The organism is Streptomyces sp. cf386 (assembly GCF_900103585.1).
In the GTDB taxonomy this organism is placed as follows: domain Bacteria; phylum Actinomycetota; class Actinomycetes; order Streptomycetales; family Streptomycetaceae; genus Streptomyces.
The window spans coordinates 750,397-806,710 of the sequence record NZ_FNHV01000001.1; the positions used below are offsets into that span (position 1 = coordinate 750,397).

50 protein-coding genes and 3 pseudogenes (1 of these 53 cut by a window edge) are annotated in these 56,314 nt (G+C 72.0%); 24 read left to right on the forward strand and 29 right to left on the reverse strand.

The window, feature by feature from the left end:
- Nucleotides 1-440: pseudogene (locus BLU79_RS48575) on the reverse strand (hypothetical protein); the annotation flags it as partial.
- A gap of 299 nt (nt 441-739) precedes the next feature.
- Between BLU79_RS48575 and purB the strand changes: the two are divergent.
- Nucleotides 740-2,182, forward strand: a complete 1,443-nt coding sequence (gene purB, locus BLU79_RS03370; protein ID WP_093904038.1) for an adenylosuccinate lyase — start codon at nt 740-742, stop codon at nt 2,180-2,182.
- A gap of 13 nt (nt 2,183-2,195) precedes the next feature.
- Nucleotides 2,196-2,765: a G/U mismatch-specific DNA glycosylase gene (gene mug / locus BLU79_RS03375; protein WP_093904039.1), complete on the forward strand. Its 570-nt coding sequence runs from the start codon at nt 2,196-2,198 to the stop codon at nt 2,763-2,765.
- Between the two features lie 68 nt (nt 2,766-2,833).
- Here the strand turns inward: mug and BLU79_RS03380 are convergent, their stop codons facing one another.
- Both BLU79_RS03380 and BLU79_RS03385 read right to left on the reverse strand, forming a co-directional pair.
- Complete coding sequence (locus tag BLU79_RS03380; protein ID WP_093904040.1) at nt 2,834-3,559, reverse strand: ABC transporter permease; 726 nt, start codon at nt 3,557-3,559, stop codon at nt 2,834-2,836.
- Nucleotides 3,560-3,561: 2 nt separating this feature from the next.
- A complete protein-coding gene (locus tag BLU79_RS03385; protein WP_093904041.1) occupies nt 3,562-4,500 on the reverse strand; it encodes an ABC transporter ATP-binding protein in 939 nt (312 codons plus the stop codon).
- Nucleotides 4,501-4,608: 108 nt separating this feature from the next.
- Between BLU79_RS03385 and BLU79_RS03390 the strand changes: the two genes are divergently transcribed.
- From BLU79_RS03390 to BLU79_RS03400, 3 genes are all read left to right on the forward strand, one after another.
- The gene (locus tag BLU79_RS03390) at nt 4,609-5,778 is read left to right on the forward strand and encodes a sensor histidine kinase (protein WP_093904042.1); all 1,170 of its coding nucleotides are present in this window, start codon (nt 4,609-4,611) and stop codon (nt 5,776-5,778) included.
- 14 nt (nt 5,779-5,792) lie between these two features.
- Nucleotides 5,793-6,455, forward strand: coding sequence for a response regulator transcription factor (locus BLU79_RS03395; RefSeq protein WP_093904043.1), 663 nt, complete (start codon nt 5,793-5,795; stop codon nt 6,453-6,455).
- 122 nt (nt 6,456-6,577) lie between these two features.
- A complete protein-coding gene (locus BLU79_RS03400) occupies nt 6,578-7,735 on the forward strand; it encodes an ROK family transcriptional regulator (protein ID WP_093904044.1) in 1,158 nt (385 codons plus the stop codon).
- A 110-nt stretch (nt 7,736-7,845) separates the two neighbouring features.
- On the opposite strand, the gene BLU79_RS03405 is transcribed toward BLU79_RS03400, so the two are convergent.
- Both BLU79_RS03405 and BLU79_RS03410 read right to left on the reverse strand, forming a co-directional pair.
- On the reverse strand, nt 7,846-8,607 hold the full coding sequence (locus BLU79_RS03405; protein WP_093904045.1) for a GntR family transcriptional regulator: 762 nt from the start codon (nt 8,605-8,607) through the stop codon (nt 7,846-7,848).
- Between the two features lie 265 nt (nt 8,608-8,872).
- Nucleotides 8,873-9,760 carry an RNA polymerase sigma-70 factor gene (locus BLU79_RS03410; protein ID WP_093904209.1) on the reverse strand — a complete coding sequence of 296 codons (888 nt, stop codon included), beginning with the start codon at nt 9,758-9,760 and terminating at the stop codon, nt 8,873-8,875.
- A gap of 203 nt (nt 9,761-9,963) precedes the next feature.
- On the opposite strand from BLU79_RS03410, the gene BLU79_RS03415 reads away from it, so the two are divergent.
- Nucleotides 9,964-10,794, forward strand: coding sequence for an alpha/beta fold hydrolase (locus tag BLU79_RS03415; protein ID WP_093904046.1), 831 nt, complete (start codon nt 9,964-9,966; stop codon nt 10,792-10,794).
- Between the two features lie 111 nt (nt 10,795-10,905).
- Here BLU79_RS03415 and BLU79_RS03420 read toward each other — a convergent pair.
- Nucleotides 10,906-11,694, reverse strand: a pseudogene (locus tag BLU79_RS03420) (DMT family transporter); the annotation flags it as partial.
- A 47-nt stretch (nt 11,695-11,741) separates the two neighbouring features.
- On the opposite strand from BLU79_RS03420, the gene BLU79_RS03425 reads away from it, so the two are divergent.
- From BLU79_RS03425 to BLU79_RS03445, 5 genes are all read left to right on the forward strand, one after another.
- On the forward strand, nt 11,742-13,238 hold the full coding sequence (locus BLU79_RS03425) for a MocR-like pyridoxine biosynthesis transcription factor PdxR (protein WP_256333119.1): 1,497 nt from the start codon (nt 11,742-11,744) through the stop codon (nt 13,236-13,238).
- A gap of 189 nt (nt 13,239-13,427) precedes the next feature.
- On the forward strand, nt 13,428-15,002 hold the full coding sequence (locus BLU79_RS03430) for an alkaline phosphatase D family protein (RefSeq protein WP_093904047.1): 1,575 nt from the start codon (nt 13,428-13,430) through the stop codon (nt 15,000-15,002).
- 143 nt (nt 15,003-15,145) lie between these two features.
- A complete protein-coding gene (locus BLU79_RS03435) occupies nt 15,146-16,567 on the forward strand; it encodes an SWIM zinc finger family protein (protein ID WP_093904048.1) in 1,422 nt (473 codons plus the stop codon).
- Nucleotides 16,564-19,212, forward strand: a complete 2,649-nt coding sequence (locus BLU79_RS03440) for a DUF7824 domain-containing protein (protein ID WP_093904049.1) — start codon at nt 16,564-16,566, stop codon at nt 19,210-19,212. The genes BLU79_RS03435 and BLU79_RS03440 overlap by 4 nt, the downstream gene beginning before the upstream one ends.
- 118 nt (nt 19,213-19,330) lie before the next feature.
- The gene (locus tag BLU79_RS03445; protein ID WP_093904050.1) at nt 19,331-20,764 is read left to right on the forward strand and encodes a GNAT family N-acetyltransferase; all 1,434 of its coding nucleotides are present in this window, start codon (nt 19,331-19,333) and stop codon (nt 20,762-20,764) included.
- A 50-nt stretch (nt 20,765-20,814) separates the two neighbouring features.
- On the opposite strand, the gene BLU79_RS03450 is transcribed toward BLU79_RS03445, so the two are convergent.
- Nucleotides 20,815-22,083 carry a trans-sulfuration enzyme family protein gene (locus tag BLU79_RS03450; RefSeq protein ID WP_371131797.1) on the reverse strand — a complete coding sequence of 423 codons (1,269 nt, stop codon included), beginning with the start codon at nt 22,081-22,083 and terminating at the stop codon, nt 20,815-20,817.
- A gap of 42 nt (nt 22,084-22,125) precedes the next feature.
- Here BLU79_RS03450 and BLU79_RS03455 point away from each other — a divergent pair, with 42 nt between their 5' ends.
- Together BLU79_RS03455 and BLU79_RS03460 are read left to right on the forward strand one after the other, a co-directional pair.
- Nucleotides 22,126-22,632 carry an Lrp/AsnC family transcriptional regulator gene (locus tag BLU79_RS03455; protein WP_093904051.1) on the forward strand — a complete coding sequence of 169 codons (507 nt, stop codon included), beginning with the start codon at nt 22,126-22,128 and terminating at the stop codon, nt 22,630-22,632.
- A gap of 64 nt (nt 22,633-22,696) precedes the next feature.
- Nucleotides 22,697-24,385, forward strand: coding sequence for a DUF885 domain-containing protein (locus BLU79_RS03460; RefSeq protein WP_093904052.1), 1,689 nt, complete (start codon nt 22,697-22,699; stop codon nt 24,383-24,385).
- A 39-nt stretch (nt 24,386-24,424) separates the two neighbouring features.
- Here BLU79_RS03460 and BLU79_RS03465 read toward each other — a convergent pair whose 3' ends face one another.
- The 3 genes from BLU79_RS03465 to BLU79_RS03475 form a co-directional block, all read right to left on the reverse strand.
- A complete protein-coding gene (locus BLU79_RS03465; RefSeq protein WP_093904053.1) occupies nt 24,425-25,258 on the reverse strand; it encodes an SDR family oxidoreductase in 834 nt (277 codons plus the stop codon).
- 131 nt (nt 25,259-25,389) lie between these two features.
- The gene (locus tag BLU79_RS03470; protein WP_093904054.1) at nt 25,390-25,905 is read right to left on the reverse strand and encodes an immunity 21 family protein; all 516 of its coding nucleotides are present in this window, start codon (nt 25,903-25,905) and stop codon (nt 25,390-25,392) included.
- Between the two features lie 57 nt (nt 25,906-25,962).
- A complete protein-coding gene (locus BLU79_RS03475; protein WP_093904055.1) occupies nt 25,963-26,448 on the reverse strand; it encodes a rhodanese-like domain-containing protein in 486 nt (161 codons plus the stop codon).
- 94 nt (nt 26,449-26,542) lie between these two features.
- Between BLU79_RS03475 and BLU79_RS03480 the strand changes: the two genes are divergently transcribed.
- Nucleotides 26,543-26,989, forward strand: a complete 447-nt coding sequence (locus tag BLU79_RS03480) for an Lrp/AsnC family transcriptional regulator (protein ID WP_093904056.1) — start codon at nt 26,543-26,545, stop codon at nt 26,987-26,989.
- A gap of 7 nt (nt 26,990-26,996) precedes the next feature.
- Here BLU79_RS03480 and BLU79_RS03485 read toward each other — a convergent pair whose 3' ends face one another.
- From BLU79_RS03485 to BLU79_RS03505, 5 genes are all read right to left on the reverse strand, one after another.
- Nucleotides 26,997-30,080: an AAA family ATPase gene (locus BLU79_RS03485; protein ID WP_093904057.1), complete on the reverse strand. Its 3,084-nt coding sequence runs from the start codon at nt 30,078-30,080 to the stop codon at nt 26,997-26,999.
- On the reverse strand, nt 30,077-31,240 hold the full coding sequence (locus tag BLU79_RS03490) for an exonuclease SbcCD subunit D (protein WP_093904058.1): 1,164 nt from the start codon (nt 31,238-31,240) through the stop codon (nt 30,077-30,079). The genes BLU79_RS03485 and BLU79_RS03490 overlap by 4 nt, the downstream gene beginning before the upstream one ends.
- 152 nt (nt 31,241-31,392) lie before the next feature.
- The gene (locus BLU79_RS03495; RefSeq protein WP_093904059.1) at nt 31,393-32,019 is read right to left on the reverse strand and encodes a YigZ family protein; all 627 of its coding nucleotides are present in this window, start codon (nt 32,017-32,019) and stop codon (nt 31,393-31,395) included.
- A gap of 47 nt (nt 32,020-32,066) precedes the next feature.
- Complete coding sequence (locus BLU79_RS03500) at nt 32,067-32,609, reverse strand: SixA phosphatase family protein (RefSeq protein WP_093904060.1); 543 nt, start codon at nt 32,607-32,609, stop codon at nt 32,067-32,069.
- Entirely contained in the window at nt 32,606-33,364 is a 759-nt protein-coding gene (locus tag BLU79_RS03505; RefSeq protein ID WP_093904061.1) for a hypothetical protein, read from the reverse strand. The genes BLU79_RS03500 and BLU79_RS03505 overlap by 4 nt, the downstream gene beginning before the upstream one ends.
- Before the next feature lie 213 nt (nt 33,365-33,577).
- Here BLU79_RS03505 and BLU79_RS03510 point away from each other — a divergent pair, with 213 nt between their 5' ends.
- Together BLU79_RS03510 and BLU79_RS03515 are read left to right on the forward strand one after the other, a co-directional pair.
- Nucleotides 33,578-33,985, forward strand: a complete 408-nt coding sequence (locus tag BLU79_RS03510) for a CoA-binding protein (RefSeq protein WP_093904062.1) — start codon at nt 33,578-33,580, stop codon at nt 33,983-33,985.
- A 75-nt stretch (nt 33,986-34,060) separates the two neighbouring features.
- Nucleotides 34,061-35,284 (forward strand): 4-hydroxybenzoate 3-monooxygenase, encoded by a 1,224-nt coding sequence (locus BLU79_RS03515; RefSeq protein WP_093904063.1) that lies wholly within the window; start codon nt 34,061-34,063, stop codon nt 35,282-35,284.
- Here the strand turns inward: BLU79_RS03515 and BLU79_RS49845 are convergent.
- Nucleotides 35,237-35,356 (reverse strand): annotated as a pseudogene (locus BLU79_RS49845) (transcriptional regulator); the annotation flags it as partial. The gene BLU79_RS03515 and the pseudogene BLU79_RS49845 sit on opposite strands and share 48 nt — an antisense overlap.
- Before the next feature lie 62 nt (nt 35,357-35,418).
- On the opposite strand from BLU79_RS49845, the gene BLU79_RS03520 reads away from it, so the two are divergent.
- Nucleotides 35,419-36,519, forward strand: coding sequence for a cation diffusion facilitator family transporter (locus BLU79_RS03520; RefSeq protein WP_093904212.1), 1,101 nt, complete (start codon nt 35,419-35,421; stop codon nt 36,517-36,519).
- A 13-nt stretch (nt 36,520-36,532) separates the two neighbouring features.
- Here BLU79_RS03520 and BLU79_RS03525 read toward each other — a convergent pair whose 3' ends face one another.
- Entirely contained in the window at nt 36,533-37,090 is a 558-nt protein-coding gene (locus BLU79_RS03525; RefSeq protein ID WP_093904064.1) for a YbaK/EbsC family protein, read from the reverse strand.
- Nucleotides 37,091-37,133: 43 nt separating this feature from the next.
- A complete protein-coding gene (locus BLU79_RS03530) occupies nt 37,134-37,706 on the reverse strand; it encodes a helix-turn-helix domain-containing protein (protein WP_177000839.1) in 573 nt (190 codons plus the stop codon).
- Between the two features lie 137 nt (nt 37,707-37,843).
- On the opposite strand from BLU79_RS03530, the gene BLU79_RS03535 reads away from it, so the two are divergent.
- On the forward strand, nt 37,844-38,701 hold the full coding sequence (locus BLU79_RS03535) for a DMT family transporter (RefSeq protein WP_093904066.1): 858 nt from the start codon (nt 37,844-37,846) through the stop codon (nt 38,699-38,701).
- A gap of 58 nt (nt 38,702-38,759) precedes the next feature.
- Here the strand turns inward: BLU79_RS03535 and BLU79_RS49745 are convergent, their stop codons facing one another.
- Nucleotides 38,760-39,557 carry an acyltransferase gene (locus BLU79_RS49745; protein ID WP_093904067.1) on the reverse strand — a complete coding sequence of 266 codons (798 nt, stop codon included), beginning with the start codon at nt 39,555-39,557 and terminating at the stop codon, nt 38,760-38,762.
- Between the two features lie 109 nt (nt 39,558-39,666).
- Here BLU79_RS49745 and BLU79_RS03545 point away from each other — a divergent pair, with 109 nt between their 5' ends.
- Complete coding sequence (locus tag BLU79_RS03545) at nt 39,667-40,197, forward strand: gamma carbonic anhydrase family protein (RefSeq protein ID WP_093904068.1); 531 nt, start codon at nt 39,667-39,669, stop codon at nt 40,195-40,197.
- A gap of 90 nt (nt 40,198-40,287) precedes the next feature.
- On the opposite strand, the gene BLU79_RS03550 is transcribed toward BLU79_RS03545, so the two are convergent.
- From BLU79_RS03550 to BLU79_RS03560, 3 genes are all read right to left on the reverse strand, one after another.
- Nucleotides 40,288-40,932, reverse strand: a complete 645-nt coding sequence (locus tag BLU79_RS03550) for a DedA family protein (protein WP_093904069.1) — start codon at nt 40,930-40,932, stop codon at nt 40,288-40,290.
- 72 nt (nt 40,933-41,004) lie between these two features.
- Nucleotides 41,005-42,579 (reverse strand): carboxylesterase/lipase family protein, encoded by a 1,575-nt coding sequence (locus BLU79_RS03555; RefSeq protein WP_256333120.1) that lies wholly within the window; start codon nt 42,577-42,579, stop codon nt 41,005-41,007.
- A gap of 139 nt (nt 42,580-42,718) precedes the next feature.
- Nucleotides 42,719-44,341, reverse strand: coding sequence for a ricin-type beta-trefoil lectin domain protein (locus BLU79_RS03560; RefSeq protein WP_371131807.1), 1,623 nt, complete (start codon nt 44,339-44,341; stop codon nt 42,719-42,721).
- A 561-nt stretch (nt 44,342-44,902) separates the two neighbouring features.
- Here BLU79_RS03560 and galU point away from each other — a divergent pair.
- Nucleotides 44,903-45,874 (forward strand): UTP--glucose-1-phosphate uridylyltransferase GalU, encoded by a 972-nt coding sequence (galU, locus tag BLU79_RS03565; RefSeq protein WP_371131798.1) that lies wholly within the window; start codon nt 44,903-44,905, stop codon nt 45,872-45,874.
- A gap of 70 nt (nt 45,875-45,944) precedes the next feature.
- Here the strand turns inward: galU and BLU79_RS03570 are convergent, their stop codons facing one another.
- Nucleotides 45,945-46,397: a DUF4442 domain-containing protein gene (locus tag BLU79_RS03570; RefSeq protein WP_177000840.1), complete on the reverse strand. Its 453-nt coding sequence runs from the start codon at nt 46,395-46,397 to the stop codon at nt 45,945-45,947.
- A 238-nt stretch (nt 46,398-46,635) separates the two neighbouring features.
- Here BLU79_RS03570 and BLU79_RS03575 point away from each other — a divergent pair, with 238 nt between their 5' ends.
- Nucleotides 46,636-47,868, forward strand: a complete 1,233-nt coding sequence (locus BLU79_RS03575) for an MFS transporter (RefSeq protein WP_093904073.1) — start codon at nt 46,636-46,638, stop codon at nt 47,866-47,868.
- On the opposite strand, the gene BLU79_RS03580 is transcribed toward BLU79_RS03575, so the two are convergent.
- The 3 genes from BLU79_RS03580 to BLU79_RS03590 form a co-directional block, all read right to left on the reverse strand.
- Nucleotides 47,830-48,675, reverse strand: coding sequence for a spermidine synthase (locus tag BLU79_RS03580; RefSeq protein WP_177000841.1), 846 nt, complete (start codon nt 48,673-48,675; stop codon nt 47,830-47,832). The two genes, BLU79_RS03575 and BLU79_RS03580, sit on opposite strands and share 39 nt — an antisense overlap.
- Before the next feature lie 148 nt (nt 48,676-48,823).
- The gene (gene tuf, locus BLU79_RS03585) at nt 48,824-49,993 is read right to left on the reverse strand and encodes an elongation factor Tu (RefSeq protein ID WP_093904074.1); all 1,170 of its coding nucleotides are present in this window, start codon (nt 49,991-49,993) and stop codon (nt 48,824-48,826) included.
- 316 nt (nt 49,994-50,309) lie between these two features.
- Nucleotides 50,310-51,032 (reverse strand): DNA alkylation repair protein, encoded by a 723-nt coding sequence (locus BLU79_RS03590; protein ID WP_093904075.1) that lies wholly within the window; start codon nt 51,030-51,032, stop codon nt 50,310-50,312.
- 49 nt (nt 51,033-51,081) lie between these two features.
- Here BLU79_RS03590 and BLU79_RS03595 point away from each other — a divergent pair, with 49 nt between their 5' ends.
- Nucleotides 51,082-51,861, forward strand: coding sequence for a TVP38/TMEM64 family protein (locus BLU79_RS03595; protein WP_093904076.1), 780 nt, complete (start codon nt 51,082-51,084; stop codon nt 51,859-51,861).
- Nucleotides 51,862-51,940: 79 nt separating this feature from the next.
- Here BLU79_RS03595 and BLU79_RS03600 read toward each other — a convergent pair whose 3' ends face one another.
- Entirely contained in the window at nt 51,941-53,110 is a 1,170-nt protein-coding gene (locus tag BLU79_RS03600) for a thiolase family protein (RefSeq protein ID WP_093904077.1), read from the reverse strand.
- A 93-nt stretch (nt 53,111-53,203) separates the two neighbouring features.
- On the opposite strand from BLU79_RS03600, the gene BLU79_RS03605 reads away from it, so the two are divergent.
- Nucleotides 53,204-53,674 (forward strand): winged helix-turn-helix transcriptional regulator, encoded by a 471-nt coding sequence (locus BLU79_RS03605; RefSeq protein ID WP_093904078.1) that lies wholly within the window; start codon nt 53,204-53,206, stop codon nt 53,672-53,674.
- 33 nt (nt 53,675-53,707) lie between these two features.
- Here the strand turns inward: BLU79_RS03605 and BLU79_RS03610 are convergent, their stop codons facing one another.
- A complete protein-coding gene (locus BLU79_RS03610) occupies nt 53,708-54,610 on the reverse strand; it encodes a DUF6807 domain-containing protein (RefSeq protein ID WP_093904215.1) in 903 nt (300 codons plus the stop codon).
- Nucleotides 54,611-54,630: 20 nt separating this feature from the next.
- A complete protein-coding gene (locus BLU79_RS03615) occupies nt 54,631-55,821 on the reverse strand; it encodes a Gfo/Idh/MocA family protein (protein ID WP_256333121.1) in 1,191 nt (396 codons plus the stop codon).
- Nucleotides 55,822-56,077: 256 nt separating this feature from the next.
- On the opposite strand from BLU79_RS03615, the gene BLU79_RS03620 reads away from it, so the two are divergent.
- Nucleotides 56,078-56,314, forward strand: partial view of an undecaprenyl-diphosphate phosphatase gene (locus tag BLU79_RS03620; RefSeq protein WP_093904079.1) — the 5' end (the start) only. The gene runs 639 nt beyond the window's last position; only the first 237 of its 876 coding nucleotides appear in the window; the start codon lies at nt 56,078-56,080; the stop codon falls past the right edge of the window.

A 56,314-nucleotide genomic window follows, 5' to 3' on the forward strand; every position in this document is an offset into this window, starting at 1 on the left:
TCCTTCGGCTTCTCTGACCCGTAGCCGTGATCCTTCGGCTTCTCTGACCCGTAGCCGTGATCACGCGGCTTCTCGGCGCCGTAACCGTGGCTGCTCGGCTTCTCAGCGCCGTAGCCATGGTTGCTCTGCTTCTCGGCGCCATAGCCGGAGCTGCCATAGCCGGAGCTGCCATTGCCGAAGGAGCCGTTTTCGGAAGCGCGCTCCAGCGGATGCAGGTCGCTGACCCTGTCATGCATCTCGTAGAATTTATCGCGCATCTCACCGAATTGTTCTTCCAGCGCCTCTGTGTCCCATGGATCCGTACGACCCGGCAGTGCAGCGGCGGAATTCACCACGGCCCCCTGCACGCGGGGGGCGGCGAACGCGCAAGTGCCGTACAGAGACAGGGCGCTTGTCGCGGCGGCGGCCACGATCAATCCCTTGGTCAGGGTCTGTCGCATTCTCGTTTTGTCTTTCTCTCAGCCGGAAGGGGGAAGCCGACGCCGGTCGTTGACTCGAACTTGTCGATTGCCGGATTTGACAGGCTCACCGAAGGAATCGTGATGCCGCGCGTTCAGTCTCGCCATTACTTGCAGACTATGAACGAAATATGGAGGCCCCGGGAAACCAAGACGCGTTGACCACCGGGGAATTCACCCGATCGCCTGTGGACATCGGGGCCGGCACCCCCTGACCTGGGGTGCTCCGGACTGCAGGGACGATCCGGGGGGCCTCCGGACGCCGGGTAAACTCCGTACACGTGACTTCTGCGCCCGCCAAGCCCCGCATCCCGAACGTCCTCGCCGGACGCTACGCCTCCACCGAGCTCGCCACGCTCTGGTCCCCCGAGCAGAAGGTGAAGCTCGAGCGGCAGCTCTGGCTCGCCGTGCTGCGGGCCCAGAAGGACCTCGGCATCGAGGTGCCGGACGAGGCGATCGCCGACTACGAGCGTGTCCTCGACACCGTCGACCTGGCCTCCATCGCCGAGCGCGAGAAGGTCACGCGGCACGACGTGAAGGCGCGGATCGAGGAGTTCAACGACCTCGCCGGGCACGAGCAGGTACACAAGGGCATGACGTCCCGTGACCTCACGGAGAACGTCGAGCAGCTCCAGATCCGGCTCTCCCTGGAGCTGGTACGCGACCGCACGGTGGCCGTGCTGGCCCGCCTGGGCAAGCTGGCCGGTGAGTACGGCGAGCTGGTCATGGCCGGCCGCTCGCACAACGTCGCCGCCCAGGCCACGACGCTGGGCAAGCGCTTCGCGACCGCCGCCGACGAGCTGCTCGTGGCGTACGGCCGGGTCGAGGAGCTGCTGGGCCGCTACCCGCTGCGCGGCATCAAGGGCCCGGTCGGCACCGCGCAGGACATGCTGGACCTGCTCGGCGGGGACGCGACGAAGCTGGCGGAGCTGGAAGACCGGATCGCCGGGCACCTGGGCTTCTCGCAGGCCTTCACCTCGGTCGGCCAGGTCTACCCGCGCTCGCTGGACTACGAGGTGGTGACCGCGCTGGTGCAGCTGGCGGCGGCGCCGTCGTCGCTGGCCAAGACCATCCGGCTGATGGCGGGGCACGAGCTGGTGACCGAGGGCTTCAAGCCGGGCCAGGTCGGCTCCTCCGCGATGCCGCACAAGATGAACACGCGGTCCTGCGAGCGGGTGAACGGCCTGATGGTCATCCTGCGCGGCTACGCCTCGATGACCGGCGAGCTGGCGGGCGACCAGTGGAACGAGGGCGACGTGTCCTGCTCGGTGGTGCGCCGGGTCGCGCTGCCGGACGCGTTCTTCGCGCTGGACGGTCTGCTGGAGACGTTCCTGACGGTCCTCGACGAGTTCGGCGCCTTCCCGGCGGTCGTGGCGCGCGAGCTGGACCGTTACCTGCCGTTCCTTGCCACCACCAAGGTACTGATGGGCGCCGTGCGGGCGGGCGTCGGCCGTGAGATCGCGCACGAGGCGATCAAGGAGAACGCCGTCGCCTCCGCGCTGGCGATGCGCGAGCAGGGCGCCGAGCGCAACGAACTGCTCGACAAGCTGGCCGCCGACGAGCGCATCCCGCTCGACCGCGCCGGGCTGGACGCGCTGATGGCCGACAAGCTGTCCTTCACAGGGGCGGCGGCCGACCAGGTGGGCGTCGTCGTGGGCCGTATCGAGGAGATCGTGAAGCAGCGCCCGGAGGCCGCCGGATACACGCCCGGCGCCATCCTCTGACGCACCGCACACCATGGCGCGCTTCACCGCCGAGCAGTTGGAGGCCGCCCGCGACCGTCTGGTACCGGACGTCGTCGCGGACGGCCTCCATGTGCTGTTCTGCGGCATCAACCCCGGTCTGATGACGGCCGCGACCGGCCATCACTTCGCCCGCCCCGGCAACCGCTTCTGGCCGGTCCTGCACCTGTCCGGCTTCACGCCGAGGCTCGTGAAGCCGTCGGAACAGGGCGAGTTGCCGGCCTACGGCCTCGGCATCACGAACGTCGTCGCGAGGGCGACCGCACGGGCCGACGAGCTGAGCGCCGAGGAGTACCGCGAGGGCGGGCGGCTGTTGGCCACGAAGGTGGCGCGGCTGCGGCCGCGTTGGCTGGCGGTCGTCGGGGTCACCGCGTATCGCGCGGCGTTCTACGAGCGCAAGGCCCAGGTGGGTCCGCAGGAGCGGATGATCGAGGGCACGCGCGTGTGGGTGCTGCCGAATCCGAGCGGGCTCAACGCGCACTGGACGGCCGCGACGATGGCGGAGGAGTTCGCCCGGTTGCGGGTGGCGGCGGAGGCCGGGGCTCAGGAGATCACGGAGAATTGACCTGCCTCGGCTCGTGAGTCCGTGCTTCCCTTCGGCTCGCGGGTCAGGCGTCACCTCGGCTCGCGGGGTCACGCGTCCCGTCGCCGTACGCTCCAGGCCCCCGCCAGCAATGCGGCCGCCGTCCACAGAGCGGTCACCGCGAGCCCCGACCATGGTCCGAGTGTGCCGTCGTACGTCTGGTGAAGGGCGATCTGGCCGGCCTTGTCGGGCAGGAAGTCCGCGACGGTGCCCGCGGCGTCGCCGATGACGAACGACACCACGAGGATGAACGGGATCAGGATGGAGAGCGTGGCCACTCCGCTGCGCAGCACCGCGGTGAGTCCCGCCGCGAACAGGGCGATCAGCATCAGGTAGACCGCGCAGCCCAGGACCCCGCGCAGTTGCTCGGCCACGCTGAGCCCGTCCGCCGCGGAGCCGAGGCCCGCGCGTGCCACGGTGAGCGCGGCGAAGGCGGTGACCAGGCCGACCAGCAGGGCCGGTACGGCGATGGCCGTCACCTTGGCGGCGAACCAGCGTCCGCGTTGCGGAACCGCGGCGAGCGTCAGCCGGAGCGCACCCCCGTGGTACTCCGACGACACGGCCATGGCGCCGAACGAGATGGCCGCGATCTGGCCGGGAAGGATGCCGGACAGGGCCGTGAACAGCGGGTCGAACTCCGGGTCGGAGCTCCCGTCGGCTCCGGCCACCGCCGAGAACGCCGTCGTCACGGCGAACAGCGCCAGCAGCGCTCCCGGCAGCGAACGCAGGGTGCGGATCTTGAGCCACTCCGCGTGGAGTGCGGGTGCGATGGTCATGGTCAGGCCTCCTGGGGGTGGTTCTGGGGCTGGGGCTGGGTGGTGAACTCGGCCTCGGTCGCGGTGAGGTCGAAGTAGGCCTGCTCCAACGTGCCCTCCTCGGCCGCGAGTTCAAGGAGCGGAACGCTCGCTTCCGACGCGATGCGACCGATGTCGTCCACACGCGCGTGCTGCACGGTCCAGTGCCCGTCGTCGTGGGGGACGGCGTCATGACCGTGCCGGGCCAGGGCGGTCCTGAGTGCGGTGGCGTCCGTCGTGCGGATCCGCACGCTCGGCCGCACACGCGCGTGGATGAACTCCCGCATCGGGGTGTCGGCCAGCAGACGTCCCCGACCCAGGACCACGAGGTGGTCGGCGAAGGAGGCGGTCTCGTTCATGAGGTGGCTGGAGACGAGCACCGTCCGCCCCTCCCCCGCCAGGCGCCGCGTCAGTGTCCGGATCCAGACGATGCCTTCCGGGTCGAGCCCGTTGGAGGGCTCGTCGAGCATGACCACCTCGGGGTCGCCGAGGAGTGCGGCGGCGATGCCGAGCCGCTGGCGCATGCCCAGCGAGTACGTCTTCACCCGGCGCCGCGCCACCGACGCCAGGCCCGTCTCCTCCAACACCTCGTCCACGCGCGTGCTCGGGATGCGGTTGCTCGCCGCCAGCACGCGCAGATGGTCGCGGGCGGTGCGGGAGCCGTGCGCGGCCTGGGCGTCCAGCAACGCGCCCACGTGGCGCAGCGGTTCGCGCAGGGCAGCGTAGGGGCGGCCGCCGAGGGTGGCGGTGCCGGAGGTCGGCCGGTCGAGGCCGAGCACGAGCCGCATGGTGGTGGACTTTCCGGCGCCGTTGGGGCCGAGGAAGCCGGTGACGCGGCCCGGCAGGACGGTGAGGGTGAGGTCGTCCACGGCTCGCCGGGTGCCGAACTCCTTGGTGAGGGCCTGGACTTCGATGCTGGTCATGGCAGCAGCCTGGCCGTTGGGGCGAAGGTTGTTCCTCCCCCGCGCGTGGAGATCGTCTCCCCCGTGCGGGGGAGGTCCGTTGTCAGTGGCGGCTGGCACGATGACGGAATGGCCCGCTTGCTGCGCCCGTTCGCCCGGGCGGTGACGTACACACGACTGCTGCATCTGTTCATCGCCGTCGTGTGGCCGAGCATGTGGCTGTTCGTCCAGGAAGCGTGGTGGATCTGGCCGGCGGCGGGCGTGGCGCTCGCCCCCGCCGGGCTGGTGCCCGCGATGCGGACGGTGGAGGGGATGCAGGCCAGGCTGCTGCTGACCGGTCACCGGCCCGACAGCGGGAGCGCCGACATCGTCGTCGCGCCGTCGGCCTCCTGGAGCGACCGGGGGCGGCTCGTGATGTGGCTGGAGGCACGGCTGCTGCTCGGCTGTGCGACCTCGATCTTCGCAGTCCAACTGCTCCTCTCCTCGGTGGACTTGGTGTCGGCGGCCTTCGGCGGTGACATCGACTCGGGCGAGCTGCTGCTCCTCGACGGCCACGCCTGGTGGCACGTCCTGCTCGCGCCCGTGGCGCTGGTCACCCTGGCGGTGACCGTGGTCGCCTCGGGCCGGCTCATCACCGCACTCGCCCTCCGGCTTCTGGGCCCCTCCCCCGCCGAGCGCCTCGCCGCCCTGGAGGAGCGCACCGAGCAGCTCCTGGAGCGCACCCGCATCGCCCGCGAACTCCACGACTCCATCGGGCACGCCCTGACGGTGGCCGTGGTGCAGGCGGGTGCCGCGCGGGCGGCCGGCGACCCCGCCTTCACCGACCGGGCCCTGGACGCCATCGAGGAGACCGCCCGGGCCGCCCTGGAGGACCTGGAGCGTGTCCTCGGCATCCTGCGCGAGTCCGAGCGGCCGGTGAGCAGCAGGCCGACGCTGACGGACGCCGACCGTCTGCTGGAGTCCGCGCGTGCCTCCGGTGCGAAGGTCGACGTCGACCTGACCGGGCCCTTGGACACGGTGCCCGGGCCGGTCTCCCGGGAGGGCTACCGCATCCTCCAGGAGTCGCTGACGAATGTGCTGCGGCACGCCGGGTCCGTCCCGGTCCGGGTCCGCATCGTCGTCGCGGACGGCACGCTCACCCTTGAGATCCGCAATCCGCTCACCGCCGACATACCGGGGCCCGGCAGAGGCAGCGGCCTGCGTGGCATACGCGAGCGCGCATCCCTGCTGGGCGGACACGCGCACACCGGTCCCGACCGAGGTGACTGGCAGGTACATGTAGAGCTGCCGCTCGGTTGATCTACGCTGGCCGGATGCCGGTCACCGTTCTCCTCGTCGACGACGAACCCCTCGTACGCGCCGGTCTGCGGGCCGTGCTGGAGGCGCAGCCCGACATCGAGGTCGTCGGGGAGGCGGCCGACGGGGCGGCGGTGATTCCGCTGGTGCGGCAGCTGCGGCCCGACGTGGTCGCCATGGACGTACGGATGCCGCTGCTGGACGGGATCGAGGCCACGCGCGCGGTGCTGCGGACCGTCGACGAGCCACCGAAGATCATCGTCGTCACGACCTTCGAGAACGACGAGTACGTGTACGAGGCGCTGCGCGCCGGTGCCGACGGCTTCCTCCTGAAGCGGGCCAGGCCGGCCGAGATCGTGCACGCGGTGCGGCTGGTCGCCGAGGGCGAGTCGCTGCTGTTCCCCGCCTCCGTGAGACAGCTGGCCGCGCAGTACGGCGAGGACGGCGGGAACCGGGCGGCCCGGGCCGTGCTGGAGCGGGCCCGGCTGACCGAGCGGGAGGCCGAGGTGCTGCGGCTGATGGCGCGCGGCCTGTCGAACGCGGAGATCGCCGCCCGGCTGGTGGTCGGGACGGAGACGGTGAAGTCGCATGTGAGCTCCGTCCTGGCGAAGCTGGGGGCGCGCGATCGCACCCAGGCCGTGATCACCGCGTACGAGTCGGGGTTCGTGGCACCGGGGTGATCCGGGCGGCGGGTGGCCGACGGGGCCCGGAGGGAGGGGCCGGCGCAGGGCCCGCCACTCGCCCGGGTCCGTCTCGGCGAGTACCATCCGGCCAACATGCGCATGAGCTGGGAGGACGGACGTTGGCTCGGCTGACCGGCGGGGATCCCTCGCTGCTGCGAAGGATCAACTCCGCGGTGGTGCTGCACGCGCTGCGTGCCACGGACGCCGCAACCCTGACGGAGATCACCCGGGTGACCGGGCTGTCCCGGCCGACCGTCGAGGGCGTGGTCGAGGGGCTCATCGAGGCGGGTTACGTCGTCGAGAAGGCGGCCGACGAGAGTGTCGTACGGCGTCAGGGGCGGCCCGCGCGGCGGTTCCGGTTCCGGGCCGAGGCGGGGCATCTGCTGGGCCTGGACATTGGGGCGCATCGGGTCGCCGCGCTCCTCGCCGACCTGGACGGGCGGGTGCTCGGCGCCACCGTCAAGGACGTCGACGAGACGGCTCCGGCCGACGAGCGGCTCGAACGGGTGCGTGCGGCGGTGGCCGAGCTGCTGCGCCGGGCCGGTGTCGCGCGCGACTCACTGCGGGCCGTGGGGGTGGCGACGCCGGGCATCGTCGAGGCGGACGGCACCGTGCGGCTGGGCGCCGCGCTGCCCGAGTGGACGGGGCTGCGGCTGGGCGAGCGGCTGAGCCGGTCCTTCAAGTGCCCGGTCCTGGTGGAGAACGACGCCAACGCGGCGGCGGTGGCCGAGCACTGGAAGGGGTCGGCCACCGAGTCGGACGACGTGGTGTTCGTGCTGGCCGGGCTGAGCCCGGGCGCCGGTTCACTGATCGGCGGGCAGTTGCACCGGGGCTTCGGCGGCGCGGCCGGCGAGATCGGCGCGCTGCACATGCTGGGCCGCGAGGCGACTCCCGAGACCCTGCTGTCCACCACCGACGAGCCGCTGCGCCCCCTAGACGAGCACGCCGTCGCCGGGGTCTTCGCACAGGCCCGTGAGGGCGACGAGCGGGCCCGCGCGGCCGTCGACCGCTTCATCCAGCGTCTCGTCCACGACGTGGCCGCCCTCGTCCTCGCCCTCGACCCCGAGCTGGTCGTCATCGGCGGCTGGGCGTCCGGCCTGGACGGCGTACTGGAGCCGCTGCGACGTGAGCTGGCCCGCTACTGTCTGCGCCCGCCGAAGGTCGCCCTCTCTCTGCTCGGCGAGGCGGCGGTGGCGACGGGCGCCCTGCGGCTCGCGCTCGACCACGTGGAGGAGCAGCTGTTCGCGGTGGAGGGGACCGTGACGGGGCGGCGCTGAGCCCCGTCGCTGGTCGACCGTCGGCGGTGCGTCGGGGTCTGTGAACGTAGACGTATATGCCTCACGCCCCGGAGTGGATCCGGGGCGCGAGGCATAGGTCGATACGGCGGTCAGGACGCCCGGCGCTCCGGGTCCTGGTGGATCTCCACGCCGCCCGAGTCACCGAAGGTCAGCCGGCAGGTGTCCGCGCGGTACGTGGCGACGGAGAGCGCGGCCGTGCGGCCCTCGGCGAGGTAGCGGGTGGTCACCACGAGGACGGGTGCCCCGGGGAGCCGGTCGAGTTCCTTGGCGTCGTCCGCGCGGGCCGACCCCAGCTCGACGGCGCTCTCCTGGCCCTCCAGTTCCAGGCGCTGCAGCTCGCGCAGCACGGCACGCGCGCGTGCCGCTCCGGACGGGGCGTCGATCGCGGAGAGGTCGGGCACCGACGACTGCGGGACGTAGAGCAGCTCGGCGGCGACGGGCTGGCCGTGCGTCACGCGGGAGCGGCGCACGGTGTGCACGGGCTCGTCACGACCGCTCTCCAGGGCGTCGGCGACGGACGCGGGCGGCACCGCCTGCGTGCAGTCCGCGGGCTGCCAGACCTCGTCGGTCCCGCCCGGCCAGGCGTGCTGCTCGGTGCCGACGGCCACGCCCACACGCGGCGGCGCGACGGTCGTACCGACACCGCGGCGGCGCTGCAGCCTGCCTTCCAGTTCGAGCTGCTCCAGAGCCTGGCGGAGCGTGGCCCGGGCTACGCCGAAGCGGGCGGCCAGGTCGCGCTCGTTGGGCAGGATCTCGCCCACGGTGAATTCGGAGTCCAGTGCCTCACTGAGCACGGTCCTCAGGTGCCAGTACTTCGGTTCCGGCACCGATTCCAGCTGCGTGGTCCCCACCCTGTCCTCCGCAATCGCCGTGGCCCAGCGGCGTTTTAGCGCCCTTGTTTATTAAAGGTTGTTGCACTTTCTCTGCGACCATAGGACGGCCCTCAACCTTGGTCAATACCAATCCTCCATCCCTTGTGGGCGGCGCCCGCATGCGGCTCGGGAACGTTCACGGCGTGTTCGTACAAGGCCACCTCTGTGACATGCCGGCAAAGCCCCCGTTGCATCGACGGAGGCGGCACCGGCGGGGCGGCGGCGGGCGACGCGGCGATGTGGCCTACTCGGCGGCCAGGAACCCCAGCTTGTCGGGGTTGCGGATGATGTAAACGGCCTGGATGCGCCCGTCCACCAGGTCGAGCTGGAAGACCGAGTCGGGCTTGTCTCCGGACAGGACCAGCACCGCGGGCCCGCCGTTGATCTCCAGGAAGCGCCAGGAGAGGTCGGAAACGTCGCCCTTCCGGGCGACGCCGACCAGGAAGCGGCCCACCTTGTCGGCCGTCTCCAGGACCCGCACCGGCGCCTTGGCCTTCCCGCCGCTGTCGCCGACGAGGCGGACGTCCGGGGCCAGCAGCGACATGAGCCCCTCGAGGTCGCCCTCCGCGGCCGCGGCCAGGAACCGCTCGGTGAGGTCCCGTCGCTGGACGGGGTCGACGTCGTAGCGGGGCCGCCGCTCGTCGACGTGCTTGCGGGCCCGCCCGGCGAGCTGGCGCACCGCCGCCTCGCCGCGGTCGAGCATGGCGGCGATGTCCGCGTACGGGTAGCCGAAGGCCTCCCTCAGGACGAACACCGCGCGCTCCAGGGGCGACAGCGACTCCAGGACGACGAGGACGGCGAGGGAGACGGAGTCGGCGAGGACGGCCCGTTCGGCGGTGTCCGGGACGGTGTCACCGAAGTCGGTGACATACGGCTCCGGCAGCCAGGGGCCGATGTAGGTCTCGCCCCGCGCCTTGACCTGGCGCAGCCGGTCGATGGCGAGGCGGGTGGTGATGCGCACCAGGTAGGCGCGCGGTTCGCGCACCTCGGACCGGTCGGCCCCGGACCAGCGTAGCCAGGCCTCCTGCACCACGTCCTCCGCGTCCGCGACGCGGCCGAGCATGCGGTAGGCGACCCCCAGGAGGACGGGGCGGTGCTCTTCGAAGACGTCGGTCTCGGTTTCGGTGGTCACTTCCCCATCCCAGCCGACGTGTACGGCCATGTCCAGGCGAAATCGGCGCACGTGGCCGGTTCGTGCAACCCCGTGGCGGGCAGGGCTCGTTGGCGGACCGTGCATCCACCATGGCGGGCCACACCCAGGGTCTACCCGTCGGTAGCAATTGCTGACAAGCTGTCTACGGCCGTCCGTCAGCGTGTCCCAGACGAGGAGCACCCATGTCCGCCACCGTCTCCTTCGAGGTCCCCTCTCTGCGCGGCCCGCAGAGCGTGACCGTCGACTACGCGCGCGTGGGGAGCGGTGAACCGCTGCTCCTGCTGCACGGCATCGGTCACCACCGGCAGGTCTGGGACCCGGTGGTGGACATCCTCGCGACCGAGCGCGACGTGATCTCCGTGGACCTGCCCGGGTTCGGGACGTCTCCGGGCCTGCCGGACGACCTCTCCTACGACCTGGCCACGACGACGGCCGTGTTCGGAGCCTTCTGCGAGGCCATGGAGCTCGAACGGCCGCATGTGGCCGGCAACTCGCTGGGCGGTCTCATCGCGCTGGAGCTGGGCCGCGAGAAGCTCGTGCGGTCCGTCACCGCCCTGTCCCCCGCCGGGTTCTGGTCCGAGGCCGAGCGGCGTTACGCCTTCGGCGTGCTGCTGGCGATGCGGCACATCTCCCGGCGGCTGCCACTGCCGCTGGTGCAACAGCTGTCCAGGTCGGCGGCCGGCCGCACGGTGCTGACCAGCACGATCTACGCCCGCCCCGGCCGGCGGTCACCCGAGGCCGTGGTCGCCGAGACGCTCGCGCTGGCGCGGGCCACGGGATTCGACCAGACCCTCCGGGCCGGTGGGTCCGTCCAGTTCACCGACGACGTTCCCGGGATCCCGGTCACCGTGGCGTGGGGCACCAGGGACCGGCTGCTCGTGCGCCGCCAAGGGGTGCGCGCCAAGCAGATCATCCCCCGGGCGCGTCTCGTCCGGCTGCCCGGCTGCGGGCACTGCCCGATGAACGACGACCCGGCCCTGGTCGCGCGCGTCATCCTCGACGGCAGCCGCTGATCGAACGGCCGCCGCTGATCGACGCGAGGCACGCGTCAACGCGCCGGACCCCAGGGCGACTCCGGCGCCCACCAGGGCGCTACCCAGGGCCTGGACGGCGCCGTAGGAGCCGGTTCCGACGAGCGGGGCGGTGCAGGCGGCGGCGACCGGGATGAGGCCGGAGAAGAGCGTGGCGCGCTCGGCGCCGATCCGTTGCATGCCCATGTACCAGCACACGAAGCCGACGACGGTCACGACCACCGCCTGCCACAGGAGTGCGGCGGTCTCCGTGGCGTCCGGCCGCCGCAGCCACGCGGTGCCGTCGAGGAGCAGCCCGGCCACCGCACACTCGACGGCGGCGATCCCGCACACCGTGGCGGACAGCAGCCGCGGGCCCAGGGGGCGCAGCACGGGCACCGCGAGGACCGCGAAACCGACCTCGCCGACCAGCGCGCACACGGAGAAGGCGATGCCGGCGGCGTCCGTGCGGCCCCAGCCCTGGACCGTGAACGCGCCCACCGCCACGAGCGACGCCCCGTACATGACCGCACGCTGAGGCCGGCGCCCGTCCAGCAGGGGGACGACGCCGGCCACGACGATGGGCGCGCAGCCGACGAAGACACCGGGGACCGCCGGTTCGGCGGTGCGCTCGGCGGCGATGACGGCCAGGTTGAAGCCGACCATGCCCACGGCCGCCAGCACCGCGAGGCGAACCCACTCACGGGCGGCGAGGGCCCGCAGCCTGGCCGGGGCGTCCCGCCCGGCCAGGGGGACGAGCAGGAGACAGGCGAGGCCGTAGCGCAGGAACTGGCCGCCGGCGTACGGGTACGCGCCGAGCAGGCTGTTGGCGGTGAAGGACCCTCCGACGAGGACGCAGGCGAGCGCGGTGAGGAGGACACCGCGCGTGGTGGTGGCGTTCATGGCAGTGACGCTAGGAACCGACGCGGTCCGGTTTAAGGTCCATTTTCATGACGTCATCGGAGACCAATCCTGCGGGAAGGACGGCGAAGCCCCCTGCGCCGCCGCCCGGAGGCGGACCGGAGCAGCATCTGGGCACCCCTGCCTGGGAGTTGCTTCTGCCGGCCGCTTCCGCGCCCGCACGCGCGCGTGGGCGTTCATTGCAGGCGGCACTGCGTGAGGCGGTGCGGTCCGGGCGACTCACGCCGGGGACGCGGCTGCCGTCGAGCCGGGATCTCGCCGCCGACCTCGGTGTGTCGCGAGGGCTGATCACAGAGGCGTACGAGCAGCTGACGGCCGAGGGCTATCTGCGCAGCGGCCGGGGTGCCGGTACCTGGGTGGGCGGTGCCGTACGGGCCGCCCGGCCACGCGCGCATGACCTGGCTCCACGCTCCACCGACGCCCGGGCCGACTTCGTACCCGGCACGCCGGACGTGTCGCTGTTCCCGCGTGCCGCGTGGGCGGCCGCACAGCGCGGCGTGCTGGCCGAGCTGCCGCACCACGAACTCGGCTATCCCGACCCGCGCGGGCTGCCCCGGCTGCGTACGGCGCTCGCCGAACTGCTCGCCCGCCGCCGGGGTGTGGTCGCGGACCCCGAGCGCATCGTGGTCGTCTCCGGGGTGTCGCAGGCGACTGCGGTGCTCGGCTTCGTGCTGCACGCGCGCGGGATACGCGAAGTCGGCGTCGAGGACCCCGGAAGCCCGCAGCACGACGCCCTCTACGCCGCCGCGGGCGTCTCCACCGTGCCGCTGCCCATGGACGACGAGGGGCTCCTCATCGGCCCGCTGCGGGAGTCGGGCGTACGGTCCGTCGTCACGACACCGGCCCACCAGTTCCCCACCGGCATCGCCTACTCCGCCCGCCGCCGTACCGAACTGCTCGACTGGGCGCGGTCCGTCGACGGGTTCGTCCTGGAGGACGACTACGACGGCGACTTCCGGTACGACCGCGCCCCCGTGGGCGCCCTGCAAGGGCTCGACCCGGAGCGCGTCGCCTACGCGGGGTCGGTGAGCAAGTCCCTCGCCCCCGGGCTGCGGCTCGGCTGGCTGCTCGTACCGGAGCCCCTGGCCGAGGAGGTGGTCGAGCGCAAGCGGACCATGGATCTCGGACATCCGACCCTGGATCAGGCGCTGTTCGCCCGGTTCCTGGAACGCGGCGACTACGACCGCCAGCTGCGCCGCTGCCAGCGCGCGTACCGGGAGCGTCGCGACGCCCTGGTCGGCGCTCTGGCGGAGGACTTTCCGGGGTCGGAGGTGACCGGCATCGCCGCGGGACTGCACGTCATCGCCGCGCTGCCGGAACGGTACGGGCCCCAGGAGCGCTTCCTCGCGCGCGTGGCCGCGGCCGGGGTGGCGGTTCGCCCTCTGACGGACTACACGCACGCGCGAGCCGGTGACAGCGGGCGGCCGGGGGTGCGGCTGGTCCTGGGATACGCACATCTGTCGCCGTCGCGGATCCGGGCGGGCGTACGGCTGATGGCGGAGGCGGTGGCGGGGCGTCCGGGCTGACCGGGAGGGCCGCGAGGCGCGCCGCGCCCACCGAGAGGTGACCGGAAGCATGCGTGCGCCTGTCCCCACGTGACGCAGCAGTTCCCCTGCGGATGCGGTCAGTTGTTCACTTGTGGTTTCCGTGTGCGCTGCGGCGCCCCAGTAGTTGTGGCTCTGCACACTGGCCGGATCCCGTCCCTGGAGGCCTCCATGTCACACCGTCCGTTCCCGGGTCGTCGCAGCGTTCTGCGCGGCTCACTCGCCGCATCGGCGGCCCTGACCCTGCCCACCGCCCTCGGCTCGGCACCGGCCTTCGCCCTGTCGGGGCGTCCCAGGGCGGGCTGGGGCGTGCAGACGGGAGATGTGACCTGCGACTCGGGGCTGGTGTGGGTGCGGTCGGACCGTCCGGCCCGGATGATCGTCGAGACGTCCGCGACCGACTCGTTCCGCAAACCGCGCAGATGGCACGGCCCGCTGCTGGGCGCGGACACGGACTTCACCGGCACGACCCGGCTGCGCGGTCTGCCGTCCGGCGAGCAGATCCACTACCGCGTGCTGCTCGCCGACCCGGACGACCCGCGCCGCACCGGTGAGCCGGTCACCGGCACGTTCCGTACCGCCTCCGCGCGACGGCGCGACGGGGTGCGCTTCGTGTGGTCGGGCGACCTGGCCGGGCAGGGCTGGGGCATCAACCCGGACTTCGGCGGCTACCGGATCTACGACGCGATGGCCGCGCTGGACCCGGACTTCTTCATCTGCAGCGGCGACAACATCTACGCCGACGGCCCGATCTCGGCATCGGTCACCCTGCCCGACGGCAGCACCTGGCGGAACATCACCACCGAGGAGAAGTCCAAGGTCGCCGAGACCCTGGCCGAGTTCCGCGGCAACTTCCGCTACAACCTGCTGGACGACAACCTCAAGCGGTTCAACGCCCAGGTCCCCTCGATCATCCAGTGGGACGACCACGAGGTGACCAACAACTGGTACCCCGGCGAGATCCTCGGCGACGCCCGCTACACCGAGAAGAACGTCGACGTCCTGGCCGCACGCGCCCGGCAGGCGTTCTCGGAGTACTTCCCGATCTCGACCCTGCGCCGCCCCGACGGCCGGGTCCACCGGGTCGTCAACCACGGTCCGCTGCTGGACGTGTTCGTGCTGGACATGCGCACCTACCGCAACGCCAACTCCACGGACGACCAGCCCACCGACGCCCAGGGCATCCTCGGCGCCGAGCAATTGGCCTGGCTCAAGCGTGAGCTGGCCCGCTCCCGGGCGGTGTGGAAGGTGATCGCCTCGGACATGCCGCTCGGCCTGGTGGTGCCGGACACCGGCGACGGCAAGCCGAACGTCGAGGCCGTCGCGCAGGGCGACCCGGGGGCGCCGCTGGGTCGGGAGCTGCAGATCGCCGAGCTGCTGAGGTTCATCAAGCACCGCAGGATCACGGGCACGGTGTGGCTGACCGCCGACGTGCACTACACCTCGGCCCAGCACTACCAGCCGTCGCGGGCGGCCTTCACCGACTTCGAGCCGTTCTGGGAGTTCGTCTCCGGCCCGCTCAACGCTGGCGCGTTCCCGGCGAACACCCTCGACAACACCTTCGGCCCGGAACGGGTGTTCATCAAGGCGCCGACGACGGCCAACGTCTCGCCCGCCGGGGGCTACCAGTTCTTCGGCGAGGTCGACATCGACGGCGACAGCGGCGAGCTGACGGTGCGGCTGCGCGAGTCGGACGGCACCGTGCTGTTCACGCAGGTCCTGCAGCCGGGCCGGGTCGGCCAGTGACTCCCGTAGCCTGAAACCCGTGCCGCGCACCGGTGTCATCCCCCGGGGCGCGGCACGGTCGTACCGGCCTCGCGAACACCCTCTGCCGGACGGTGTTTTGGCAGGTCAGAGCGATTGTCAGTGGTCGCCTCTACGGTTTTTCCATGACGCGATCTCTACAGGCCGTGGCCTATTGCCGACCCTCCGTGCTGGAGTCCGCAGCGGACGGACAGCGCCTGGGGCTGGAGACCTCACGGGGTGCGACGCCGTCGGGCGTGGAGGACCACCCGCGCTTCTTCGCGGGCTTCCTGACATCGCCTCAGGTGGCCTCCGCCGGGCTGCTCGCGGTGGCCGACGTGGCGGCGGCTCGCTACTACCAGCGGCAGCTGCGCGCCTCCCTCGACCCGGTGGTCACGGGCAACGGCGACCGCCTGCGGTTCGAGTCCTTCTCCGGCTGCGGCGGGGTGTACGCCCGCCTGGACGTGCTGGAGTCCGGCCTCGACGGCGGCGAGGTGGGTCACGGCACGACGAACGTCGACGTCAACAACCCCCTGCGCGAGGCTCTGTCCAGGATCGGAGCGGACGATCCGCTCCATCTGCGGGTGGGCCCGGAGGAGTTGGCCGTGACCACGCTGGACGGACCGGTCGTGGAGAAGAAGGTGCCGCTCACGGACCGCTGGCTGCGGGGCTTCGCGGAGGCGCAGGTGATAGCGGCCGGCTTCGATCTGCGGGCCGAGCTGCCGGCTGCCGAGGCGGTTCGGTTCCTGCGGGCTCTGCCGCGCGGCGGCGGGCGCGGTGCCTCGGCCGGTCCGCGATGGGTGGTGCCCTCTTCGGCCGGGACGGGCGGCGGGCTGCGCCCGACGACGCGCGCGGTGCCCGGCGCGGTGTGCCTGCCCGGCCCGGAGCGGCTGATCGCGCTGCAGCGGGTGCTGAGGTATGCCACGGCCCTTCGGGTGTACGGCCCCGCGGTCACCGGCGGTGCGGCCGCCACAGCGAGCGCCTGGGAGGCGGTGCTGCCGGGCATGCGACTGACGCTCACGCTGTCGCCGGACGCCTCGCGCGGCTTCTCCGGCGAGGGAGGCGTCCTCTACGCGCTCGCGACCGATGACGCCGTCGAGGATGCCGAGTTGATCGCGGTGCTCCTCGCGTGGGAGCCCCGCATCGACGTCGCCGACCTGGCCGGAGCCTCGGGCCTCACCCCCGAGCGCGTCCGGGCGGCCCTGGTCCGCCTGGGCACGTCGGGGCGGGTCGGGTTCGACACGGCGGAGGCGGCCTACTTCCACCGGGAGCTGCCGTACGACGCCGAGCGCGTGGAGCGCCACAACCCGCGGTTGCGCTCGGCCCGGGCGCTGGTGGCGGCGGGCGCGGTCGTGCTGGACGGCTGCATGGGGACGGTGACGGCCGAGGACGGCCATGTGCACCGGGTGCGGGACGAGGCGGGGGTGCTCAGTTGCAGTTGTCTGTGGTGGGCGAAGTACCGGGGTGGGCGCGGGCCGTGCAAGCACGCGCTGGCGGTGCGAATGGTGCGGCGGGGCATCGCCGCGGCGGAGCGGGACATGGCACGGGTCGGCGGGGGTGCGCGATGACTTCACTGATGGACGCGGTACGGGCGGGGCGGACGGCCGAGGCGGTGAGCCTGCTGGACGGGATGACGGACGCCGAACGGCGGGCGTTCTTCCCTGAGTTGCGGGCACTGCGCAAGGAGCTGAGGGCGGATCAGTGGACCTCGCAGTCCCGCCGCGCCTATCCCACCCTGCATGCGGCGGGCGCCGCGTGCCAGACCGGCGCGGCCGGGGTGGCGAGTTGGCTGGTCGCTGCCGACATGCGCTGGTGGCCCGCATCACCGGGAGTGCTGATCGACGTCCTGGGCGACCGGGCTCCCGGCTGGCTCGCCGATGTGGCGCACCGGATCGCCGAGCGGCCGGTCAGCGCGCGGGTGCCCTATGAGCTGATGGCGGGCCTGGTGCGGCTCTCCGGCTGCCCGGTGCCGACGACGGAGGCTTATGTGCACGGGTGGGTGGAGCACATCGGTCACGTCTGGCAGCGCGGCGACACGGTCCTGGACCGGCTGCGCAAGGACCCGCATCTCGCCCAGCTCACGGCGGCGCTCTTCGAGACGAACGACATCGGCAGCCGTCTGGCCTGGTCCGCCGCCGAGGGTCCGAACAGCTGGACCGACGCACTCGCCCACCTGACCGCCGAGGGCGTCCTGGACCGGAAGGCGACGGTCGGCGCATGCCTGGCCCGGCTGCTGCGGGGCGGCCCGGCGGCCGACCATCGGGTGTTCCTGCGCATGCTGCAGGCGTTCGCCCTCACCCGGGACGAGCAGCGGGAGCACACGGCCGACTGGCTGGCACTCGCCTCCGATGCCCCGTCCGTCGTGGCCGGGCACGCCCAGTCGGTGCTCGCGTCACTCGCCCTGGACGGTGAACTGACCACACGCCAGCTGGTCGAGATGTCGGGGGCCGTCCTCTTCCGCACCGAGAAGAAGCTCGTGCGCGCTCAGTTGGTCCTGCTGGGCAAGGTGCTCACCGGTGAGCCGTCCGCCGCCGAGGAGTTGCTGCCCGCCGCGGCGCAGGCGTTCGGGCACGGGGACTCGGACGTTCAGGAGCGGGCGCTCAAGCTGGTGGAACGGCACCTGAGTAAGGTCCGGAGCGCTCAGGCACGGGACGAACTCGCGTCGGCCGCCGAGCAGTTGATCCCCGTCCTGCGCGCGCGTGCGGTCCGTAGCCTCGGGGCGGCCCCGGCGACTCCTGAGCAGCTGACGTACGAGGAGGTCCTGCCGCCCGCACCCGAGCCGGTCCGCCTGGCGCCCGCCCCGGATTCGGTGGCCGAGCTCACCGAAGAGGTGGGGGCGTTGCTGGCGTCCGAGGCGGACGTGGCGACGTTCGAGCGCACGCTGGACGGGTTGGTGCGCCATGCCCATCGGGACAAGGACGCGCTGGTGGAGGCACTCGCCCCGGTGGTCGCACGCCGCTGGTGGGCCGACACCGAGTCCTCGCAGATCCGGCTGAAGGACCACTTCGCCTACTTCACCAACCAGCCGCAGCGCCTGGAACTCCTCCTCGCGACCTTGCTCGACCAGGTGCCCACCGCCACTCTCCACAGGGCCATCGAGCACGGGCCGTCGGGGTCCGAGTGCGTACACAGCGCCTTGACCCGTGCCTTCAACGCCCGGATCCAGGAGGTGGCGTACCGGATCCGTACGGAACCGCTGCCGTTCCTGCTGTCCACGCCCACCTGGAGCACCGGTCTGCTGGAGCCGGACGAGCTCGTCACCCGCCTCGACGAGTACCGGCACCTCGGCGCCCGAGTCTGCGCGGCCGACTTCGCGCAGGCACTGCTGCGGGTGCGCCGCGAGGACCGTACGGCGGCCGAGGCGGCTGCGGTCCGGGCAGCCGCCCTCGGCACCCCGGAAGGGGCACACCTCGCGAAGTGGCTTACCGCGGACGGTCCGGCCCTGCCTGCCGCGAGGCGGCGGACCGCCGGTCCGCGCATCCTGCTGGAGTGCGCTGAACTCCTGGAGCTGCAGGAGGACTTCCCGCGGGAATTCCGGCCCCTCGGACGTCCGGTGGGCGTCTACGGTGAGCGCCGGTACTGCTACCACTGGGACGACGAGATACGCCCGCACTGGCTCGCCATCCTTCCCGAGCGGCGTGAACTCGTCGCGGTCAGGCTGCTGCACGACCTGTCCACGGTCGCCGTGGACGACGTCCGGGGTGCCGCCGCGACACTGCCGCTCCTCGCCGAATCCGAGGGCGAGGCCGGCGAAGCCGTACACCTCTGCGTGGCGTACGGGCTCGGTGCGCGGCATCCGGAGGACCGGCTCGCCGCCGTGGACGCCCTGCTGGTACTGGCGGCGCGCGGGCAGCTGGACGCGGCCAGGCTGGGCACGGATCTCGGGCAGTTGGTGCGGCGCGGCGCCGTGAAGCCGTCACGGCTCGTGGAGTCGGCGCGGACGGCGGCGGCCACGGGGGCGAATGCCACCGTCTGGGAGATGCTCCGGCACACCCTGCCCGTTCTGCTCGCCGACCTCGCGACCGGTGGGGCGGCGGCACCTGCGCGGGGACTGGCGGATCTGCTGACCGTCGCCGCGGAGTGCGCCGAGCGGACGGGTGCGCGCGAGGAACTGCCGCACCTGGCACGGACGGCGGACCGCCGCGGCTCGTCCCGGCTCGTGGCCCAGGCGCGGCGACTGCGCAGTGCACTGGCGGAGGAGGTGGCGGCCTGACTGGGGCCACCTGACGGGAAGGATCGCAAACCAGACATAGTGGCTCTTTACCGCCCGGTCACAAAGCGTTCGTGATCACGCAACACCCTTCCTTCACAGTGGCTGCATGAGTCGAGACATGTCTGATGTGACACGCGCGAAGCACGGCCGTCCTGTACACCACTGGCGCCGCGACGTCATCGAGCTCGCCGCGCTCTTCACGGCGGTGGCGGTGGCCGACGCCGTGGCGAACCTGGTCGGGCACGGGCCCGACGGACCGACGCTGCTGCTGGTCTCGGCGGCCGTGCTGGTCGCCACGGCGGGGTTCCACACATGGTGGGCACGCCGCCACGGTCACGCGCCGCCGACGGGCGATACCGGTGCCCGGCCGCGCTCCCTGGAGCAGGCCGGGCCGTCGGACCAGTCGCGGGACGCGGCCGCGACGGTGTCCGAGGAGAGTGCGCTGTGGCGGATGCGGACGACGGTGAAGGACGAACCGGGGTCACTGGCCGCGCTGTGCGCAGCACTTGCCGAGCTGCGGGTGGACATCCTGAGCCTGCAGACCCATCCGCTGGCCGAGGGCACGGTGGACGAGTTCCTGCTGCGGGCGCCCGGCGGGCTCCCGGCGGCCGAGATCACCCGAGCGGTCTCGGTGGCCGGCGGTGCCGGCACCTGGATCGAGCGGGCCGACGCCCATGACCTGGTGGACGCGCCGACCCGGGTGCTCGGCCTGGCCACCCGTACCGCCCTGGACGCGGCGGAACTGCCGCTGGCCCTGCGGCAGTTGCTGGGGCGGTGCACCATCCGGTCGCTGCCCGCCGTACCGGCCGGGGGCGGTCGGGGGCCGGAGCCGGTGCCGATGGAAGGGGCTCTGGAGGACACCGTGATGCGGCTGCGGGCGCCGGAAGGTGGAGTGATCACTGTGGAGCGGCCGTATCTGCCGTTCACGCCGACCGAGTTCGCGCGGGCGCGGGCGCTGGTGGAGCTGGACGCCCGGCTCGGCCCTCGCGTGCCGCGCAGCCAGGACGTGCTGACGCTGCCCGAGGGCAACGACATCACCGTGCGCCGGGCGGACACCGGTGACCTGGCGGCCGCGAAGGACATGCACGAGCGGTGCTCCTCGCGGACGCTCGGGATGCGGTATCACGGGCCGGTCGGCGATGCGGACCGCTACCTCAAGCACCTGCTCAGCCCTCGCTTCGGCCGCACGCTCGCCGTGCAGACGGCGTCGGGGCGCGTCGTCGCCCTCGGCCACCTGCTGTGGGACGGTGACGAGACGGAGGTCGCGCTGCTGATCGAGGACGCGTGGCAGCGGCGGGGTATCGGCAGCGAGTTGCTCCGCAGGTTGGTGGGGATGGCGGTCGAGGCGGGCTGCGAGAGCGTGTACGCCGTGACGCAGTCGTCCAACACCGGGATGGTTGCCGCGATGCGGGCTTTGGGGCTCCCCCTCGACTATCAGATCGAGGAGGGGACCCTGGTCATCACGGCGCGGCTGGCTCCGCCGGTTGAACCGGGGGGCGCCGTGGGGGTTGCGGAGCAGCTGTCTGGTGCGGGTGAGCTGGGGAAGGCCTGAGCGCCGTAGGGGCTACTGAGCGCCGTAGGGGCTACTGAGCGCCGTAGGGGCTACTGAGCGCCGGCGACTGCGGGTGCGTTGTGGCTGGTCGCGCAGTTCCCCGCGCCCCTGGAGGGGCGCTGCCGCGCCCCCAAGGCCTGATCCAGATCGGCCCACAGATCGTCCACGTCCTCCAGACCCACCGACATCCTCAGCAACCGGTCGCTCACCCCGGCGTCCCGTCGGTCACCCTCGTCCACGATGCGGTGGCTGATGGACGCCGGGTGCTGGATGAGGGTGTCGACGCTGCCGAGGCTGACGGCGGGGGTGATGAGGCGGACGTCGGCGATGACCTCGTGCGGGTCGCCGTGGACCTCGAAGGCGATCATCGCGCCGCCGATGCGCGGGTAGTGGACGCGGGCGACGCGCGGGTCGGCGGCCAGGCGGCGGACGAGTTCGGCGGCTGTCGCGGAGGCGGCGCGGACCCGCACCGGGAGGGTGGACAGGCCGCGCAGCAGCAGGTATCCGGCGAGAGGGTGCAGGACGCCGCCTGTGGCGAAACGTATCTGCCGCAGCCGTCCGGCGAACTCCTCGTCGCAGGCCACCACGCCCGCCATCACGTCCCCGTGCCCGCCGAGGTACTTGGTCGCGCTGTGCAGCACCAGCCGTGCGCCCTGTTCGGCGGGGCGCTGGAGCACCGGCGTGGCGAAGGTGTTGTCCGCGAGCAGCGGGACGGAACCGCAGGCATGGGCCACCGCCCGCAGGTCCACCTCGGCGAGCGTGGGGTTGGCCGGGGACTCGACCATCACCAGACCGGTGTCGGGACGCAGGGCCTCCGCGATGCCGGCCGGATCGGTCCAGGTCACCTCCGAACCCAGCAGCCCGGCGGTCAGCAGGTGGTCGCTGCACCCGTACAGGGGGCGTACGGCGACGACGTGGCGCAGGCCCCTCGAGGCCCGTACCAGGAGAACCGCGCTCAGCGCGGCCATCCCGCTGGCGAAGGCGACCGCCGCCTCGGTGCCCTCCAGACGGGCCAGGGCCGTCTCGAAGCGGGCGACGGTCGGGTTGCCGAGGCGCCCGTACACGGGCGGGCCGTCCGGCTCCGCGCCGGTCGTGGCGAACGCGTCGATCCGGGCGGCCTCGCCTCGGCTGTCGTAGGAGGGATAGGTGGTGGACAGGTCTATCGGCGGGGCGTGCAGTCCCTGCCGGGCCAGGTCGTCGCGGCCGGCGTGCACGGCCTCGGTGGCGAGTGCTCTGGATGCGGTGCGTGCGTCGTCGTACCTGGGCATGCCGTCGTATGCCTCCATGCTCGCGATGTCCATGGGCGGAAGAGTGAACATCGGCCGGGGTCCGGCGGGCGCGGACCGTGTTACGTTCGGCCAATGGCCGAATCTGTCGTACTGGATCCGGTCGATCTGCATCTGCTGCGGCTCCTGCAGAACGACGCCCGGGCCACCTACCGCGACCTCGCCGCGCAGGTCGGGGTCGCGCCGTCGACGTGTCTGGACCGGGTGACCCGGCTGCGCCGCTCCGGCGTGATCCTCGGTCATCAGCTCCGGCTGGATCCGGCCAAACTGGGCCGAGGGCTTCAGGCGCTGCTGTCCGTGCAGGTCAGGCCGCATCGGCGGGAGCTGGTGGGGCCGTTCGTGGAGCGGATCCGGGCGTTGCCGGAGTCACTGACCGTCTTCCATCTCACCGGGCCGGACGACTATCTCGTGCATGTCGCGGTCGCGGACATGACGGATCTGCAGCGGCTGGTGCTGGACGAGTTCACCGCCCACCGCGAAGTGGCCCGGGTGGAGACGCGGTTGATCTTCCAGCAGTGGGACTGCGGGCCGCTGCTGCCACCCGACGCGTCGGGACACACGCCCTCAGCGAAATCGGGCTGACTTGGGACAAGGGCCGGCCAAACCGGGCTGACGCGGCAGCGGTCGCCGTATGAGGATGGATCGCATGTCTGAGACCAAGACCCCGCTGCCCCGCGAGATCGCCGACGCGTATGTCGACGAGCTCATCGCCCTCGACCCGGTCACCGGTACGTATCTCGGCGTGAAGGAGAGTTCGGGCAGGCTCCCCGACCTCTCACCCGCGGGCCAGGAGGCGCTCGCGCAGCTCCAGCGGGCCACGCTCGCACGGCTCGACGAGGCCGAACGCCTGCCCGGCGCGGACAGTGACATCGAGCGCCGGTGCGCGCGCCTGCTGCGCGAACGGCTGACCGCGGAGCTGGCCGTGCACGAGGCCGACGAGGGCCTGCGCACGGTCGGCAACATTGCCACGCCCGCGCACTCGGTGCGCGAGATCTTCACCGTCACGCCGAGCCAGACCGACGAGGACTGGGCCGCGATCGCCGAGCGGCTGCGCGCGGTGCCGGCCGCGTATGCGGGCTACCGCGAGGGGCTCACGCTGGGTCTGGAGCGCAAGCTGTACGCGGCACCGCGCCCGACCGCCACCTTCATCGAGCAGCTCACCGAGTGGGTGGACACCGGTGAGGGTCGTGGCTGGTTCGAGGACTTCGCCTCGGCCGGCCCGGAGGCGCTGCGGGCGGAGCTGGACGAGGCCGCCCGCACGGCGACGGCCGCCGTGGTGGAGCTGCGGGACTGGCTGCGCGACGTGTACACGCCTGCGATCGAGGGCGCGCCGAACACGGTGGGCCGCGAGCGCTACGCCCGCTGGGCGCGCTACTTCAACGGCACGGACCTCGACCTCGACGAGGCGTACGCGTACGGCTGGTCCGAGTACCACCGGCTGCTCGGCGAGATGAAGAAGGAGGCCGAGAAGATCCTTCCCGGCGCCGCGACCCCGTGGGTGGCGCTTGCGCACCTCGACGAGCACGGCAAGCACATCGAGGGCGTCGACGAGGTCCGTGAGTGGCTCCAGGGCCTGATGGACGAGGCGATCGAGAAGCTGGACGGCACGCACTTCGAACTCGCCGAGCCGGTACGGCAGGTGGAGTCGCGCATCGCGCCTCCCGGCGGTGCGGCGGCGCCGTACTACACGCCCCCGTCGGAGGACTTCTCGCGGCCGGGCCGCACCTGGCTGCCGACGATGGGCCAGAACCGTTTCCCGGTCTACGACCTGGTCTCGACCTGGTACCACGAGGGCGTGCCGGGCCATCACCTCCAGCTCGCGCAGTGGACGTACGTCGCCGGGAACCTCTCCCGCTACCAGGCCACCATCGGCGGGGTCAGCGCCAACGCCGAGGGCTGGGCGCTGTACGCGGAGCGGCTCATGGACGAGCTCGGCTTCCTGACGGACCCGGAGCACCGGCTCGGCTACCTCGACGCGCAGATGATGCGGGCGGCCCGGGTCATCGTCGACATCGGCATGCACCTGGAGCTGGAGATCCCGGCCGACTCCCCGTTCCACCCGGGTGAGCGCTGGACTCCGGAGCTGGCCCAGGAGTTCTTCGGCGCGCACAGCAGCCGCCCGGCGGACTTCGTGGAGAGCGAGCTGACCCGCTATCTGACGATCCCGGGCCAGGCCATCGGCTACAAGCTCGGCGAGCGGGCGTGGCTGCTGGGCCGCGAGAAGGCGAGCGAGCGGCACGGCGACGCCTTCGACCTCAAGGCCTGGCACATGGCGGCCCTGTCGCAGGGTTCGCTGGGCCTGGACGACCTGGTCGACGAGCTGGCCCGGCTCTGACGCGGCAGGGTCGTCGAGCAGACAGCCGAACGCCTCACCTCAACGCCGGAATCCTCCCTCGGAGTTGATGACCTCACCGGTGATCCAGCCCGCCTCGTCCGTCGCCAGCCACGCGATGAGGCGGGCCGGGTCGTCGGGCATGCCCCACCGTCCGGCGGGGAAGCGGGCCGCCACGGCCTCGTACGACTCGCCGGTCAGGTAGTCCGTGTCCACGGGGCCGGGGTTGACGGTGTTCACCGTGATCCCCTGCTCGGCGAGCGTCGTCGACAGGGAGCGGGTGATCGAGGCGAGGGCGCCCTTCTGGAGGGCGTAGGCGATCTCGCCGGGCATGCCGCCCGCGATGTCCTGGCCGGAGGTCATCATCACCACGCGGCCGCCGGGGCCGGCCGGCCTCAGCCGGGCATGCGCCTGGACGAGCAGCAGGACCGAGCGGGTGTCGACCGCCCAGTGCGTGTCGAGCATGGTGGCGTCGATCTCATCGAGGCTGCCGTCGGAGCCGCTGACCGCGTGGTTGGCGATCAGGATGTCGAGCCGTCCGCCCAGTGCCTCGGCGGCCGTGGCGATCAGCTCGGCGGGTGCGTCCGGGTCGGAGAGGTCACCGGGCCCCGCGAGGACCTGGGCATCAGGGTCGCCGAGCGCCTCACGCACGGAGGCGACGACGTCCTCGGGGCGGTCGGCTCCCCAGGGCATGGCGGCGTCGTGCGGCACATGGTGGTGCAGATAGACGCTCGCCCCGTACGCCGCCAGCCGCCGGGCCACGGCATGACCGATCCCGGCGCGTCTGCTGGCCCCGGTGACCAGGGCGGTGCGCCCGCGCAGGGGCAGGGGGTCGCGGAGCAGGTCTTCGGGGGCGGGGTGCGGGAGACGCGGCATGGGAGTTCATGATGGGGAACGGCCGGGTCCAGCGCACCAGGATATTCGCCAAGACCCCGGTTGTTCACCAGGGCTCCCGGTTGTTCACCAGGGCCTTCGGTTGTTCGCGAAGGCCCTCACGCTCCGAACGGTCAGTGCGGCAGCCGTCGCAGCTGGACGAGTCCCAGCCAGGTCTCCGGCCCGGGCTGTACCTGGGCGGCGCGGACCGCGTACGCCCCGGGCTCCAGGTCCACCCGCAGATGCTCGGTCCGTTCCGTCTCCCCTCCCGGCCAGGCCGAGTCGAAGAGGACCACCGTGCCCGGCACCTTCCAGTGCACCTCGTGCCCCCAGTCCGCCGTGGCGAGGGCGGCCGGAACCCGCGCCAGCAGGTCCTCCTCGGAGTCGGCCGCGCACCACCGGACGAAAATGCCGTGGTCGGGAAGGTACGAGGTGGACGCGGGCTCGTCACCGAACACCAGCGCCGCGCTGTCCCCCACCGGCAGGAGTCCGACGAACCCGTCGACCTCGCAGGCCCGGTCGTAGTCGGACGCCGTCTCGTCGCCGTCGGCGCCCGCCCAGAACGGCAGCACCGTCTCCGGCACCGCTATCAGCGGGCCGCCTCCCGACTCCACCCACTCCACCGCGCCCGGTTCCGCGTATCGCACCATGGCAGCAGAACCTACACGCACCGGGACCTCGCCAAGTCACCGTGGTCAACTCCAGCCTCAGCACCCGCAGTTGTCACCCGACACCGGCGCGGTCAGCGGGTCGACGGGGATGTTCTTGCGGCGCTGCCAGGTCTCGTACTCGAATCCCTCGCGGGCCCAGTACTCGAAGCCGCCGAGCATCTCCTTGACCTGGTAGCCGAGTTCGGCGAGGGCGAGCGCGGCACGGGTCGCGCCGTTGCAGCCGGGGCCCCAGCAGTAGGTCACGACGGGCACGGACTTGTCGAGGAGCTGCTCGGCCTGCTCGGGGATGAGGACGGTGGGGAGATGGACCGCGCCCGGGATGTGGCCCTGGTCCCAGGATTCGGTGGAGCGGGAGTCCACGACGACGAACGCGGGGTCACCGCCGGAGGCGAGGGCGGCGGCGACGTCGGAGACGTCCGCGTGGAAGGCGAGACTCGCCCTGAAGTAGGCGGCGGCCTCGGCCGGGGCGGCGGGGGCGACGCGGAGAACGGGGTTGGCGGCGGTCGCCGCAGTAGTCGTCATGCCCAGAAATCTACGGCCGGTGATCGACTCCCTGAAGGGGAGATCCCCGGCCCTCCTCTTGATCTGCCGGGCATTTGCCTGCTATTCCTCGCCCATGACCGCGTTTTCCCCGGACGCCACCGACTGGCGCATCCTCGACGTCCTCCAGCGCGAGGGCCGCGCCAGCTTCGCCGAGCTGGCGCGTGCCGTCTCCATGTCCGCGAGCGCGGTCACGGAGCGGGTGCGGCGGCTGGAGGAGGCGGGCGTCATCCAGGGGTACGCGGCGGTCGTCGACCCCGAGCGGCTGGGGCTGCCGATCCTGGCCTTCGTGCGTCTGCGGTACCCCAACGGCAACTACAAGCCCTTCCACGATCTCGTCGCCGCCACGCCCGAGATCCTGGAGGCCCATCACGTCACCGGTGACGACTGCTTCGTCATCAAGGTCACGGCCCGCTCGATGCAGCACCTGGAGGAGGTGTCCGGCAAGATCGGCGCGCTGGGCTCGGTGACGACGAGTGTCGTCTACTCCTCGCCGCTGCCCCGCCGACCGCTGGGCAACTGAACCGAGGTCACCCGACGCCGCGCTGCCGCAGCACCGACCCCGATCTCCCCTTCACGACCTCCAACTGCGCGTGGATCCGCCGCCGCAGATCGGCGACATGGCTGACGATCCCCACGCTGCGGTCGCGCTCACGCAGTGAGTCCAGGACGTCGAGTACCTCGTCGAGGGTCTGGTCGTCGAGGCTGCCGAAGCCCTCGTCGATGAAGAGGGTGTCGAGCCGGACTCCGCCCGCCTCGTCGGTGACCACGTCCGCGAGCCCGAGGGCGAGGGCGAGGGAGGCGAAGAAGGTCTCACCGCCGGACAGCGTCGCCGTGTCCCGCTCCCGCCCGGTCCAGGCATCGACCACGTGCAGCCCGAGCCCGCTGCGGCCACGACCGGCCCGGTCGTCGGAGTGGACCAGGGTGTAGCGGCCGGACGACATGCGCTGCAGCCGTACGGTCGCGGCGGCGGCGACCTGTTCGAGGCGGGCCGCGAGCACGTACGACTCCAGGCGCATCCGGCGTTCGTTGTCCGCCGAGGTGCCCGCGGTGAGCGCGGCGAGGCGGGCCACCCGGTCGTACTCCTCGCGCAGCGGGGCGAGTTGGCGTACGGCGGTGGCCGCTCGGGCGGACAGGCGGTCGAGTTCGGTACAGCTCCGGGCGGCCGCGTCGCGCGCGGAAGCGGCTGCGCGGGCCCGCTGGGCGGCGGCGGAAGCGGTGCGCTCCGCGGACACCACGTCGGCGGGCGGCTGCTGGGCGGCGGCCGAGGTGTCGGCCTCGGCGAGGACGGCGCGTACGGCGGCCTCCTCGGACTGCCAGGAGTCCAGGCGTCGTTGCAGCTCGCGGTGGGCGGTGTCGTCCAGGAGGGCGGCAGCCGCGGCCTGCGGGGTGTCGAAGCCCGCGCGGAAGGCCGCGTCGGCCAGGCGGGCGTCGGCATCTTTGAGTCGCTGGGCGGTGTCCTCGGCGGCGCGCGCGGTGTCGGCGGCCTCGGTGAGCAGCGCGACCTGCCGCTCCAGCTGCGCGGCCCGCGCGGCCACGCTGTCGGCGGCGCCGCGCGCCTGGGCCAACTCCGCTTCCAGGGCCGCCTTCTCCCGGTCCAGCCGCTCACGGTGGCCGACCCGGGCGGCGGCCCGGACCGCCGCCTGCTGGTGGGCGGCTGTGCGCTGCTCGTGTTCCGCCTCGGCCCGACGCAGCTCCTCGTGCGCGGAGTGCAGCGCGGAGGCGTCTTTGCGGGCCTGCGTGTACAGCTGCTCCAACTGATCTACCGCCTCGGCGAGTTGACGCGTCGGCAGGTCGCCGGCCTCGGCGGTGGCGGCGGCCAGGGCTTCCCTTACGACGCCCAGGCGCCGTTCACTCTCGGCCTGCCGTCCCTCTGCCTGCTGGTACGCGGCGAGCGCCCGCTCCTCCGCCTCCCGGTCGATGTGTCCGGCGTCCTTGCGGGCGGGGGCGGGATGCTCGGTGGCACCGCAGACGGCACAAGGGGCGCCGTCCTGGAGCTGCGCGGCGAGTTCCGCCGCGATGCCGTTCAGGCGCTGTTCCTTGATGTCCAGCCACCCCGCCTTGGCCGCGAGTGCCTGCTCCTGGGCGCGAGCGGCCTGTTCGGCGGCCGTGTCCGTGTCGCCCGCCAGTTGGTCACGCATCCGGGCCGCGGCGAGCCGCTGCCGCGCGGGCTCGCGCTGCACGGCCACTTGGTCGGCGCGGTGCGCGGCCTCCTGCGCGGACTCGATCCGGGTCTGCAGCCCGGCGCGGGTCGCCGCCCACCCGGCGAGCCATGCCTCGGCATCCAGACGGACCTCGTCGTCCGCCCGCTCCTGGCGATCCAACTGCGCCCGCTCCGCCATGAGTTCGGTCAACTGCCGCTCGCCCCGACGGGCCGACTCGAGCCCGCCCAGCTCCTCGGCGAACCGCCGTGCGGCGGCCGAGAGCCCGGCGGCACCGGAGTCGGCGAAGGTGTGCGAGGCCTGCCCGTCCTCCGGAGCGCCGCCGGACCCGAAACCGGCGCCGCGGTCCGGCCCCTCTCCCGGGCCTCCCCCACCGAAGGCGTCCCGCAGCAACGCACGCGCGCGTGCCTGCGCCATGGCCGCCTGCCGGTGCTCGGCCTCGGCGGCCTCCCGCAGCTCCAGTGCAGGTGCCACCGCCTCGGCCTTGCGGGCCCGCTCCATGCGCGCCTGCGCCTCACGGTGGGCGTCGGCCCGCCCCGCCAGCAGCCGGGCCCGCCCCTGCGCCTCGGCGAACCGCCGCTGCAACCGGGCCACTTCGTGTACGTCCGCCAGGGCACGGTCGGCCGCGGCCTGGGCCGACTCGGCGGCCAGGAGGCGGCAGTGGGCGACGGTCAGCTGTTCGCGGGCGGTGCTGCGGGCGACGGCGGCGGCACCCAGGATGGCCTCGGCCAGGCCGGGCTCGCCCGGGGCGAGGTCGGGCAACGGCATGGCGTCTCCCGCCGCCTGTTGCATCCGGTGCGCGTCGGCCAGCAGCGCGGCGTCGCCGTCCCGCACCTGGGCCTCGGCGGCCCGGCGACGCTCGGCGAGGCGCTTCTCGACCTCGGCGAAGCGGTGGGTGTCGAAGAGGCGGCCCAGCAGCTTGCCGCGGGCCTCGGCGTCGGCGCGCAGGAAGCGGGCGAAGTCGCCCTGGGGCAACAGCACGACCTGGCAGAACTGCTCGCGGCTCATGCCGAGCAGCTGGGTGATCTCCTCGCCGATCTCCTGGTGCGAGCGGCTGAGGTCCTTCCAGGTCCCGGCCTGAGTGGCGTACTCGCGCAGCCAGCTCTGCGCCTTGTCGAGCGTCGTACCCGAACCGCGCTTCTTGGGGCGCTCCCAGGGTGGCTGCCGGGTGACCTCCAACCGGCGCCCGGCGACGGTCAGTTCGAGGCGGACCTCCGTGCGTGTGCCGGACACGGCGTGGTCGCTGCGCAGCGTCATGCCCTGGCCGCTCTGCCGGGCGCCCGGAACGGAGCCGTAGAGCGCGTAGCAGACGGCGTCCAGGACGGAGGTCTTGCCGGCACCGGTGGGGCCGTGCAGCAGGAAGAGCCCGGCGGTCGACAGCGCGTCGAAGTCGACGGTCTGGGAGCCGCCGAACGGACCGAACGCCGTCACATCGAGGCGATGGAGCCTCACCGCGCCACCTCCCGCACGGCCTCGTCGGCCCGCACCGCGTCGAACGCGTCCCGCAGCACGCCCTGTTCACGCATGTCGGGCCCGGCCCCCCGCACATGCGCCACGAAGTCCTCCGCGATCTCCTGGTCGCTCCGGCCGGCGAGCCGCTGCGCATAGGACACCTCGGGATCGTCCGGCGCCCGCTCGGGGTCGAAGACGAGGCTGAGGGTGTGCGGGAAGCGTTCGGCGAGGCGGGCCATGGGGTCCGCCGGGCGCACCGCGTCCGTGAGCGTCGCCTCGACCCACGCCTCCTCGTGCCGCGCGAGTGCGGGGTCGGCGAGCAACTCCTCCAGAGTCCCCCGGATCCGGGCCAGCGCGCGCGGCACCGGGCAGTCGACGCGCTCGGCGGTGACCGCACCCTCGGCGTCCAGGTCGACGAGCCACATGCTCTTGCGGTGGTCGGCCTCCGAGAAGGAGTACGGCAGGGGCGAGCCGGAGTAGCGGACGCGCTCGGTGATGGTCTGGCAGCCGTGCAGATGCCCCAGGGCCGCGTAGTCGACGTCGTCGAAGACCCCGGCGGGCACCGCGGCCACCCCGCCGACGGTGATGTCCCGCTCGCTGTCGCTGGCCTCGCCCCCGGTGACGAAGGCGTGCGCGAGGACGACCGACCGGGTGCCACGCGCGCGTGTGGCGAGGTCGGCACGCACCCGGTCCATGGCGGCGGCGAGCACGGCCTCGTGTCCGGGCTTCTCCACGCCGAACTCGTCCTTCACCAGGGCGGGTTCGAGATAGGGCAGCCCATAGAAGGCCACGTCACCGAAGTCGTCCCGGAGCACGACCGGCGTGCCGCACGCGGACGGCTCGGTACGCAGATGGATGCCCGCGCGGCCGATCAGCCCCGCACCCACGCCGAGCCGGCGTGCCGAGTCGTGGTTGCCCGAGATCATCACCGTCGGCACACCAAGATCGGCGAGCCGGTGCAGGGCGTCGTCGAACACCTCGACCGCGGCGAGCGGCGGCACCGCCCGGTCGTACACGTCTCCCGACACGACCACCGCGTCCACGCCGCGCTCACGCACGGTCGCGACGAGGTGACCGATGAACTCGGCCTGGGCGCCGAGCATGCCGACCCGGTGGAACGCCCGGCCGAGATGCCAGTCGGAAGTGTGCAGGAGCCTCATGATCCCCGAGACTAACGGGCGGGTCTGACAGCACGGGTGGTTACTCCCGTATCGCCCCGTCATGGCAGGCCCGCCATATGCGCGTTACGGACATTTCAGTCGCCGACATCTCATCAGTTGCCGACATCTCACCCGAGCAGCAGCTCAGCTCGTCACGCGTCCCCGTACGCCTCTCCCCCGAGCTCGAACCCCGCCGTCCCCGCCGTCACGTCCGCGAGCCACCCCCGGAACGCCGCCACCTCGGCCTCCGGCAGACCGATCTCGATGGTGACCACCTCCGCGTACCGCACGTCGCGCACCTCGCGGCCGGTCGACCGCAGGTCGTTCTGCACCTTGCCGGCGCGCTGGTGGTCGACGGTGACCGTGGCCAGCCGGAAGCGGCGGCGGGTGAGCGTGCCGAGCGTGTCCAGGGCCTCGCCCACGGCTCCGCCGTACGCCCGGATGAGCCCGCCCGCGCCGAGCTTCACGCCGCCGTAGTAGCGGGTGACGACGGCGACGACGTAGCGCATGTCACGGCGCAGCAGCATCTGGAGCATGGGGACGCCTGCCGTGCCGCCCGGTTCGCCGTCGTCACTGGCCTTCTGGATCGCGGCGTCGGCGCCGATGACGTAGGCCCAGCAGTTGTGGGTGGCGTCCGCGTGCTCCTTGCGGACGGCGGCAAGGAACTCCTGGGCCTCCTGCTCGGTGGCGGCCGGGGCGAGCGCACAGATGAAGCGTGAGCGGTTGACCTCGGTCTCGTGCACGCCCGCGTGGGCGACTGTGCGGTACTCGTCCTGCATCGGGCCAGCCTATGCGCCGCGGCCACGCCCGCCCGCGCGGGAGGTGCTCACTTCTTCCTGCCCCGCGCCACCATCACGTCCGTGAGCAGCGCGGTGCCGGGCGCGAGCGCCCGCCAGGCGAGCCCGTGCCAGGCCAGGACGGCGATCGCCGACGTCGGGAACTTCGTGCGGACCTCGTCCAGGGTGTCGTCGAGGCCGTCCCCGGCGAGTTCGAGGACGAGGTCCTCCAGGCCCGGGTTGTGCCCGACCAGCAGCAGCGTCTCGACCTCGGGGGGTACCTCGCGCACGACGGCCAGGAGGTCGGGCACGTCGGCCGCGTACAGCCGCTGGTCGAGGCGCACCGGTGGCGGCGTGCCCCACTCGGCGGACGCCAGTTCCCAGGTGGCACGCGCGCGTGCGGCGGTCGAGCACAGCGCGAGATCCGGCAGGCAGTCCGCGTCGGCGAGCATCCGGCCCGCGACCGGGGCGTCCCGAAGCCCGCGCGGGGCGAGCGGGCGTTCGTGGTCGGCGACGCCGTCCGGCCAGGCGGACTTGGCGTGCCGCAGGACGACCAGACGGCGCAGCGGGCCGGCTCCGATGCGAGCGGTCATGACGGGTTTCCCAGGTCGTGGGCGAGGTCGAGGCCGAGGAGGCGGTCGGCGTAGGCGTATGTCTCGAAGCGGGCGCCGTCGGGCAGGTCCGGCGCGGTCTCCACCCAGCGCAGGACTCCGAGGACTCCGGGCATGTCCAGGTCGTCCTCCCACGCGGTGCGGAGCTCCGCCCGCACCTCGTCGGGGATGGGCCGCGACGGTCGCTGTGCCCAGGTGGCGACGGCGCCGCGCCAGCGTACGAGGGTGTCGTGGGCATCCGCGAGGGCGGCCGTGTCGAGCTGCAGGGGCACGCTTCTGCGCCGCGACAGCAGCGCGAGGCGCAGGGCGGCGGGATCGGCCTCGTCGGGAGGTGCCTCGGCGTGCACGGGCGCGACGGCGACCCGCACTCCGTCGGGTTCCGCGCCGCCCTCGCGTACGACATGGAGGACCTGTGCCTCGCCCAGTCCCGACGCCGCGTCCCGGCCGTCCTCGAAGGGCCGGATGCCCAGCGCCGCGGCGCCGGCCCGCAGCTCCGCCTGCTGCCGCTCCTCGTCGAGCAGCGCCCAGACCGGCGTACCGCCGAGCTCCAGGGCGCGGACGAGAAGGTCGGCGACCAGCAGTATCCGCAGGGCGGTGACGTCGAAGCCCTCCGTATGCGCCTCGACGCGGGTCAGGCCCCGGCGGGCGGGGGCGGCGTCCACGGGCTCGCCGGTTCGGGCGTCGATGATGCGCAGCACGGAGCGAGCGTAGGCGGACGGACCGTCCTGCGCAGCCATCCGGCCCGTTTTCCGGTCACCGTGGCGGGCTTCGGGTCTGCCGGAAGTTCGCTGGTCGTCCATGGTTGTACGGGCCATTCAGGCACACGACGCGTAGGTCGTGTCCGGGCATCGCCACCCCGGGAATCCTTGTGGGCCGTCGGCCGTTGTGCGTGGTGACGACAGAGGGACGACGGTTGGACGGAAGTCCCACGAGGCGCAGGGAGGCCGACGGTGCACGGCGACGAGGCAACGGTCCGCAAGATCCTCACCGAACTGGGCGACACCTGGGCGATCGTGGGCCTGTCGTCGAACCAGCGGCGAGCGGCGTACGGCGTCACCGAGGTGCTGCAGCGCTACGGCAAGCGCATCGTGCCGGTCCATCCGAAGGCGGAGACGGTCCATGGCGAGCAGGGCTACGCCTCCTTGGCGGACATCCCCTTCGACGTGGACGTGGTCGACGTGTTCGTGAACAGCGACCTCGCCGGTCCGGTCGCCGACGAGGCGGTCGCCAAGGGTGCCAAGGCGGTCTGGTTCCAGCTGGGAGTCCTCGACGAGGCGGCGTACGACCGCACCCGCGCGGCGGGACTGGAGATGGTCATGGACCGCTGCCCGGCGATCGAGATACCGCGCCTGGGCTAGGGGCGTCTTCCAGGGCACATCGAGCCGCCCCCGGAACCCTCCCCTCCCCGCGTCGGCCGCCCGCATAATGCTCGGGTGACTTCCACCTCCCCCCACACCAACTCCGGTGCCCCGCAACGCTTCCCGGTCGTCATCGTCGGTGCCGGACCGGCCGGCCTCACCATCGGCAACATCCTGCGGGCGGCGTCCGTCGACTGTCTGGTCCTGGAGATCGAGACCCGTCAGTTCATCGAGCGGCGGCCGCGGGCCGGGGTCATCGAGGAGTGGGCCGTACGCGGACTCCAGCAGCGGGGGCTCGCGGACACTCTGCTGGAGCGGGCGCAGCGGCACACGGAGTGCGAGTTCCGGTTCGCCGGGGAGCGCTATCGGTTCGAGTACGCCGAACTGACGGGACAGCACCACTGGGTCTATCCGCAACCGTTGCTGGTGACGGACCTGGTGCGCGAGTACGCGGACGTGCGCGGCGGGGCCATACGCTTCGGCGTTCAGGACGTGGAGCTGCACGACCTCGACACCGACCACGCCTCGGTGTCGTACACCTGCCCGGAGACGGGCCGACGCGAGGTCGTGCACTGCGACTTCGTCGCGGGCTGTGACGGAGCGCGTGGCGTCACGCGCGCCGCGGTGCCCGACGACCGTGTGCACATCTCGCGCAGCGACTATGGCATCGGCTGGCTGGCGCTGCTCGCCGAGGCGCCGCCGTCCTCCGACTGTGTGCTGTTCGGCATGCATCCGAACGGGTTCGCCGGCCACATGCCGCGCAGCGCCGAGGTGACCCGCTACTACCTCGAGTGCCCGCCCGGCGACGACCCGGAGAACTGGTCGCACGACAGGGTCTGGACGGAGCTCCAGCAGCGGCTCGGGGCGAACGGCGCGCCGCCGCTGACGGAGGGCCGGCTGATCGAGAAGCGCGTCCTCGACATGCACAACTACGTGGTCGAGCCCATGGCGTTCGGCCGCCTCTTCCTGGCCGGCGACGCCGCCCACCTGACCGCCCCGATCGCCGCCAAGGGCATGAACCTCGCCCTGCACGACGCCTTCCTGCTCGGTGACGCGCTCATCGCGTACCTCACCAAGGGCGACGGCACCGGCCTGGACGGCTACTCGGCGGCCTGCCTGGGCCGGGTGTGGGACTACCAGGAGTTCTCGCACTGGCTCTCCGAGGTCTACCACGGCACGTCTTCAGGCGACCCCTACCGCGCGGGGACCACCCTCGCCCGCCTCCGCCGCCTCTTCGGCTCCCCGAAGGCAGCGATGGCGTTCGCGGAGCAGTACCTGGGCACGCACGCCGACTACTGAGGCCGACTCGTCCTCGCCCGGGGTGCGCGGGTGCGCATCCAGTGCAGGTGATAGGTGCATGCGTGCGCTCATACGCACATAATGGCGGTGTGAGTGGCCACTCGCCCACTCCCATGCACCGGAAGGGGACCGCCGTGAGCGACGGGCACGCGCACGAGCACGAGCACGAGCACCAGGGCCATCACGGCCACACGCAGGACCACCATCACGACCACGACCACCATGGACACGCCCACACCCACACACCGGCCCCCCTCCGCCACCGCCTGACCCACCTCCTCAAGCCCCACTCCCACGAAACCGCCGACAAACTCGACTCCGCCCTGGAGTCCTCGGCCCGCGGCATGCGCGCACTATGGGTCTCGCTGGCCGTGCTCGGCGTGACCGCACTCGCCCAGGCGGTCGTCGTCATCGCCTCCGGATCCGTGGCGCTGCTCGGCGACACCGTGCACAACACCGCGGACGCACTGACCGCCGTACCGCTGGGAATCGCCTTCGTACTGGGCCGACGCGCGGCGACCCGCCGCTTCACCTACGGCTACGGGCGGGCCGAGGACCTCGCGGGCATCGTCATCGTGCTGACGATCGCCGCGTCCGCGGCCTTCGCGGCGTGGACGGCGTTCGACCGCCTCCTCGATCCGCGGCCCGTGGAGCAGATCCCGGCCGTGGCCGTGGCGGCGCTCGTCGGGTTCGCGGGCAACGAGTGGGTGGCCCGGTACCGGATCCGGGTCGGGCGGGCGATCGGCTCGGCGGCGCTGGTCGCGGACGGACTGCACGCCCGTACGGACGGATTCACTTCACTCGCCGTCCTGTTGAGCGCCGGAGGCGCCGCGCTGGGGTGGCAACTCGCGGACCCGATCGTGGGGTTGGCGATCACGGCCGCCATCACGCTGGTACTGCGGGACGCGGCACGCGAGGTGTTCCGGCGGGTGATGGACGCCGTGGATCCGGCGCTGGTGGACCGGGCCGAGCGGGCGCTGCGGGAGGTCGAGGGCGTGCGCGAGGTGGGCGAGTTGCGGCTGCGTTGGATCGGGCACCGACTGCGCGCGGAGGTGGCGGTCGTCGTGGACGGCGAGGTGACGGTACGTCAGGCGCACGCCATCGCCGTCGACGCCGAACACGCCCTGCTGCACGCCGTGCCCCGGCTCACCGCGGCCCTGGTCCACGCCGACCCGGCACCGGTGCCGGGCGAGGCGGATCCGCACCTGGCCCTCGCCCACCACGCCACGGCCTGAGCCCGCGACGCACTCAGGCGACGCCGAGCCCTTCCAGCACGACCGCCCCGGGCAGCTCAGCGAACGCCTTCCCCGGCACCAGCAGCTTGCCCCTCCGACGCCCGCTGCCGACCAGGACGTACGGCAGGTCGACGACGGCGGAGTCCACCAGCACCGGCCAGCCGTCGGGCAGACCGATCGGGGTGATGCCGCCGTACTCCATGCCGGTCTCGCCGGTCGCCGTGTCCATCGAAGCGAACGACGCCTTGCGGGCGCCGAGTTGACGGCGTACGACACCGTTCACGTCGACCCTGGTGGCGGAGAGCACCACGCAGGCGGCCAGCGTGGTCTCGCCGCCGCGCTTGCCCGCGACGACCACGCAGTTCGCGGACTGCTCCAGCAGTTCCGGCCCGTAGTGCTCCAGGAAGACGGCGGTGTCGGCCCACCGCGGATCGGTCTCGACGTACACGATCTGCTCGGCGGGGACGCTGCCCTGCCAGTGGCGTACGGCGTCGGCGACGGGGCGGGTGAGTTCGCCGAGGCAGTCGGGAGCGGGGGTGGCGTTGTCGAAGTGTCCGATGGGCGCGTCCATGGGCGCACGCTAACAGGCACGCCGAAGCCCTCGGAGCGAGGTCTCAGCGGGCGGGCGGGACCGAGACGGCCAACATCCACTCCGTGGGGACGTCGCCCTGATTGCCGTACGAGTGCGGGGCGTCGGCCTCGAAGGTGGCGCTCGAGCCGGCCGGGATGCGGTACTCCGTGTCGTCGACGGTGAGAGTCAGTTCGCCCACCGTGACGTGGACGATCTCGACGGTGCCGACGGGATGCGGGTCGGAGACGCTGCTCTCGCCCGGCATCACCCGCCAGTGCCACATCTCCAGCGGCCCGGGCGCCTCCGTGCCGGCGAGGAGCCGGCTGGCGCTGCCCGCGTCCGTGTGCCACAGCCGCACGACCTGGTCGGCGGGGACGACCCGGACCTTCGGCCCCTGCTCGTAGTCGAGCAGGGTGGTGATGCTGATCCCGAGCGCGTCACCGATCTTGATCACCGTGCCGAGGCTCGGGTTGGTGCGCGCCTGCTCGATCTGGATGAGCATGCCGCGACTGACGCCTGCCCGGGCGGCGAGCACATCCAGCGTGAAGCCGCGCGCCGCGCGCCAGTGCTTGACGTTGCGCGCCAGGGACTGGGTCAGCAGGTCGAGGTCCGACACATTCCGTCCAATTCTTTCCCATTCCATCCAACCGCACCTCAGTCCCGGAGTACAATATTCTGGAGGGCAGAGTCCAGCGTGCTGCACTACGGTGGGGTGCACCCGATCGTGCACCGAACTGTACTGCGAGGCACCCCGTGACAGCACTCTTCGCCCTGGCCACCAGCCTGCTGTGGGGGCTGGCCGATTTCGGCGGCGGACTGCTGACCCGGCGTACCCCGGCGCTCACGGTGGTCGTCGTCTCGCAGACGATCGCGGCGGTGGTGCTCGGCGTGATCGTGGTCGCCACCGGCGGCTGGAGCGAGGCCGGTTCCCAGCTGTGGTTCGCGGTCGCCGCCGGCCTGGTGGGGCCGGTCGCGCTGCTCTGCTTCTACAAGGCGCTCGCGCTGGGCCCGATGGGCGTGGTCTCCCCGCTCGGCACCGTGGGCGTGGCGGTCCCAGTCGGTGTGGGGCTCTTCCTCGGCGAGCGGCCCGGTCTGATGCAGGTCGCGGGGATCGCGGTCGCCGTGCTCGGCGTCCTGCTCGCGGGCGGACCGCAGCTGCGGGGCGCTCCCGTGCAGCGCCAGGCCATCCTGCTCACGCTGATCGCGGCGTTCGGTTTCGGCACTGTTTTCGCGCTGATCGCGGAGGCGTCGACGACGATCACCGGGCTGTTCCTCGCGCTCTTCGTGCAGCGCGTGGTCAACGTGGCGGCGGGCGGCCTCGCGCTGTACGTCTCCGTACGACGGGGCGCCCCCGCCCTCCCGGAGGACGGTTTCCCCTGGCGCTCGCTGCCGGCGCTCGCCTTCGTCGGCCTCGCCGACGTCGCGGCGAACGGCACCTATGTGGTCGCCGCCCACCACGGCCCGGTCACCGTCGCCGCCGTACTGGCCTCGCTCTACCCGGTGGTGACCGCGCTGGCCGCGCGCGGGATTCTCCGGGAGCGGCTACGGGCGGTGCAGGCGGCGGGCGCGGGTCTGGCGCTGGTGGGAACGCTGCTGCTGGCATCCGGCTGACTCAGCAGCCATGTCACCGCGCGTGCCGGGCGCCCGGCCGGGGGCATACCCCAGGCTCTCAGGACTCCGCGGCCGGCTCGGCGAGTTCGACAGCCGCCTTCTCGTCCAGCTCCGCCAGCTTCGCCGCCGTCTCCTCGTCCAGCTCGGCCAGGGCCTGGAGCTGCTCGGGGGTGATCCCGTCGGGTAGCGGCACCGGCGCCGGGGTCCGAAGCGGCGGCTGCCAGCCGTCGCCGGGCGTCCAGCGGCGTACGACACGGGCGGGCGCCCCCGCCACGACGGCATGGTCGGGCACCGTGCCCCGGACCACGGCGCCGGCCGCGACCACGACGTTCCGCCCGATCCGCGCGCCCGGCAGGATCACGGCACCGGTGCCGATCCAGCATCCCGGCCCGATCTCGACCGGCTCCATGCGCGGCCACTGCTTCCCGATGGGCTCGTGCGGATCGTCGTAGGAGTGGTTGGTGGAGGTGACGTAGACGTACGGCCCGAAGTAGCAGTCGCTGCCGATGGTGACCGTCGTGTCGGCGATGACATGGCTGCCGCGGCCCAGCACGACGCCGTCCCCTATGCGCAGGATCGGCTCCGGGCCGAGGTCGAGGTCGGGCATCAGACCGGCGGTGAGCGTCACCTGCTCGCCGACGATGCAGTGGGAGCCGAGGTGGATCCAGGGTTCGCCGAAGACCGTGCCGAGCGGGAAGGCCAGTCGGGTGGCTTCGCCGATCGAGCCGAAGCGGAGGCGGCCGGGGTTCTCGGCGGTCACCGAACCCGTGCGCTGCGCCCAGGCCCAGGCCGCGTGGACGGCGCGCTGCGTGAGGCTGCGCCGCCAGGACGAGAACGTGTTCTTGCGCTTGGGCACGCGTTCACCGTACTGAGCCTGCGGCTCCCTTATGACGTCGAGGGGCTGTGATCTTCGCCCTACCGGGTGGCGTAGCGTTCCGACGTACCGAGGACGACAGGAGACGGTGATGACGCACAAGGCACTGATCAAGGGCATCGGCGGCAGAGAGCCGAAGATCGACGCAGAGGTGTTCGTGGCGCCGACGGCCTCGGTGATCGGGGACGTGACGCTCCATGCGGGGGCGAGCGTCTGGTACGGGGCGGTGGTGCGCGGCGACGTCGAGAAGATCTCCGTCGGCGCGAGCAGCAATGTGCAGGACAACTGCACGCTTCATGCCGATCCCGGCTTCCCTGTGAGCGTCGGTGAGCGGGTGTCGATCGGGCACAACGCGGTCGTGCATGGGGCGACCGTCGGGGACGACTGTCTGATCGGCATGGGGGCGACCGTGTTGAACGGTGCCGTGATCGGGGCGGGGTCTTTGGTCGCCGCCCAGGCTCTGGTGCCGCAGGGGATGCAGGTACCGCCCGGGTCGCTGGTCGCGGGGGTGCCTGCGAAGGTCAAGCGGGAGCTTACGGAGGAAGAGCGTCAGGGTGTCACGCTCAACGGGACCATGTATGCGGAGTTGGCGAAGGCTCACCGGGACGAGCACGGGGCGTAGGGTCGTGCTCGGTCTGCAGGTTCGTTGTGGCTGGTCTCGCCCACGCGGCGGAGCCGCATAGCGATACAGCCCCGCGCCCCTAAGGGCGTTTCAGTCCCCGGCGGCTACAGGTTCTGGCTCCTGCTGTACCGTCTGGGCCTGCTTCGCCTTGCGCTTGATGATCAGCATTGATGTGACGCCGATCAGGACCGCCGCCACCAGGCCCAGCCAGGAGAAGCGCTTCAGCCAGGACTCGGCGACCACGCCCACGTAGTAGATGACCGCGGTCGTGCCGCCCGCCCAGAGGATGCCGCCGAAGACGTTGGCGATCAGGAACTTCCAGTACGGCATGTGCAGGACGCCCGCGAGGGGGCCGGCGAAGATGCGCAGGAGGGCGACGAAGCGGCCGAAGAAGACGGCCCACATGCCCCACTTCTGGAAGGAGCGCTCGGCGGTGGCGATGTGGCCCTCGCTGAAGTGCTTGGGGAACTTCGCGCCCAGCCAGGCCAGGAGTGGTCGGCCGCCCTTGCGGCCGATGGCGTAGCCGATGGAGTCGCCGATGATCGCGCCCGCGCTCGCGCAGGCGCCGAGCACGAGCGGGTCGATCTCACCGTGCTGTGAGGCGAGCAGCGCCGAGGAGACCAGGATGATCTCGCCGGGCAGCGGGATGCCCAGGCTCTCCAGTCCGATGACCACGCCGACCAGCAGATAGATCGCCAGTGGGGGCACCGTTTCGAGCCATTCCTGGACGTGCAACGCCGCTTCCTCTCGTCACCTGGACTCTGTGTTCCCGGCGCACGCTCGGCCATGAGCGTGCGCCGGGGCAGCCTACCCGTTCTGAGTGACGGTCTCGGTGTCCCACAGGTTGCACTGATGCTCACCGTGCACAGTGGTGCTCGTCTCATTCCCGCCGGCGGACGTGGTGCGCAAGGTCAGCACCATCCCCGACCGGGACGGCATCGCGGGCTGTCCTGCCGCGCGCGGCACCCCGTCCCGGACGAAGGAGCCCCAGTACTGGACCATCTGCCCCGCCAGCCTCCGCTGCTCGGCGTTCAGCGGTGACCGAAGGCCGAAGTGCTTGAAGAGGTACTGCACCTCGTTGACGTGGGTCGCGCCGAAGTCGAAGTCGGTGCCGAGGTTGCGCAGGGAGGCGAAGGGCGGGGAGGTGCGGTCGGCGAACTCGTACGTGTAGACCTTGCCGCGTCCGGCGAGGGTGCCGTCGAGGCGGAGGCCCGAGCAGGCGAAGAGCTGATCGCCCTGGGCTGTGGCGTACGCGATGGTCGGCGAGGGGTAGGACGAGAGGGGGTAGCGCGCGAGTGCCTTTTCGCCGTAGTCCGTCCGCATCACCGCCGGGTACCGGTCGGCGGTGAGCGGGGTGCCGCTCAGGTCGAAGCGGGCGAAGGCGAAGAGGCGTCCCTCGTCCTGGTTGGCACCGTTCATGACCGGTACGCCGGCTGCGGCCCCCTGCGCGAACGCCTCCTCGGGCTGCCTCGGCAGGAACGCGCCGCCGGTCACCGGCCCCCAGTCGAACCCATTCTGCGCGGCCAGGATCTCGGCGGGTGACTTGGTGCGCAGACACGCCATGTCGGTGCAGCCCAGCTTCTGCGCGAAGGCGGCGCCCTGCGCCACGGCCGTCTCCTGCGTGCGCGCACCGCAGTCGCCGTACGCCCCGCTCTGGATGATCCCGGCCCGGAACAGCCCTCTAGCCGTCGGCGAGGCCAGCTGGGTGCAGACCGACCGACCGCCCGCCGACTCGCCCGCGATGGTCACGCGGCCCGGGTCGCCGCCGAACCGACCGATGTTGGCGCGCACCCAGCGCAGCGCGGCCTGCTGGTCGAGCATGCCGAAGTTGCCGGAGACCCCGTCACCCGCCTCGTCGTCGAGGCCTGCCGTGGCGAGGAAGCCCATCGCCCCGAGGCGGTAGTTGACGGTCACGACGACCGTGCCGGTCTGCCGGGCGAAGGTGTCGGGGACGACGTCCTGACCGGCCCCGGCGGTGAGCCCTCCGCCGTGGAACCAGACCATGACCGCCCGGCGGGCGGCGCCTTCGGCGACGTGCGCGTTGCCGGGGACATACACATTGAGGTCGAGGCAGCCCTCGGTGTGGCTCGGCTGCTCGTAGCCGGGATCCCAACTCGATGCCTGCACACACTTGTCGCCGAAGTCCCGTGCCGCACGCACGCCTCGCCAGGGCCGGACCGGCCGCGGCTCCCGCCAGCGGAGTCCTGCGACGGGCGGCTCGGCGTAGGGGATGCCGAGGAACTGCCGTCCCTCTGCGGTGGTTTCACCCCGGATCGAGCCCGCGTCGGTGCGGATCACGGGGTCGTCGGTGGCCTGCGCGGGCACGGGAATGACGAGCGCCGCCACGAGGGCCAGCAGCGCGACGGACAAACGACGTAACACCGGTCCACCTCCACATTCGTCCACGGTTGAAGCCACTACGTTGTGAGGCGCTGGTGACGCGTGTCAACGACGTGGACGAGAACGGCCGAATGAAGGCAGTAAGAGAAGAAGAGGCCACCCCGGCTGGGTGACCCCTCGACTAGCGGACGGCGGTGTCGAGCGCCGTCTTGGCGGTGCCGACGACGGTGGACACCGTGGCCGGCACCTCGACCGGGAGGGCCACGACGGCATCGACGGGGGCGGCGGGCTCGGCCGAGTCGCCGGAATCGTCCTGGACGTAGCGCGTCTCGTACTGCGGCTCGGGATGGTCCGACGGCCGGTCCGGCTCGTCCTTCGGGGACTCGGTCTCGGGCGGCCCGGGGACTGCGGCACGCGGCTCCTCGGACTCGGGCTCCGTGGACGCGCCGCCCTCCCCCTTCTCGGCCGGCTTCCCCTCCTCCTTCCGCTGCGGCGTCGCCTCGCTCACGCCGGCGAGCCCGCCGTCGAGCGACCAGCGCTGCTCCTCGGACCCGTCCCGTTCGGCGAGCACCACGCTCTCGCTCTCGCCGGACGCGACCGCCAGCCCGCCGGACCGGCGCGGCAGCAGTTCCCCGTGGACGGTGAGGTCGTAGCGCACCTCGCCCGCGTGCGCGAGGCAGTTGGCCAGGACGACCGTGCCCTTGTCGGGGTCGGAGTCGAGGCAGAGGGTGGGGTCGGCGGCGCTGCGCAGCAGACCGCTCTCCTGGTACGACCACTGCTGGGACGCGGCGGACGAGCACTCCGCCAGCTCGGCCCGGGCACCCGTGCGGATCTCGCCCTCGTGGAGGTCCAGGCACAGGCCCCGGTCGACGTTGCGGAGTCTGCCCTGGGCGATCTCGACGGGGTCCTCGGCCGACGCGGCCGACGGTGAACCGCCCGTCGATGGTCTGGTTCTCGGGCCCGGAGTGACGGACTGGCCGCTGGGCACACCCCAGGTCGCCTGGGCGTCGGGAACGCCGCTCTCCTCGGACCAGCCCTTGGCGGTGAGCACCGTGACGAGCAGGGCGAGGGAGGTCAGACCGACGCCCACGGCGAGAGCCTTCGTGCGTCCGCGCTCCATGGCGAGCTGGGCCGGGCGGTGCCGTCCGCCGCGTCGGGGGCGGGTGCACGACGCCGATCCCGCGCCGCCTCGCCCGGGCCGGGAGTCCAGGTAACGCCGGGCGCCCCAGCCCAGCACGGTTTCGGCCAGCAGTACTTCGAGTCCGCCCTCGAAATGGCTGAGCTGCTCGGCGGCGTGCCGGCAGTAACGGCACTCCATCAGATGCTGTTGCACATCGGGCAACAGAGCCCCGCCCCGGCGAATGGGGACGTCGAGGAGACGGTTGTAGTAACGGCATTCCCGGCTGGGCGCGAGTTCGCGGTGGGCTCGGACACAACCTGCCCGGAATTGCTCACGCACTCCCTCCATCGCGGCCGACGCGGTGCCCGCGTCCACCCCCAGCAGACCAGCGGGTATGGTTATCGGTTCCGCCTCGACCTCGGTGTGCCAGAGGAGGCATTGCGAGGCCCCCGGGAGAGCCCGGAATGCGCGCTCGGCGATATGGCGCCTTTCGGGCGTCACGGACCGTGCGGCACGCATCCCACGCCCCCCGGTGGGTTTGCCGAGTTCCGGCAGCAGAGCGGAAATCGCGCCGTCCGCCGCCCACTCCTTCACCAGCTCCCTTACGGCGGTGAGCAGTTGGGGGCGCAGTGCACCGCCGGCCGGTCGGCCGAGCACGCGATGGAACGCCGCGGCGGCCACCATGGAGGCCGAACTCTCGGTGGACACGAGGCAGATGGCCGCGTAGTCGTAGGCGGCGCGCCAATGCCGCGCCATGAGCAGCGCGACGGCGCGGCCGTCGGCCCCGGTCTTGCCCAGGTTCGCGAGGAGATCGCGGTCGGACCCTCCTGGGCTCACTCCGGGCCGCGGCGGGTACGGCGGTCGTGGGGGGTAAGGGGATTGCACTGAACCATTTCCTTCCCAGCCGCAGGACGCCATGAGGAATGCGCGTCCGTCGGAAAGCAGGTGTGTGATTGGTGCGTACCTAGGCCGCGTCACCTGTGGACCGGCTATCGGGTCGCTCACTTTCGCACAAGCGATCCACAGGAAACAAGGAGTTCGAGTGACCGTCGTTCAAGAAGCAGGGAATTCAGAAAAGTTACCGGCGGTATCCGCACCCGCATTCGAAAGCATCATCGGACCGGACGTCAAGTTGTGTGCACGCAAAGACCGTTACCCCACGGAATCTTCTCTTCCGCATACCCCACAGCAAGCTCCGAGCTTTCTCTCGGCGTGCTCTCATGCCCGTACTCCAGCATGGGCCGCATGATCGTCCCCCACACCACACCCACCACCCCCGATCAGGCCCGGAAGGTCCGCAAGGCGGTCGTCCCGGCCGCGGGCCTCGGCACCCGGTTCCTGCCCGCGACGAAGGCGACCCCGAAGGAGATGCTGCCGGTCGTCGACAAGCCAGCCATCCAGTACGTCGTCGAGGAGGCCGCGGCGGCCGGTCTCGACGACGTTCTTATGATCACCGGTCGGCACAAGCGCGCCATCGAGGACCACTTCGACAACGCCTTCGAACTGGAGCAGGCCCTCACCGCGAAGGGCGACACCGTACGGCTGGACGCGGTGCGCGACCCGGCCCGGCTCGCCGACATCCACCACATCCGCCAGGGCGACCCGCTCGGCCTCGGCCACGCGGTGCTGTGCGCCCGCCATCACGTCGGCGACCAGCCGTTCGCCGTCCTGCTGGGCGACGACCTCATCGACCCGCGCGAGACCCTGCTGAGCCGGATGCTGGAGGTCCGCGACCGCTACGAGGGCAGCGTGGTCGCGCTCATGGAGGTCCCGCCGGAGCAGATCCACCTCTACGGCTGCGCGGCCGTAGAACCGTCCGGCGAGGACGGCGTGGTCCGTGTCACGGGCCTGGTCGAGAAGCCCTCACGCGAGGACGCGCCGAGCCACTACGCGGTCATCGGCCGCTACGTCCTCGACCCGGCCGTCTTCGGCATCCTGGAGCGCACCCCACCCGGCCGTGGCGGCGAGATCCAGCTGACCGACGCGCTGCAGGACATGGCGGCGGGCGGGACGGTCCACGGGGTCGTCTTCGACGGGCTGCGCTACGACACCGGCGACAAGGCGGACTACCTGCGCACGGTGGTACGGCTGGCGTGCGGCCGGGCGGACCTGGGGCCCGAGTTCATGGCCTGGCTGAAGGAGTTCGTGGCGGGTCTGGAGGATGCCGGGGCGGATCGGGCAGATGCCGGGGCGGACCGGAACCGGCTCGCAGCCTGAGCGCTCACGCCCCCGGACAGCGCACAGGGGCCCCATCCGGGACCCCCGCCTGCTGCCGTGCGAGGTCGGCTCAGCTGTTCGGCCGCAGCGTCCATACGACGGTCATCTCGCCGGTGACGGCACCGTCCCCGCGCTGGATCTCGATCGTCACCGGGAACTCCGGCCGCTCCCCCGCGTCGAGCTCCGCGACGACCTCGGCGGCCGGACGGCCCAGCGTCGCGGTGGCGGTGACGGCGCCCATGGCGAGCTTCTTGTAGGCGATCTCGGCGCGCACGGCGAGCGGCACGGCACGCGAGAGCTGCTCGCCGAACGCGGCCAGCACGATGGCCCCGCTGGCGGACTCCCCGAGCGTGAACATCGCGCCGGCGTGCGGCCCGCCCACGTGGTTGTGGTAGTCGCTCTGGTCCGGCAGAGCCACCACGGCCTTGTCCGGCGTGGTCTCAAGGAACTCGAGGTTCAGGGTCCGGGCCATGGGCACGGTGGCGGCGAGCATCTCGCCGATGGACATCTGGTCTGCGCTCATGGCGGTCATGTTACCCATGAGTAGGATCCAGGGAACAGGTCGAGCCCGATGTGACGAGCGTCGTATCCGCGCAGCGCCCGGGCACCGCCCGCCGTGCCCGGTGGGCGGTCCCATCCGGCCCGTGACCTGCAATCCGCTTGGCAAATCGGAGCCCGGGCGGCGATAGTCGGCAGGTGAACGCCCCCGCCGACCTCCGCCGCTCTCCCGTCGCCCCGCATGGGCGGGCCGCAACTACAGCCTGCTGACCGCCGCCGCGTTCGTCACGAACCTCGGCAGTCATGGCGCGCTGGTCGCCGCAGCGTTCGCGGTACTGGAGTCGGGCGGTGACGGCGGTGACGTCGGTCTGGTGGCCGCTTCCCACACCCTGCCCCTGGGGCTCTTCCCGCTGATCGGCGGTGCCGTTGCGGACCGGCCGCCCCGGCACCGGGTGATGGTCGCGGCCAACGCCCTCAGCTGTGTCTCGCAGGCCGCCTTCGCCGTGCTGGTCCTCTCCGGGGAAGCGCAGCTGTGGCAGATGATGCTGCTGACGGCACTCGGCGGCACCGGCCACGCGTTCTTCAGCCCCGCGACCGAGGGCATGCTGCTGTCGTCGGTCCAGGGCGAGCAGGCGAGCCGGGCGTTCGCCGTGTTCCGGATGGCGATGCAGGGGGCGGCGGTGGGCGGCGCCGCGCTCGGCGGTGCCATGGTGGCCGCGATCGGGCCCGGCTGGGTGCTGGCTGCGGACGCGGCGGCCTTCGCGATCGCCGGTTCCATGCGGGCGTTCCTCGACGTGCGGCACGTTCCCGAGCGCACGCCGGGTGGCGGCATGCTCGCCGATCTGCGGGAGGGCTGGCGGGAGTTCGTCGGGCGTCCGTGGCTGTGGGGCGTCGCGCAGTTCTCCATCGCCAACGCGGTCGTCGCCGCCGCCGACGCGGTCTACGGCCCGCTCGTCGCCCGGGACCACCTCGGCGGCGCCGGCCCGTGGGGCCTGGCCCTGGGTTTCTTCGGGGCGGGCACGGTCGTCGGCGCCCTGCTCATGACCCGCTGGAAACCCCGCCGCCTGCTCCTTGCCGGCACCCTGTGCGTCTTTCCGCTCGCGCTCCCCTCCGCCGCGCTGGCCGTGCCGGTGCCGATCACGGTCCTGTGCGCGGTGATGTTCCTCACCGGCCTGTCGGTGGAGGCGTTCGGCGTCTCCTGGATGACCGCGCTCCATCAGGAGATACCGGAGAACAAGCTGTCCCGGGTCGCCGCGTACGACTGGTTCGGCTCGGTCGGCCTGGTCCCGCTGGCCACGGCGCTGGCCGGCCCGGCGGAGACGGCGTTCGGGCGCACGTCGGCGCTGTGGGGCTGCGCCACGCTGATCGTGGTCGTCACGGCGGCGGTCCTGTGCGTACCGGACGTACGGAACCTGCGGCGTCGTACGAAACAGGTGGCCGCGGCCGGACGGCCCGAATCAGCCGATGCTGAAAGCCCCGTCCGGGGGCTCGGGTGACGGTACGGCGTCCTCGTCCCGCACGGGTCGCGCGCCGCCGATGAACTCCCGCAGGGCGTAACCGTGTTCCACCCGCGCCGGAAAGGCGTCGGAGGCGGTGAGCCGGGCCAGAGCCGCCGTGTCGAGGGGCTTGTGCGCGGCGACGAGCACCGCGTTGCCGAACCGCCGCCCGCGCAGCACACCCGGCTCGGCGATCAGCACGAGCTCCTCGAACAGCGTGGCGTAGGTGGCGAGTTGGGAGCGCAGGAAGGCGAAGGGCGCGGCGTCGGCGAGGTTCGCCAGATAGACGCCGCTCCCCCTCAGCACCCGCTCGGCGTGCCGGGCGTACCCCACCGACGTCAGATGAGCGGGCACCCGTGACCCCCCGAAGACATCGGCGACCAGCACGTCGACGGAGTCGTCCGGCGCGGCTTCCAGCCACTCCCGGGCGTCCCCGCAGTGCAGCCGGACGCCGTCCCCGTCCGCGACCGGCAGATGCTCGACGACCAGCTCCGTCAGCCCCCGATCGGCCTCGACGACATCCTGCCGCGAGCCGGGCCGGGTGGCCGCCAGATACCGGGGCAGGGTGAGCGCCCCACCCCCGAGATGCAGCACATCCAGCGCCCGCCCCGCGTCGGCGACGGTGTCCAGCACATGCCCGAGCCGCCGCGCGTATTCGAACTCCAGATGCGTCGGCTCGTCAAGATCGACGTAGGACTGGGGCGCTCCGTCGACGGTGAGCAGCCAGGCCCGCCGCCGATCGACGTCGGGCATCAGCTTGGCGGTGCCGTAGTCGACGGAGCGGGTGACGGGTAGGGGCTCATTCACCTCCTCATTGTGCCGGGACCTCTTGGCGCGGGGCACAGGAGCGCCCCTTCAGGGGCGCGGGGCTGTGTCGATATGCGGCTCCGCCGCGTGGGGGACTGCGCGACCAGCCACAGCCGGACCCGCAGTCCCCCACAAACCGCAACAATCCTCACACGACGGCGGTAACGGTCCCCGCCCCAACGGTCCTGCCACCCTCACGGATGGCAAATCCGAGCCCCGCCTCCAGCGGAACGTCACGCCCCAGCTCGACAGTCATGGCGACTGTCTCCCCAGGCCGCGCCACGCCCACCTCACCGAGGTCGATGTCCCCGACCACATCCGCCGTACGGATGTAGAACTGCGGCCGATACCCCGTGACGACCGGTGTCGTACGCCCACCCTCACGAGCCGAGAGCACATACACCTGCGCCGAGAACCGACGACGAGGCACCACACTCCCCGGCGCGGCCACGACATGCCCCCGCCGGACGGCGTCCCGCGGAACCCCCCGCAGCAACAGCGCCACGTTGTCCCCGGCCTGCGCCTCGTCCATCGGCTTGCCGAACGTCTCCAGGCCGGTGACCACGGACTCCAGCCCGGCCCCCAGCACTTCGACCCGGTCACCCACCCGCACGGTGCCCCGCTCGACGGCGCCGGTGACCACCGTCCCCCGGCCGGTGATGGTGAGCACGTTCTCGACGGGCAGCAGGAACGGCGCGTCCACATACCGCTCCGGCATCGGAACGTAGGTGTCCACCGCGTCGAGCAGCGCGTCGATCGACGCCGTCCACTTCGGGTCCCCTTCCAGTGCCTTCAGCCCCGAGACCCGTACGACGGGTGCGGCGTCGCCCCCGTAGCCGTGCTCGGTGAGCAGGTCGCGGACCTCCAACTCGACGAGGTCGATGAGCTCCTCGTCACCCGCGTCGGCCTTGTTGAGGGCGACGACGATGTGGTCGACGCCCACCTGCCGGGCGAGCAGCACGTGTTCGGCGGTCTGCGGCATGATCCCGTCGAGCGCGGAGACGACGAGGATCGCCCCGTCGAGCTGCGCGGCGCCGGTGACCATGTTCTTGACGTAGTCGGCGTGGCCCGGCATGTCGACGTGCGCGTAGTGGCGGGTGTCGGTCTCGTACTCGACGTGCGCGATGTTGATGGTGATGCCGCGCGCGGCCTCCTCGGGCGCCCGGTCGATGCGGTCGAACGGCACGAACGTGCCCGACCCGCGCTCGGCGAGGACCTTGGTGATGGCGGCGGTCAACGTGGTCTTGCCGTGGTCGACATGACCCATCGTGCCGATGTTCAGGTGTGGTTTGGTGCGCACGTATGCCGTCTTGGACATGGCTGTACCTCGAAGTCTCTGCGAAGGAGAAGGGGACCCCAGCGACTCGCCGACCCTCCCCCTGCGGGGTCCGCCGGACTTTCCGGAGAGGGTCAGCTTCGGGCGCCGTCGACAGCAGCCAGGAAGACGGGAACGGCAGCCTTCGGTGCATCCGCGACTGCGGATGCTGCGAGGAGGAAGGCGTACCGGAACATGACGTCGATCATTGCCGACGCTTTGCCCGACGTCGAATGGTTTTTCGCGGTACGGAACTTGGCGGTACGGAACTTGGCGATACGGGACTCGGCGATAGGGGACTCGGCAGTACGGATGATGTTCAGGCGCCGATGTTCTTCAGCGCCTCCCGCACCGACAGCGGCGCGAACCGCCCCCGTTCCCGCGCCAGGAACTCCCGTACGGCGTCCGGGTCGGTCTTGGCGTACTCGCGCAGGCACCAGCCGATGGCCTTGCGGACGAAGAAGTCGGGGTGGCCGGACTGGCGCAAGCAGTAGGCGAAGAGGCGCTCGGTGTCGGTGCGTTCCTTGTAGCGCAGCTGGTGGAGCAGGGCGGTGCGGGCGACCCACAGGTCGTCGTCGGCGATCCAGGCGTCCATGTCCGCGGTGAGCCTCGGGTCGGCCGCCACGAGCCCGCCGACCACGTGCGCGGCGAGCGCGTCGACGGTGTCCCACCACGAGACGGCGGTGATCAGGTGCCGGGCCACCGGCAGGAAGCCGGAGGAACAGCGCCCCACGTAGCGGCGCAGATAGTCGACCGCGAAGTAGTGGTACTCGCGCTCGGGCAGCTGCCAGCAGCGCAGGGCGACGGCGGTGCAGTCGGACTCGTCGGGGCGCGGTGTGCCCTGGAGGACGGTGCGGGACAGGGCCCGGCGCTCGGGTGTGGGGATGCCGAGGAACGGGGCCGCGTCCTTCATGTACGCCCGGGCGGCGACGGCCCGCTCCGGGTCCGCTGCGGCGGCGTACGCGGTGGTGAGCCGCTCCAGGACGGTGTCGGCCAGAGCACTGCGGGGAACTTCCAACGTTCCCTCACCTGTGACGCGCATGAGACGAACCATACGGCGATCACACATCTTCGTCGGTTACTGTCGCCGAATGCTCGATGCCACCACCCGCTCTGGGGGCACCGCAACGGCCTCTCCTCGGGCCGCCGCCACGGAGCTCACCGTCCCCGCGCCGCTGACGGCGCCCGCGCCCGCGGGCTTCGCCGCGCGCTGCACAAGAGTGCTGCTCTCTCCCTGGTCACGGCTGTCCCTGCTCGTGGTCCTGCTGGCCGCGGCCGCGTCGTCCGTGCTGCTCTTCGAGCCGCACAAGCTCCTCGCGAACGGCTGGCCGCCCCAGGTCGGGGGCCCGACCGCGATCGTGCTGTTCGCGGTGGCGTACGGGCTGATCACGGTGGCGTTCGTGCCGCGGCCGCTGCTGAACCTCGCGGCGGGTGCGCTCTTCGGCTCCGAGTGGGGCATCGGCGCGGCCCTGGTGGGCACCGTGATCGGTGCCGGGATCGCCTTCGGACTGGGCCGGCTGCTCGGCCAGCAGGCGCTGCGCCCGCTGCTGCGCGGCCGGTGGCTGAAGGCGGCGGACAACCAGTTCAGCAAGCACGGCTTCCGCTCGATGCTGGCGGCGCGGCTGTTCCCCGGTGTGCCGTTCTGGGCCGCGAACTACGCTGCCGCCGTCTCCCGCATGGGCATCGTCCCCTTCCTGCTCGCGACGGCGCTCGGGTCGATCCCCAACGTCGCCGCCTACGTGGTCGCCGGTGCCCGGGCCTCCACACCGACGTCTCCGGTGTTCCTGATCGCGGTGGCCGCGATCGCGCTGCCGGCGCTCGCGGGCGCGGTGGTGGCCTGGCGCAAGCGCCACCACCTGCGCGGTCGCTGAGCCGGCCGTCGGAACTGGCAGTCGGATCAGGCCGCCGGAATCAGGCCGTCGGTTCAGTCCGTCGGTTCAGTCCGTCGGCTCAAACCGACTCGATGATCATCGCGTTGGCGAGCCCGCCCGCCTCGCACATCGTCTGCAGGGCGTAGCGGGCGCCGCGTGCGCGCATCGCATGGACCAGGGTCGTCGTCAGCCGGGTGCCGCTCGCGCCGAGCGGGTGGCCGAGGGCGATCGCACCGCCGTGCACGTTGACCTTGGCGAGGTCGGCGCCGGTCTCCTGCTGCCAGGCCAGGACGACGCTGGAGAAGGCCTCGTTCACCTCGAAGAGGTCGATGTCGTCGAGCCTCAGCCCCGCCCTGCGCAGCACCTTCTCGGTCGCCGGGACGACTCCCGTGAGCATCAGAAGGGGGTCGGAGCCGGTGACGGCGAAGCTGTGCAGGCGGGCGAGAGGGCGCAGGCCGAGTCGGGCCGCCGTGTCGGCGGAGGTGATGAGCACGGCGGAGGCGCCGTCGTTGACGGGGCTGGCGTTGCCCGCCGTGACATTCCACTCGATCTGCGGGAAGCGCTCGGCGAAGGCCGGGTCGTAGTAGGCGGGCTTGAGGCCGCCGAGGATCTCGGGAGTGCTGCCCGGTCGTACGCACTCGTCGCGCGAGACGCCCTCCAGGGGCGCGACCTCGGCGTCGAACAGGCCCTTGTCCCAGGCCTCGGCCGCCTTGCGGTGCGAGGAGACGGCGAACGCGTCCATCTGCTCGCGCGTGACCGACCACTTGGCGGCGATCAGCTCGGCGCTGATGCCCTGCGGGACGAGACCTTCCGGGTAGCGCTCGGCGATGCCGGGGCCGAAGGGATCCTTGCCGGGCGGCACGTTCGACCACATCGGCACCCGGCTCATCGACTCGACGCCACAGGCGACGACCAGGTCGTACGCGCCCGAGATCACACCCTGGGCGGCGAAGTGCACGGCCTGCTGGGACGACCCGCACTGGCGGTCCACAGTGGTCGCCGGGACCGTCTCCGGGAAGCCCGCCGACAGGGCTGCGTAGCGGGTGGTGTTCATGGCCTGCTCGCCGACCTGGTCGACGGTGCCGCCGATGACGTCGTCGATCAGCGCCGGGTCGACGCCGGAGCGCTCGACGAGGGTGCGCAGGGTGTGGCCGAGGAGCTGGACGGGGTGGACGTGCGCCAGGGCGCCGTTCGGCTTGCCCTTGCCCATCGGGGTGCGTACGGCTTCGACGATGACTGCGTCACGCATGGTGCGGCCTCCACAGCTACCAGTCAGTAGGGAATTCAAACTCACCATAGCCCTGCGGGTTGGAAAATCAAACCCTCCCCTAGAATTGGCGCCATGGCCGCCACCAAAGACCCTCGCCCCTGTTCCATCGCCGACGCCCTGGCGCTCGTCGGCGAGAAGTACTCCCTGCTCGTCCTGCGCGAGGTGTGCCTCGGCAACGGTCGCTTCGACCAGCTCGTACGCAACATCGGCGCCCCGCGCGACATCCTGGCCACGCGACTGCGGCGCCTCGTCGACGCGGGCATCCTGACCAAGCGCACCTACAGCGAGCGCCCGCAGCGGTTCGAGTACCGGCCCACGCAGGCGGGGCTGGAGCTGGAGCCGGTCCTGATGACCCTCATGGCGTGGGGCGACCGCCATCTGCGCAAGGACGACGACCGCCCCATGGTGATCGAGCACACCTGCGGCAACGAGCTGGTCCCGCTCGTCACCTGCCGGGCCTGCGGTGGCGTGGTGCACCACGAGGACCTCACGGCCCACCCGCAGGTGCCGGGATGGACGGTGGCGGGGCCGACGGCGGCCTGAGTCACCCCAGGGTGACCATGAACTCCCTGACGTTCACCAGGGATGCGTCTGTAGATACTTGGCGATCTCGTCCCGCCCCCACGCCCCGTCGGCCACGACGACCCGGTAGCGGCGGGTAAGGGTCTCGCCGGGCGCCAGCTCCAGCTCGTCGTGGAACGCCCAGGAGGGGGCCACGCCCGCGAAGGGCTCGTTGCGTACGAACCAGCGGGCGGGGTGGGTGCCCCGGTCGCCGGCGTGATCGTTCTCCGGGGCGTGCAGGAAGACGAGGGTCGCGTGGCCGTCGCGGCCGTCGTGCTCGCCGGAGTAGGCCAGCCAGGGCGCCTGTTCGGCCATCAGGCCGGGACCATCGGCGTCGGGGGCGATGATCCGGCCGCCCTGGAAGGCGCGCGGGCCACGCCAGAACAGGCCGGTGTATCCGGCCATTTCGCGTCCGGCGGTGGTGGGGCTACCGAAGCGCAGCGGCTCGTCGCGCCGGTTCGTGACGGCGCTCGTCCAGGTCAGGGCCCAGGACCCGGAATCCGGCTCGACATCGTGTACCTCGACACGGCGCCGCTCGTCGGCCCACAGCTCACCGCTGTGCGGATGCCAGGTCAGCCGCTCGGCGATGACGACACGGTCGCCGTCCGAGGAGACCTCGTCGAAGCCGACGTGCGCCATCGACCCGACGCGCTCGGGGAGTTCGAGATACCCCTGTCCATGGACGTACGAATTGCCGCCCCACAGGTTCGCCCCCGACAGATGCGAGGCCGTGAGGGACAGGCCCTTGTGCCAGCGGTGGTCGTTGGGCCGGTAGTCGGTGACGACGTCGCCGGCGAGGGTCCGCAGCGGGTGGACGTACGGCTTCGGGGCCTCCCAGGCCGCCTCCGGCCGATAGACGTAGGCGAGCAGTTCGACGCCGCCCACCGGCTCGGTCACGGTGATGCGGTCGCCGTACATGTGGACGATGTGCAGCCCGGTCACGCGGCGGCCTCCTCGTCCGCGACGGCCCCCTCGCCGCCGTCGACCTGCCCGCCCCCGCCGGGCGCCCACCCGAGCGCACCCCCGTGCATCGCCGCGTAGAACGGGTCGCCGGGTCCGATCTCACCCGCACGCACCGTCGCATCCGTGAACGCCGACTTGTACAGCGCGGCGATCAGCTCCAGGCTCGTCCGCCCCTCGGCGCCACTGCTGCGCGGACGCTCCCCCGCGTACATGCTCGCGACCAGTTCCCGCAGTTGCTCCAGATGCGAACTGGGCAGGTCCGTGCCGAAGTCCTGCCAGCGCGCGGCATCGGCGGCGGGCACGTCCCGGGCCGGGGTGATGCGCCAATTGTCGTTGCTGTGGCCGTAGAGATGGGTGAGTTCGACGGTGGCGCGCTCGCAGTCGATGCGGATGCGGCTGACCTCGTCGGGGCTGAGCACGCTGTTCACGACGGTCGCCATCGCACCGTTCGCGAAGCGCACCAGGGCGGTCGAGACGTCCTCCGTCTCCACGTCGTGCACCAGCCGGCCGGCCATGGCGCGCACCTCGCTCCACGGTCCGAGCAGGTCGAGCAGCAGGTCCATCTGATGGATGCCGTGCCCCATCGCGGGGCCGCCGCCCTCGGTCTGCCAGCGACCGCGCCAGGGCACGGCGTAGTAGGCGGTGTCGCGGTACCAGGTGGTCTGACAGTGCGCGACGAGCGGCCGGCCCATGGCCCGCTCGGCCAGCAGCCGCCGTACATGGCGGGTGCCCGAGCCGAAGCGGTGCTGGAAGACGATCGAGGCGTACGGCCCGCCGTCCTTGCCCTCCTCCGCCTCGACGGCGTCGAAGTCGGCGAGGCTCGGCACGGGCGGCTTCTCGCACCACACCCAGGCACCGGCGCGCAGCGCGGCGACGCTCTGGCCCCGGTGCAGCGTGGGCGGGGTGCAGATGGTGACCAGGTCGGGGCTCTGCTCCCGGAGCATCCGATCGAGATCGGTGTAGGGGCGGGGAGCGCCGCCCGCGACAGCGCAGAAGGACTCCACCGACCCCGGGTCGACGTCGACGGCGGCGACGAGCTCCGTCTCGCCCTCCTCGGCGAGCCTGGCGAGCGCGGGCAGGTGCGAGTCACGCGCGATGGCGCCGGTGCCGATCACGGCGACCCGGATGCGGCGGCCGGTGAGCGGGGCGGACTCGGATGCGGCCATGGACGTGATCAGACTCCTCCGGGGCACGGGCAAGACCAAAGGGGCAGCAAGCGCTTTCATTCCGCAGCAACGTAAGCGGCGGCCCCACCGCAGGTCAACACCGGTATGGCCGGGGGTGGTGAGCTACGGCCCAACCCCCTGTGCCGGAGCTGTCATCGCGGGACGCTACGCTGCCCCTCGACACTCGCGATCACTGCGCCGCCGACGCTGTGTCCCTCCGCCCCTCACCACGATCAGCACTGGACTCCGTAACTTCATGTCTTGGTTTGAATCGCTCATCCTCGGACTCGTCCAGGGGCTGACCGAGTTCCTCCCCGTGTCCTCCAGCGCGCACCTGCGGCTGACCGCGGCGTTCTCGGGCTGGGAGGACCCGGGTGCGGCCTTCACGGCGATCACGCAGATCGGCACGGAAGCCGCGGTACTGATCTACTTCCGCAACGACATCGGGCGCATCATCGTGGCGTGGCTGAAGTCGCTGACGAACAAGGAGATG

Coding starts and splice junctions, on each gene's coding strand:
- BLU79_RS03425 (WP_256333119.1), top strand. CDS start 11,742: ATGACGTCATCGGAGACCAATCCTGCGGGAAGGACGGCGAAGCCCCCT.
- BLU79_RS03610 (WP_093904215.1), bottom strand. CDS start 54,610: ATGTACGGCGACCGCATCACCGTGACCGAGCCGGTGGGCGGCGTCGAA.
- BLU79_RS03570 (WP_177000840.1), bottom strand. CDS start 46,397: ATGAGCGCAGACCAGATGTCCATCGGCGAGATGCTCGCCGCCACCGTG.
- BLU79_RS03450 (WP_371131797.1), bottom strand. CDS start 22,083: ATGTTCACTCTTCCGCCCATGGACATCGCGAGCATGGAGGCATACGAC.
- BLU79_RS03505 (WP_093904061.1), bottom strand. CDS start 33,364: ATGGCTGCGCAGGACGGTCCGTCCGCCTACGCTCGCTCCGTGCTGCGC.
- BLU79_RS03560 (WP_371131807.1), bottom strand. CDS start 44,341: ATGGTGGCCGCCGCGGCGTTCCATCGCGTGCTCGGCCGACCGGCCGGC.
- BLU79_RS03495 (WP_093904059.1), bottom strand. CDS start 32,019: ATGCAGGACGAGTACCGCACAGTCGCCCACGCGGGCGTGCACGAGACC.
- BLU79_RS03545 (WP_093904068.1), top strand. CDS start 39,667: ATGACGCACAAGGCACTGATCAAGGGCATCGGCGGCAGAGAGCCGAAG.
- BLU79_RS03390 (WP_093904042.1), top strand. CDS start 4,609: ATGGCCCGCTTGCTGCGCCCGTTCGCCCGGGCGGTGACGTACACACGA.
- BLU79_RS03470 (WP_093904054.1), bottom strand. CDS start 25,905: ATGGTGCGATACGCGGAACCGGGCGCGGTGGAGTGGGTGGAGTCGGGA.
- BLU79_RS03455 (WP_093904051.1), top strand. CDS start 22,126: ATGGCCGAATCTGTCGTACTGGATCCGGTCGATCTGCATCTGCTGCGG.
- BLU79_RS03435 (WP_093904048.1), top strand. CDS start 15,146: ATGACGCGATCTCTACAGGCCGTGGCCTATTGCCGACCCTCCGTGCTG.
- BLU79_RS03615 (WP_256333121.1), bottom strand. CDS start 55,821: ATGGCCGCATCCGAGTCCGCCCCGCTCACCGGCCGCCGCATCCGGGTC.
- BLU79_RS03590 (WP_093904075.1), bottom strand. CDS start 51,032: ATGCGCGTCACAGGTGAGGGAACGTTGGAAGTTCCCCGCAGTGCTCTG.
- BLU79_RS03595 (WP_093904076.1), top strand. CDS start 51,082: ATGCTCGATGCCACCACCCGCTCTGGGGGCACCGCAACGGCCTCTCCT.
- BLU79_RS03475 (WP_093904055.1), bottom strand. CDS start 26,448: ATGACGACTACTGCGGCGACCGCCGCCAACCCCGTTCTCCGCGTCGCC.
- BLU79_RS03525 (WP_093904064.1), bottom strand. CDS start 37,090: ATGGACGCGCCCATCGGACACTTCGACAACGCCACCCCCGCTCCCGAC.
- tuf (WP_093904074.1), bottom strand. CDS start 49,993: ATGTCCAAGACGGCATACGTGCGCACCAAACCACACCTGAACATCGGC.
- BLU79_RS03500 (WP_093904060.1), bottom strand. CDS start 32,609: ATGACCGCTCGCATCGGAGCCGGCCCGCTGCGCCGTCTGGTCGTCCTG.
- BLU79_RS03385 (WP_093904041.1), bottom strand. CDS start 4,500: ATGACCAGCATCGAAGTCCAGGCCCTCACCAAGGAGTTCGGCACCCGG.
- BLU79_RS03445 (WP_093904050.1), top strand. CDS start 19,331: ATGTCTGATGTGACACGCGCGAAGCACGGCCGTCCTGTACACCACTGG.
- BLU79_RS03430 (WP_093904047.1), top strand. CDS start 13,428: ATGTCACACCGTCCGTTCCCGGGTCGTCGCAGCGTTCTGCGCGGCTCA.
- BLU79_RS03480 (WP_093904056.1), top strand. CDS start 26,543: ATGACCGCGTTTTCCCCGGACGCCACCGACTGGCGCATCCTCGACGTC.
- BLU79_RS03395 (WP_093904043.1), top strand. CDS start 5,793: ATGCCGGTCACCGTTCTCCTCGTCGACGACGAACCCCTCGTACGCGCC.
- BLU79_RS03465 (WP_093904053.1), bottom strand. CDS start 25,258: ATGCCGCGTCTCCCGCACCCCGCCCCCGAAGACCTGCTCCGCGACCCC.
- BLU79_RS03600 (WP_093904077.1), bottom strand. CDS start 53,110: ATGCGTGACGCAGTCATCGTCGAAGCCGTACGCACCCCGATGGGCAAG.
- BLU79_RS03415 (WP_093904046.1), top strand. CDS start 9,964: ATGTCCGCCACCGTCTCCTTCGAGGTCCCCTCTCTGCGCGGCCCGCAG.
- BLU79_RS03490 (WP_093904058.1), bottom strand. CDS start 31,240: ATGAGGCTCCTGCACACTTCCGACTGGCATCTCGGCCGGGCGTTCCAC.
- galU (WP_371131798.1), top strand. CDS start 44,903: ATGATCGTCCCCCACACCACACCCACCACCCCCGATCAGGCCCGGAAG.
- BLU79_RS03440 (WP_093904049.1), top strand. CDS start 16,564: ATGACTTCACTGATGGACGCGGTACGGGCGGGGCGGACGGCCGAGGCG.
- BLU79_RS03460 (WP_093904052.1), top strand. CDS start 22,697: ATGTCTGAGACCAAGACCCCGCTGCCCCGCGAGATCGCCGACGCGTAT.
- mug (WP_093904039.1), top strand. CDS start 2,196: ATGGCGCGCTTCACCGCCGAGCAGTTGGAGGCCGCCCGCGACCGTCTG.
- BLU79_RS03380 (WP_093904040.1), bottom strand. CDS start 3,559: ATGACCATCGCACCCGCACTCCACGCGGAGTGGCTCAAGATCCGCACC.
- BLU79_RS03605 (WP_093904078.1), top strand. CDS start 53,204: ATGGCCGCCACCAAAGACCCTCGCCCCTGTTCCATCGCCGACGCCCTG.